51 protein-coding genes and 1 pseudogene are annotated in these 46604 nt (G+C 59.3%); 46 read left to right on the top strand and 6 right to left on the bottom strand.

The annotated features are described in order from the left end of the window. The 36 genes from B7X90_RS05045 to B7X90_RS04870 all read left to right on the top strand — a co-directional run. Nucleotides 1–260: hypothetical protein (locus B7X90_RS05045; protein WP_292622316.1), on the top strand; the 260-nt coding region annotated here is incomplete at its 5' end. Then, nucleotides 257–1021, top strand: coding sequence for a metallophosphoesterase (locus B7X90_RS05040; RefSeq protein ID WP_292622314.1), 765 nt, complete (start codon nucleotides 257–259; stop codon nucleotides 1019–1021). The genes B7X90_RS05045 and B7X90_RS05040, both read left to right, overlap by 4 nt. Before the next feature lie 55 nt (nucleotides 1022–1076). Then, nucleotides 1077–1562, top strand: a complete 486-nt coding sequence (locus tag B7X90_RS05035) for a hypothetical protein (protein ID WP_292622313.1) — start codon at nucleotides 1077–1079, stop codon at nucleotides 1560–1562. Between the two features lie 50 nt (nucleotides 1563–1612). Beyond that, nucleotides 1613–1990, top strand: coding sequence for a DoxX family protein (locus B7X90_RS05030; protein WP_292622312.1), 378 nt, complete (start codon nucleotides 1613–1615; stop codon nucleotides 1988–1990). Between the two features lie 35 nt (nucleotides 1991–2025). Continuing rightward, a complete protein-coding gene (locus B7X90_RS05025; RefSeq protein WP_292622311.1) occupies nucleotides 2026–2394 on the top strand; it encodes a hypothetical protein in 369 nt (122 codons plus the stop codon). A gap of 75 nt (nucleotides 2395–2469) precedes the next feature. Then, nucleotides 2470–2832 (top strand): hypothetical protein, encoded by a 363-nt coding sequence (locus B7X90_RS05020; RefSeq protein ID WP_292622310.1) that lies wholly within the window; start codon nucleotides 2470–2472, stop codon nucleotides 2830–2832. A 468-nt stretch (nucleotides 2833–3300) separates the two neighbouring features. Next, nucleotides 3301–3882 (top strand): TerD family protein, encoded by a 582-nt coding sequence (locus B7X90_RS05015; RefSeq protein WP_292622309.1) that lies wholly within the window; start codon nucleotides 3301–3303, stop codon nucleotides 3880–3882. A 48-nt stretch (nucleotides 3883–3930) separates the two neighbouring features. Beyond that, nucleotides 3931–5163: a TerD family protein gene (locus B7X90_RS05010; RefSeq protein ID WP_292622308.1), complete on the top strand. Its 1233-nt coding sequence runs from the start codon at nucleotides 3931–3933 to the stop codon at nucleotides 5161–5163. A 51-nt stretch (nucleotides 5164–5214) separates the two neighbouring features. Next, nucleotides 5215–6315: a DUF475 domain-containing protein gene (locus B7X90_RS05005; RefSeq protein WP_292622307.1), complete on the top strand. Its 1101-nt coding sequence runs from the start codon at nucleotides 5215–5217 to the stop codon at nucleotides 6313–6315. A gap of 122 nt (nucleotides 6316–6437) precedes the next feature. Beyond that, nucleotides 6438–7016: a TerD family protein gene (locus B7X90_RS05000; protein ID WP_292622306.1), complete on the top strand. Its 579-nt coding sequence runs from the start codon at nucleotides 6438–6440 to the stop codon at nucleotides 7014–7016. A gap of 128 nt (nucleotides 7017–7144) precedes the next feature. Beyond that, complete coding sequence (locus tag B7X90_RS04995) at nucleotides 7145–7720, top strand: TerD family protein (protein ID WP_292622305.1); 576 nt, start codon at nucleotides 7145–7147, stop codon at nucleotides 7718–7720. An 85-nt stretch (nucleotides 7721–7805) separates the two neighbouring features. Next, entirely contained in the window at nucleotides 7806–9068 is a 1263-nt protein-coding gene (locus tag B7X90_RS04990) for a VWA domain-containing protein (RefSeq protein ID WP_292622317.1), read from the top strand. Between the two features lie 34 nt (nucleotides 9069–9102). Beyond that, nucleotides 9103–10110: an ATP-grasp domain-containing protein gene (locus B7X90_RS04985; protein ID WP_292622304.1), complete on the top strand. Its 1008-nt coding sequence runs from the start codon at nucleotides 9103–9105 to the stop codon at nucleotides 10108–10110. After that, a complete protein-coding gene (locus tag B7X90_RS04980) occupies nucleotides 10107–11231 on the top strand; it encodes a serine protease (protein ID WP_292622303.1) in 1125 nt (374 codons plus the stop codon). Before B7X90_RS04985 ends, B7X90_RS04980 begins: the two co-directional genes overlap by 4 nt. A gap of 12 nt (nucleotides 11232–11243) precedes the next feature. Beyond that, nucleotides 11244–12314, top strand: coding sequence for a DUF4236 domain-containing protein (locus tag B7X90_RS04975; protein WP_292622302.1), 1071 nt, complete (start codon nucleotides 11244–11246; stop codon nucleotides 12312–12314). Between the two features lie 86 nt (nucleotides 12315–12400). Beyond that, nucleotides 12401–13558 carry a phosphoribosyltransferase domain-containing protein gene (locus B7X90_RS04970; RefSeq protein ID WP_292622301.1) on the top strand — a complete coding sequence of 386 codons (1158 nt, stop codon included), beginning with the start codon at nucleotides 12401–12403 and terminating at the stop codon, nucleotides 13556–13558. A 10-nt stretch (nucleotides 13559–13568) separates the two neighbouring features. Next, nucleotides 13569–13841, top strand: a complete 273-nt coding sequence (locus tag B7X90_RS04965; protein ID WP_292622300.1) for a hypothetical protein — start codon at nucleotides 13569–13571, stop codon at nucleotides 13839–13841. 91 nt (nucleotides 13842–13932) lie between these two features. Then, on the top strand, nucleotides 13933–14664 hold the full coding sequence (locus B7X90_RS04960) for a sucrose-6-phosphate hydrolase (protein ID WP_292622299.1): 732 nt from the start codon (nucleotides 13933–13935) through the stop codon (nucleotides 14662–14664). Further along, nucleotides 14664–15761, top strand: a complete 1098-nt coding sequence (locus B7X90_RS04955; protein WP_292622298.1) for a cysteine protease StiP family protein — start codon at nucleotides 14664–14666, stop codon at nucleotides 15759–15761. The genes B7X90_RS04960 and B7X90_RS04955 overlap by 1 nt, the downstream gene beginning before the upstream one ends. Continuing rightward, complete coding sequence (locus B7X90_RS04950) at nucleotides 15758–16660, top strand: HpcH/HpaI aldolase/citrate lyase family protein (RefSeq protein WP_292622297.1); 903 nt, start codon at nucleotides 15758–15760, stop codon at nucleotides 16658–16660. The genes B7X90_RS04955 and B7X90_RS04950 overlap by 4 nt, the downstream gene beginning before the upstream one ends. Nucleotides 16661–16741: 81 nt before the next feature. Further along, nucleotides 16742–17908 (top strand): toxic anion resistance protein, encoded by a 1167-nt coding sequence (locus tag B7X90_RS04945; RefSeq protein WP_292622296.1) that lies wholly within the window; start codon nucleotides 16742–16744, stop codon nucleotides 17906–17908. 171 nt (nucleotides 17909–18079) lie between these two features. Beyond that, nucleotides 18080–18562, top strand: a complete 483-nt coding sequence (locus tag B7X90_RS04940; RefSeq protein WP_292622295.1) for a hypothetical protein — start codon at nucleotides 18080–18082, stop codon at nucleotides 18560–18562. Nucleotides 18563–18675: 113 nt separating this feature from the next. Then, nucleotides 18676–19911: a transposase gene (locus B7X90_RS04935; RefSeq protein WP_292622294.1), complete on the top strand. Its 1236-nt coding sequence runs from the start codon at nucleotides 18676–18678 to the stop codon at nucleotides 19909–19911. A gap of 172 nt (nucleotides 19912–20083) precedes the next feature. Further along, nucleotides 20084–21025 (top strand): hypothetical protein, encoded by a 942-nt coding sequence (locus B7X90_RS04930; protein ID WP_292622293.1) that lies wholly within the window; start codon nucleotides 20084–20086, stop codon nucleotides 21023–21025. A 19-nt stretch (nucleotides 21026–21044) separates the two neighbouring features. Beyond that, nucleotides 21045–21497 (top strand): hypothetical protein, encoded by a 453-nt coding sequence (locus B7X90_RS04925; RefSeq protein WP_292622292.1) that lies wholly within the window; start codon nucleotides 21045–21047, stop codon nucleotides 21495–21497. 155 nt (nucleotides 21498–21652) lie between these two features. Further along, a complete protein-coding gene (locus tag B7X90_RS04920) occupies nucleotides 21653–23383 on the top strand; it encodes a hypothetical protein (protein WP_292622291.1) in 1731 nt (576 codons plus the stop codon). Nucleotides 23384–23390: 7 nt separating this feature from the next. After that, nucleotides 23391–25304 (top strand): hypothetical protein, encoded by a 1914-nt coding sequence (locus B7X90_RS04915; protein ID WP_292622290.1) that lies wholly within the window; start codon nucleotides 23391–23393, stop codon nucleotides 25302–25304. A gap of 39 nt (nucleotides 25305–25343) precedes the next feature. Beyond that, nucleotides 25344–25838, top strand: coding sequence for a hypothetical protein (locus B7X90_RS04910; protein WP_292622288.1), 495 nt, complete (start codon nucleotides 25344–25346; stop codon nucleotides 25836–25838). Between the two features lie 92 nt (nucleotides 25839–25930). Further along, nucleotides 25931–27268 carry an anti-phage deoxyguanosine triphosphatase gene (locus B7X90_RS04905; protein ID WP_292622286.1) on the top strand — a complete coding sequence of 446 codons (1338 nt, stop codon included), beginning with the start codon at nucleotides 25931–25933 and terminating at the stop codon, nucleotides 27266–27268. A gap of 16 nt (nucleotides 27269–27284) precedes the next feature. Then, complete coding sequence (locus B7X90_RS04900) at nucleotides 27285–27551, top strand: hypothetical protein (protein ID WP_292622284.1); 267 nt, start codon at nucleotides 27285–27287, stop codon at nucleotides 27549–27551. A 45-nt stretch (nucleotides 27552–27596) separates the two neighbouring features. Beyond that, a complete protein-coding gene (locus B7X90_RS04895; protein ID WP_292622280.1) occupies nucleotides 27597–28661 on the top strand; it encodes a hypothetical protein in 1065 nt (354 codons plus the stop codon). Between the two features lie 68 nt (nucleotides 28662–28729). Beyond that, entirely contained in the window at nucleotides 28730–29935 is a 1206-nt protein-coding gene (locus B7X90_RS04890; protein WP_292622278.1) for a DNA cytosine methyltransferase, read from the top strand. 23 nt (nucleotides 29936–29958) lie between these two features. Next, nucleotides 29959–30204 carry a hypothetical protein gene (locus B7X90_RS04885; protein ID WP_292622277.1) on the top strand — a complete coding sequence of 82 codons (246 nt, stop codon included), beginning with the start codon at nucleotides 29959–29961 and terminating at the stop codon, nucleotides 30202–30204. Continuing rightward, nucleotides 30204–31358, top strand: a complete 1155-nt coding sequence (locus B7X90_RS04880; RefSeq protein WP_292622276.1) for a hypothetical protein — start codon at nucleotides 30204–30206, stop codon at nucleotides 31356–31358. Before B7X90_RS04885 ends, B7X90_RS04880 begins: the two co-directional genes overlap by 1 nt. Next, nucleotides 31355–32536 (top strand): hypothetical protein, encoded by a 1182-nt coding sequence (locus B7X90_RS04875; protein WP_292622275.1) that lies wholly within the window; start codon nucleotides 31355–31357, stop codon nucleotides 32534–32536. Before B7X90_RS04880 ends, B7X90_RS04875 begins: the two co-directional genes overlap by 4 nt. Before the next feature lie 49 nt (nucleotides 32537–32585). Next, on the top strand, nucleotides 32586–33203 hold the full coding sequence (locus B7X90_RS04870) for a Rap1a/Tai family immunity protein (RefSeq protein ID WP_292622274.1): 618 nt from the start codon (nucleotides 32586–32588) through the stop codon (nucleotides 33201–33203). Between the two features lies 1 nt (nucleotide 33204). Here B7X90_RS04870 and B7X90_RS04865 read toward each other — a convergent pair whose 3' ends face one another. Further along, nucleotides 33205–33708 (bottom strand): hypothetical protein, encoded by a 504-nt coding sequence (locus tag B7X90_RS04865; RefSeq protein WP_292622273.1) that lies wholly within the window; start codon nucleotides 33706–33708, stop codon nucleotides 33205–33207. Between the two features lie 85 nt (nucleotides 33709–33793). Between B7X90_RS04865 and B7X90_RS04860 the strand changes: the two genes are divergently transcribed. Both B7X90_RS04860 and recA read left to right on the top strand, forming a co-directional pair. Continuing rightward, the gene (locus tag B7X90_RS04860) at nucleotides 33794–33994 is read left to right on the top strand and encodes a hypothetical protein (protein ID WP_292622271.1); all 201 of its coding nucleotides are present in this window, start codon (nucleotides 33794–33796) and stop codon (nucleotides 33992–33994) included. A gap of 223 nt (nucleotides 33995–34217) precedes the next feature. Continuing rightward, nucleotides 34218–35300 (top strand): recombinase RecA, encoded by a 1083-nt coding sequence (gene recA / locus B7X90_RS04855; RefSeq protein WP_292622269.1) that lies wholly within the window; start codon nucleotides 34218–34220, stop codon nucleotides 35298–35300. A gap of 56 nt (nucleotides 35301–35356) precedes the next feature. On the opposite strand, the gene B7X90_RS04850 is transcribed toward recA, so the two are convergent. Then, nucleotides 35357–36094 carry a hypothetical protein gene (locus B7X90_RS04850; RefSeq protein ID WP_292622267.1) on the bottom strand — a complete coding sequence of 246 codons (738 nt, stop codon included), beginning with the start codon at nucleotides 36092–36094 and terminating at the stop codon, nucleotides 35357–35359. Between the two features lie 1149 nt (nucleotides 36095–37243). On the opposite strand from B7X90_RS04850, the gene B7X90_RS04845 reads away from it, so the two are divergent. Beyond that, a complete protein-coding gene (locus tag B7X90_RS04845; RefSeq protein ID WP_292622265.1) occupies nucleotides 37244–37669 on the top strand; it encodes a hypothetical protein in 426 nt (141 codons plus the stop codon). Between the two features lie 64 nt (nucleotides 37670–37733). Here B7X90_RS04845 and B7X90_RS04840 read toward each other — a convergent pair whose 3' ends face one another. Continuing rightward, nucleotides 37734–38375, bottom strand: coding sequence for a S24 family peptidase (locus B7X90_RS04840; protein WP_292622263.1), 642 nt, complete (start codon nucleotides 38373–38375; stop codon nucleotides 37734–37736). A gap of 182 nt (nucleotides 38376–38557) precedes the next feature. Here B7X90_RS04840 and B7X90_RS04835 point away from each other — a divergent pair, with 182 nt between their 5' ends. Continuing rightward, nucleotides 38558–39172, top strand: coding sequence for an N-6 DNA methylase (locus B7X90_RS04835; protein WP_292622261.1), 615 nt, complete (start codon nucleotides 38558–38560; stop codon nucleotides 39170–39172). On the opposite strand, the gene B7X90_RS04830 is transcribed toward B7X90_RS04835, so the two are convergent. Continuing rightward, nucleotides 39169–40083, bottom strand: a complete 915-nt coding sequence (locus B7X90_RS04830) for a hypothetical protein (protein WP_292622259.1) — start codon at nucleotides 40081–40083, stop codon at nucleotides 39169–39171. The genes B7X90_RS04835 and B7X90_RS04830 overlap by 4 nt on opposite strands. 158 nt (nucleotides 40084–40241) lie before the next feature. On the opposite strand from B7X90_RS04830, the gene B7X90_RS04825 reads away from it, so the two are divergent. From B7X90_RS04825 to B7X90_RS04805, 5 genes are all read left to right on the top strand, one after another. Next, entirely contained in the window at nucleotides 40242–41354 is a 1113-nt protein-coding gene (locus B7X90_RS04825; protein ID WP_292622257.1) for a DNA cytosine methyltransferase, read from the top strand. Next, nucleotides 41312–41671 carry a hypothetical protein gene (locus tag B7X90_RS04820; RefSeq protein ID WP_292622255.1) on the top strand — a complete coding sequence of 120 codons (360 nt, stop codon included), beginning with the start codon at nucleotides 41312–41314 and terminating at the stop codon, nucleotides 41669–41671. Before B7X90_RS04825 ends, B7X90_RS04820 begins: the two co-directional genes overlap by 43 nt. Before the next feature lie 146 nt (nucleotides 41672–41817). Beyond that, nucleotides 41818–43302 carry a hypothetical protein gene (locus B7X90_RS04815; protein ID WP_292622253.1) on the top strand — a complete coding sequence of 495 codons (1485 nt, stop codon included), beginning with the start codon at nucleotides 41818–41820 and terminating at the stop codon, nucleotides 43300–43302. A 256-nt stretch (nucleotides 43303–43558) separates the two neighbouring features. Further along, entirely contained in the window at nucleotides 43559–43846 is a 288-nt protein-coding gene (locus tag B7X90_RS04810) for a hypothetical protein (RefSeq protein WP_292622251.1), read from the top strand. After that, nucleotides 43843–44331 (top strand): hypothetical protein, encoded by a 489-nt coding sequence (locus B7X90_RS04805; protein WP_292622250.1) that lies wholly within the window; start codon nucleotides 43843–43845, stop codon nucleotides 44329–44331. Before B7X90_RS04810 ends, B7X90_RS04805 begins: the two co-directional genes overlap by 4 nt. On the opposite strand, the gene B7X90_RS04800 is transcribed toward B7X90_RS04805, so the two are convergent. Both B7X90_RS04800 and B7X90_RS04795 read right to left on the bottom strand, forming a co-directional pair. Continuing rightward, nucleotides 44332–44835, bottom strand: coding sequence for a CAP domain-containing protein (locus B7X90_RS04800; RefSeq protein WP_292622247.1), 504 nt, complete (start codon nucleotides 44833–44835; stop codon nucleotides 44332–44334). 40 nt (nucleotides 44836–44875) lie between these two features. Beyond that, nucleotides 44876–45823 carry a hypothetical protein gene (locus B7X90_RS04795; RefSeq protein ID WP_292622245.1) on the bottom strand — a complete coding sequence of 316 codons (948 nt, stop codon included), beginning with the start codon at nucleotides 45821–45823 and terminating at the stop codon, nucleotides 44876–44878. 187 nt (nucleotides 45824–46010) lie between these two features. On the opposite strand from B7X90_RS04795, the pseudogene B7X90_RS04790 reads away from it, so the two are divergent. Continuing rightward, nucleotides 46011–46604, top strand: a pseudogene (locus B7X90_RS04790) (hypothetical protein); the annotation flags it as partial.

The following is a 46604-nucleotide window of genomic DNA, read 5'->3' as shown; positions in this document are numbered from 1 at the left end:
ACAGCATCGCTGCATTCAAGGACGGGCGGTTCCATGGTGAATTCCCGACAGTCTGCCTAACCACACCTCGCGACAAATGTCCGACGGGAAGGTCTGTACGGCTATTCGGGCGGCATGGGCCCAGCGGGCAAATTGCCAACTGTCAGCAGCGCGGCGACAGATGGATTGTCGTCGCCTATTACAACGCGAACGATGTCCTGAAGGAACTGTCGAGTGAGTTGGGCATCGATATGTCGGCGCCGCAGCCGCCTGCCGCGTGAGCTTTCAGATGTTCACTCCACATCTGAAACTCGACCTTAGCGCGCATCGCCGCGTGCTCGCCGTGACCGACGTTCATGGCGAGCACGAGAAGCTCGTCGAGGCCCTCGAGGGGATCGGCTTTGAAGAGCGCCTTGATGCACTCATCATCAACGGCGATCTTGTCGACCGCGGGCCAGCCAGTGAAGCTGTTGTGCAATGGCTGGAACGACCCGGTATCTACCGCTGCGTCGGCAATCACGACATACTGGCGCAATGCTACCTCGATGGAGACTTATCAGCAGATCTTATCGCGGAACATGGCGGCGGCTGGTTTCTGACACTTGCGCCTGAACGCCAAACTGAGCTTGCCCGCCAGCTCTCGCGCGGTCCCTTGGCGCTGACTGTCACGACGCCGGCAGGGCGCAATGTCGGATTTGCGCATGCAGATTGCTGGCGCGACTGGCGCAAACACATTGCTGCGCTCAAGGATCCCACAGCTGCACTGCACATTGAGGCGAAGCGTCTCAACCTTTGGTCGCGCAACACGATCACGGATCTTCTGGAAGCAGCCCACAAGGCAAAGGGCAAGCCTGTAGCCTACACCTGCCAGGTTAGCGGGATAGATCACGTATTCCACGGTCATTCGACAGTAACGCGGCCGTTTGCTCACAACAATCGGACCTGGTTCGATACTGCAGCCTGTTATCCCGGGGGATACCTGACGGTACTCGATGTCGATGCCTGGCTCGATCGTATCGATGAGCATCGCCCATTCCAGTGAAGCTTGGTGTGGGGATTTGGCACAATATTGCAAATCACTACATGGCGAGACGAAAATGGCCGAAACATACTGCTACCTGATGATGCGCACGGACATGCCCAGCCTTGGCCGTGGCAAGGCCTTGGCTCATGCTCATCATGCAGGAAGCCACCTCACCTGGACGCTTGCGGTAGAGCCACTCCTGCGCGGCGAGACAGTCCCACAGCATGTGATGGAATGGCACGCGAGCGGCGCCGGCTTCGGTGTCTGTGCAGCCATCGGCGGAAACGACCAGATGCCGCTGGCAACGCTGCACGCAGTTGTCGCTGCAGCCGCAGAATTGGGGCAGCATTCCGGGATCGTATATGACCCGACATACCCTCATCTTGTGGATGAGGAGACGTTTGGCCTGCTCGATCCTTCGCGCTTTACGATGGAGGCCAAGCGGGTCGCAGGCGGCTACGTGACCTTCCGGCGGGAAGCCACTGCTGCCTGGGTGCTGGGTGACAAGGAAAAGCTTTCGGTCCTGCTGCGACGGTTCGACCTCGTTCCCAACGATTGAACCTGCGATGAGCGCATGACATGTTCGCTGCAACAGCCTAGTATGTCCGTATGACCGAACGCTATATCAAAGAGTCCCTTGGGGCTCTGCGCATCATGTCCGCCGCACTCTTCATCTGCCACGGAACGTCCAAGCTCTTTGCCTGGCCGGTCCGCCACGCGGCTGGGAAAATAGAAGTCAGCAGCCTGCTGGGCATTGCCGGGGCTATCGAGGTTGTTGGCGGGCTGATGTTGCTGGTCGGTCTTCTTGCCCGCCCTGTAGCGCTCATCCTCGCCGGCGAGATGGCGTTTGCCTATTTCATGGCGCACGCCGTCCATGGTTTCTGGCCGATAGCAAACGGTGGCGAAACTGCGCTGCTGTTCTGCTTTGCCTTCCTGACCCTGGCAGCGAATGGCCCGGGCGCATGGTCCATCGACAGCAAGGCCTGACGCACCAGCCCTCCCCTCTCTTCAAGGCTAAACTCATGTTTGCATCCGAAATCCTTTGCTGCCCTGTTGCCATCAGCCTCGATCCGACGGTTGCTCCACAACCTTCGGTTCACGAGATCGTCAAGGCTCACTTTACCCGCCAGTTTGGAGACGCAGGCGCGGTTCTGGCCAAAGCCTATCTCGACCGCGTTGCGGGCGCGATTGATGCCCGCGCCCAAGCATCTGAGGCACGGAAGCATCCCAATCCGGGTGGCGAAGCCGAAGCTGCGGCTGACACTCCAGCTTCAGTTGCGCAAGCCGTTGAAGCATCAGCAAATCCTTCCACCGATGCAGCAGCTTTAACCAGGCGGCAGGAAGTTGCGGTGGAGATGCTGAAGTTTCTTCGTGACAACACGGAAAGGTAAACCTTAAGCCTCAAGGAAATTGAGAGCCTTCTGCAAGCATGGAAGGCCAGCGCCCAATTCCGCGATCGTTTTGAAGTGCTCTCCCTCACCGATGCAGAGGGTGGCTTTGCCGACCATCACGAGTCCCGTTCGCATATCCGTGCAGTGTTGCGATCTCTGGCTCGTAGGCACGTCGTGTTCGCGCTGGGTGGTCACTATGGGCTGACCAGGCAATCATCCGAAGCACAAGCTGAGAAGGCGGCAACGAGCGAGCCTCGGCCGGCAGAAGCCGTCGAGGCACTCCCCAGCGCATTCGATGCCGTGATAGCGATGCTCTCCGGCCTTGCTATCGGCAAGGGCCGGAACCGTCGTGAACAGGAACGCGAAGACCTCTTCACGGAGGACTTCATACCCAACGTGATCTCGACCCTGGTTGCCTCGCGCTTGAACAAGGCGTGATCGGGAAAACGCACGTTTCCATTTTATGTCCGTTTCGGTTGCTAGCGCACATCCGCAATGTGCGCTGCATCACATTCCTCGACCTTGGATCCATGCAACTCTGTCAAAGAGTTTGCTGCGGCCATGGGCTTGAAAGTCTGTCACAATTCTGAGACTTTGGCCGCAGAATAACAGGTGAGGGGTCCGGCCGATCAGACATTACCGCATGTCCATAAGTGCAAACCATTGCAATGGAAGGGCTGCCCTGTCCGCTGTTCTGCCTAGAATGGCATACCCACCCACCAGATTGTTGATTTAACGTTTAATTTTTGAGGCGACCCCTCGAAAAATTCTTTGTGAAGAACTTCGCAAGGTGAGGAGAAAGAAGGAAATCGTTTAGATCTGCATCTCTATTCATCGCAGGCTTCGACGAGATTCTCGGCTATCGCTTTTCACTGATCTTCGATTTTTCGACCAAAAAGGATGACTATGTCCATCTCACTGACCAAGAACCAGAGCGTCAGCCTCGCCAAGCAGGCGCCCAATGGCCTTTCCAGCATCACCCTTGGCGTGGGCTGGGATGTCGCCAAGCCCAAGGGCTTCCTCGGCAAGGTCTTCGGCGGCAGCGACAGCATCGATCTGGACGCCTCGGCACTTCTCCTCGATGCTGGCAAGAACGAGATCGACACGATCTGGTTCGGCCAGCTGCAGAGCCACGATGGCTCGGTGCGCCACAGCGGCGACAACCTGACCGGTGAAGGCGATGGCGATGATGAATCGATCGCCGTCAATCTCGACCGCCTGCCGCGCCAGGTCGAGCACGTCGTGCTCACCGTGAACAGCTTCCGTGGTCAGACCTTCGACAAGGTCGAGAATGCCTATGGCCGCGTCGTCGACAACGGCGGCCGCGAGCTGGCCCGCTTCCCGATCTCGGACAGCGGGCCGCACACCGGCCTTATCCTCGCTTGCCTCAGCCGCAACGGTGGCGACTGGTCGTTCAAGGCCATCGGCCATCGCACCAACGGCAAGACCGTGAAGAACCTCGTAGGCGACGCCCAGCGCGTCATCTGATCGGCGTATCTTGAAGCCGGACCTTTCCGAAGGTCCGGCTTCTTCAATGTGAAACAGGGGAACTCCATGCAGCTACAACGCGGCGAAAAACGCGGGCTGTCTGATCTTGGCATCGGCACAGCGTGCGCGGTCAAGATCGACTTCGGCCTCGATGGCATCGACATCGCGGCCTTTGGTCTCAACGCCGACAAGAAGATCGGCGATGATCGCTACGTCGTGTTGTTCAGCAATCTGAACAGTCCGGAAGGGGCCATCAGGCTCAATGCCTACTCAGACAGCGCGACCTTCAACCTCGAGCTAGATCGTCTACCGGCAAGCATTGATCGCATCGTGCTAACTGCCACGCATGACAGCCAGCCGGTAGCGAACTCGCGCCCGCTGATCGTCAGCATCGACGGCGGCAAGGCCGTCTTCGACGTCGCCCAGTACCTCTCGGGCGAGAAGGCCGTCATGCTCGTCGAATTCTACCGCCATTCGAGCGGCTGGCGCCTCGGCACCGTCGGCGCCGGCTTCAACGGTGGCCTGGCTGCGCTTGTGACGCACTTTGGTGGCGAGGTTGGCGACACCAACCCTCCCCCTGCACCTGTTGCTCCTCCCGTCATTCCGGCACCACCGGCTCCCCCGCGGCCTACTCCTGCACCACCGCCTCCTCCGCCGCCGCCAAGCGCGCCGCCGGTTTCGCTGCGCAAGATCTCGCTCGAGAAGTCGAACTCCACCGTCAGCCTCAAGAAGCAGGGCTCGACCTTCGGTGAGATTGTCCTCAATCTCAACTGGAACCAGGATACCGGCAAGCGAGGTTTCTTCGGTGGCGGCCCCAAGAAGATCGACCTCGATCTTGGTGTGATCTTCGAGATGAAGGACGGCAGCGGGGGTATTGTCCAGGCACTGGGCAACACCTTTGGTTCCTTCCACAACTATCCATGGATCGAGCTTTCAGGTGACGATCGCACCGGTGCAGTCGCCGCTGGCGAGACGATTCGGATCAACGGCAAGTATTTCGACGAGTTCGAGCGCCTTGCTGTCTTCGCGCTGATCTATGACGGCGTGCCCAACTGGACGCAGACCGACGGCGTCGTCCGCATGAACATTCCCGGCCAACCGGAAATCGAAGTGCGTATGAATGAAGGGCGCAACGACAAGCGTCTCTGCGGCATCGCCACCATCGAGAACCGAAATGGTGAACTCAAGATGGAGCGGTACATGCAGTATTTCGACAGTCAGCAGCCGTTCGCTGAATCCCTCGGATATTATTTCAACTGGCGCTCGGCGACCAAGGATTAACGGGGGAATCGTCCGTGTTCCGGTACGCTTCTGAAAATAGGAAATAGCCTCATGCAAGCCTTCCGCGGCTCGATCGTCTTCACGATCGTTTGCCTCATCCTCGCAGGCGTTCTCGGATACACCGAGACCGGCCTTTTGGGCCCAGCCCTCTCGATGGTCTTCCTCGCCGGCGTGCTCGGCGTGATGGAGACCTCGCTCAGCCTCGACAATGCCGTCGTCAACGCCTCGATCCTCAAGGACATGGACGAGAAGTGGCAGCGCCGCTTCCTCACCTGGGGCATTCTCATCGCCGTCTTCGGCATGCGCATCGTCTTCCCGATCCTGATCGTCTCGTTCGCTGCCATGGTCACTCCGTGGGAAGCAACGCGCATCGCGATTACAGATCACAAGCTCTACGAAGAGATCGTCACCGGTGCCCACATCGGCATCTCGGGCTTCGGCGGCGCCTTCCTGATGCTCGTGGGCCTCAGCTTCTTCTTCGATGAAGATCGAGAGCACCATTGGATCGGCTTCATCGAGAAGCCGCTGGCTGCATTCGCCAAGATTCCGTTCGCTCCCTACCTTGCGACCGCAGCCATCATCGGTGGGCTCTCGTTCATGCTCGACGCAGCCGAACAGCGCACCTTCCTGATCGCGGGCTTCTCGGGTGTTGCTGTCTACTTCCTCGTGCAGAAGTTCGGCGACTTCATGGGCGGCGAGGAAGACGCGACCACCGGCAAGGTCGTTCGCTCGGGCGCTGCGTCCTTCGTCTACCTCGAATTCCTCGATGCCTCGTTCTCGTTCGACGGCGTGATCGGTGCCTTTGCCATCACCAACGACATCCTGCTCATCGCTCTTGGCCTCGGCATCGGCGCCATGTTCGTCCGCTCGATGACCGTCGCGCTGGTGAAGGGTGGCCACCTCAGCGAGTTCCGCTTCCTTGAGCCGGGCGCATTCTACGCCATCGTCGCGCTGGCCGTGATCATGCTGATCAGCATTCGCGTCCATACGCCCGAAGTCGTCACCGGCCTTGTGGGCGCGCTGATCATCGGCCTCTCGCTGTGGGCCTCGATCCGTCACAAGAAGCTCTTCCCGCACGAATACGAGGAAGAGGGCGAAGCTGACGCCATCCTGCCGACCGGCGAGGTCGTTCCGGGCGTTCGCACCACCTGAAGCGGAGCGGCGGCAGAGCCTGTTCTGCCGCCATCCCATCATCTGAATTCGCAGGCGTTCTCGGCGGGAGCGCCGGCGGCAACCATCAACCGCCACTGCCAAACATGGAAAGGATAAATCCCATGGCAATCTCACTCTCGAAGGGCGGCAACGTCTCGCTGTCCAAGGAAGATCCGGGCCTCGACGAGATCATGGTCGGTCTCGGCTGGGACGCTCGCTCGACCGACGGCCAGGACTTCGACCTCGACGCATCGGCCTTCCTGCTGAACGCTGGCGGCAAGGTTCGCAATGACAAGGATTTCTGCTTCTATGGTGAGCTGAGCGTTGCCGGCGGCGCCGTCGCCCATCAGGGCGACAATCGCACTGGTGCCGGTGACGGTGATGACGAGCAGATCAGAATTACCCTGTCGAAGCTGCCGACCGATATCGACAAGGTCGCGATCGTCGTGACCATCCACGAAGGCGAGCAGCGCCGCCAGTCGTTTGGCCAGGTCCAGAATGCCTACATCCGTCTGGTCAACGAGAAGACCGGCAAGGAGATCGTCCGCTACGACCTTTCCGAAGACGCGTCGGTCGAAACCGCGATGATCCTCGGTGAAGTCTATCGCCATGGTTCGGAATTCAAGTTCCGCGCTGTCGGTCAGGGCTACAAGGGCGGTCTTGGCCCCCTTGCGATCAATTACGGTGTCAATATCGGCTGATTTTTGACCCCATAAGTTGGCGATGATGCCCCGCATAGGTTGTCGATGGGACAGCCATGCGGGGCACTAGCTTGTAAACCTGCGGAGGCCTGCATTGGCCCCACGCCACACATAAGGATACCTGATCAATGGCAGTCTCGCTTGTCAAAGGCGGTAACGTCAATCTCAGCAAGGAAGCGCCCGGCATTTCCTCGGTCACCGTCGGCCTGGGCTGGGACGCCCGCAAGACCGATGGGCAGGCCTTCGACCTCGATGCCTCTGCCTTTGTTCTCGGCCAGGACGAGAAGGCCCTGTCGGACACGCACTTCGTGTTCTACAACAACAAGGCTTCGCCAGAAGGTGCCGTATCTCATGGTGGCGACAACCTCACTGGTGTTGGCGACGGTGATGACGAAACCATTAAAATTGATTTCGCCAAACTGCCCGACACCGTGAAGAAGGTCGTGATCGCCGTGACGATCCACGACGGCCAGGTCCGCGGCCAGAACTTCGGCATGGTCTCGAACGCATACGCGCGCGTGATCAACGATGCCGATGGCAAGGAACTTGCCCGCTTCGACCTCAGCGAAGACAGCAGCACCAATGCTGCCATGGTCTTCGTCGAGCTCTACCGCGCGAACGGCGACGTAAAGGTCAAGGCGATTGGCGAGGGTTGGGCATCTGGCCTCGCAGGCCTTGCCGGCGCCATGGGCGTCAACGTCTAAACCGCTTTTTGCCTAGTGGGTCGGCACCGCAGCAGCGGTCGCCGGCCCATGTTTTTTTGTTCTCAGGAGCATCCCAGTGTCCACAATGTCACCCGGCGAAAAGCGTGCCGTCGCAGATCTCACCTCCAGCCGTCAGATCGACGTCACCGTTCGCCATGCTCCTGACGACATCGATATCGTTGCCTTTGGCCTCAATACCGAACGCAAGATCGCCGATGATCGCTACACCATCCTTTTCAGCAACGAGCGCAGCCCCGAAGGCGCAATCTCCTACCGGCGCGCCGCCGGCGCAACCGTCATCTCGGTCGACCTCGACCGCGTGCCAGCTTCGGTCGATCGCATCTCGCTCGTTGCCAGCCATGACACCATGGCACTCAAGCAAGCGCGCGAACTTAGCGTCGATTTTGCAGGCGTTGCCACGATCACGCCTCTCGCCACCTTGAGCGATGAGAAGGCCGTGATGCTGCTCGACCTCTATCGTCACAACGGCGCATGGCGCTTGGGCGTGGTCGTTCAGGGCTTCACAGGTGGCCTCGCCAATCTGATCCGTCACCTGGGTGGCGAGGTCGCAGAAGCCCCTGCAGCAGCTCCGTCCGCCGCTGCGCCGCCGCCTGTCTCGTTGAGCAAGGTCGACTTGCGCAAGCAGAAGGTCGGAGTCTCCCTCAAGAAGCTCGGCATCGAGCACGAAAAGGCCGAGGTCCTCTTCGTGATTGACGCGACTGGCTCGATGAGCCGGCTCTACAGCAGCGGAACCGTGCAGGAGACCGTGGAGCGCATTGTGCCGGTCAGCCTGCGCCTCGACGACGACGGCATCATGCCGACCTGGTTCTATGCCTCGGGCTGTGCGCGTACCGAAGACCTCACTGCGAAGAACTACGAGGGCTACATTCCCCGGACTCTTCCGGGGCCGATGAAGGCCGTCAGCGGCGTGCAGAAGCACTCCTGTGCATCGATCGACCGCCGCGGTGAGGTCACCATCGGCGGCGTGAACAACGAGATCGTCATTCTCAACGCGCTCCTCGACGATGAGCCGGCAAAGCGCACCACGCCGCTCCTGGTCATTTTCCTGACCGACGGTGGCTTTGCGCCGAGCAAGGATATCGCCCGCATCATCACCAATGCCGCGCACCGTCCGATCTTCTGGCAGTTCGTCGGCATCGGCAACAACAACTTCGGCATGCTGCGCAACCTCGATACGCTGCCCGGCCGCGTCGTCGATAACGCGGGCTTTTTCGCTGTCACCGATCTTGCCAAGATCAGCGACGAGGAACTCTACGACCGCCTTCTCTCCGAATTCCCGGCCTGGCTCAAAGCCGCGCGCGCCAAGGGCATCCTCCCGGCACGCTGAGCGCAGCCTTTCTCATTCTCGTTCAGGATACCCAATGCGCATCTGGTTCAATCGCGGCTTTTCCCTTGCTCCTATCGCCAAGGCCATGATGGCGGCCGACCCCACACTGGAGGTCGTTATCAGCGTGGGCGAGAACATGCCCGTCTATGCAGGCGCGCAGGAGACCTGGGCCGAGCCCACACTCGATGACGAGGCCTACGTCGCATGGGTGCGTAAGCAGATCGAGGAGAACGAGATCGATCTGCTCATCCCGACGCGGCGGCGCAAACTCCTCGCCAGCGCCGAGTTGCCCTGCGCGGTCCACTTTCCGGCCGACATCGACACCCTCGAACTCCTCGAGGACAAGTTTGCCTTCGCCAACGCCATTGCTGGCGAGGACTTCCACCTCAAGACGGTCAATATCGGCAGTGCAGCCGATCTCGAAGCAACCCTGCCGCTATTTGCTACGCTGCTCGACGATGCATCGCCTTGCGTAAAGCCGCGCAACGGCGTCAACGGCCACGGCTTCTGGCGCCTGACGAACAAGTCGCCCCTCTCGCACGTCATCAATCCAGATGCGCGTGCGATGCACCAGGACCTGTTCCTTGCCGCGCTGCGAGCCGAGGAAGCCGTCCGTCCACTCGCCCCGTTCGTGCTCATGGAGTACTTGCCGGGACCCGAGGTGTCGTTCGACGTATTGTGCGACCATGGCATAATCCTGAAGTATGTCGCCCGAACCAAGGAGGCCGCATACCAACGCTTGCAGACCTATCACCCTCTCGAAGCTCAGGCCCGCAATCTGGTCGCACGCTTCGGCCTGCATGGCGTGATCAATGTCCAGTTCCGCAAGGCCAAGGATGGCAGCTGGAAGGCGCTTGAGATCAATGCGCGTCCGGCGGGTGGCTCGGTTTACGGCGAGGAATTCGGCACCGGCCTGCTCGCGGACTGGGGCGGCCTGCTGAGCGGCCGCCTGACGCCAGACACAATCTCGCGGCCGGACCTCGACTTCAAGATCAAGACCACTTCCTCCATCACGAAGATGTCGGAGATGCCCACGCCATGAGCGAACTCCAGCCAGGTCAGCGTTTCCCCCTGCCACAAGGACAGGCGATCACGATCCGCTTCGATGGTCGCGATGCTGACCGGCTGGCTGTGGCGGCGATCACGCCACAGGGGCACACCGTCGCCTTCGACCAGGTTGGTCACGGACAATGGGTCCTTCAGTCGCTCAATGGATTGGGGGGACAAGCCGACCTCATTGCCTACGTCACCGACGACACCCAAGGCGGCTTCACCAATTCCGCCTATCCGGCAAGCATGCAGATCGGCTCGGATCACTACGTGCTTCCGACGCCTGGCGAGCAACTTGCTGCAGTGATCATCGGGGAGATCTACACCCGCGATGGAACATTGCGGATGAAGGTTTCAAGTGAAGGCTACACCTTCGGCATCGATGCCTATGTCCGCGCGCGCAACTTCTCTTCGATCGCCATTCCGCATCGCGGCCGCCGCAGCGCCGGTCGTGACGCGCCACCTGCGCCAGATCATCGCGACAGCAGGCCATCGGGCAGTACTCTTGGTACGGGCAGCGGCGTGATCATCGGGGCGAACCTGATCGTGACCAATGCCCACGTCATCGAGGATGGCAGCAGCTTCCTGCTTAGTCGGACCCGGCAGTATGTCACGGCGCTGGCCATAGATGAGTTCCACGACCTCGCGCTCCTGCAAGGCCCCGTTCAAGGTCAGCCCCTCCCGCTTCGTCTGACCTCGCCGCTTTGGCTTGGCGAGAGCGTCATGGCTTCAGGCTTCCCGCTGATGGATCTCCTGGGCGGTGATCTCAAGGTTACGACCGGCAACGTTTCGGGTCTCACCGGCGGCATGGGCGATGTCTCGCGCTTCCAGTTCACCGCGCCGATCGGCTCGGGCTCTTCAGGCGGTGCAATCGTTGACGATGCCGGCAATGTTGTTGGCATCACTTCGGCATCGCTTGCCCATCGCAACTTGCGCGAGCGTGGCAGCATCTCGGAGAACGTCAACTTCGGGATCAAGGCCAGCCTCGTTTACGAGCTGGTCGCTGCTGCCGGCATGCACCTGCCCAACCACCCGCCATTGCATGACACCAATCGCCGTGAAGTCGTCAACCGGCTGCGCGATTCCGTCGTCAGCATCACCGTACTTTCATAGGCAGGACCGATCATGGGTTTCCGATTCCAGAAGCGCATCACCCTCTTCCCCGGCCTGCGCTTAAACCTGTCCAAGTCGGGTGTCTCGATGAGCGCGGGTCCGCGCGGTGCCTCGGTGACCGTCGGCAAGAATGGCATCTATGGCAATGTCGGCATCCCCGGCAGTGGCCTCAGCTGGCGTGAGCGCCTCGACAAGCCCAGCGGGCTTTCGCGATCGCGCAACGACGAATACCGTGAGCAAGCCCCCAGCTTGCCGCCCATGCCAGCGTCGGCACAGGCAAGGCTGGTTGGCAATGGTATCGAGCTTGTCGATGGCGGCGGCGATCCCATCCATCCGGCGCATCTCGCAAACGTGAAGTCGCAGATGAAGGACCTTATTCGCGGTCTCCTCGAAGACAATGCCACAGCTCGCAATGACGCGCTCGATGCCTTGCGCCGGCTCCATCACGACATCCCTCGCTCGGTTGCACCTGCACAGGCAAGCAATGCCGGTAAGCCACAGTCCCACCACTTCCCATCGCACAGCGAATACATGGAAGCGCTGATGAAGTGGCGGGCTGACCAAGCCAATTCAGGCCCTGACGATGCAGCCATCGCCGATGCGGTCCTGCAAGCTCTGGGTGCCTTGGACTGGCCGGCCGAGACGAATATTGCGCTCGACGTGGCCAATGGACGTCTGCTTCTCGATGTCGATCTTCCCGAGATCGAGGAGATGCCGGCAACGCGCTGGAGCGCGTTGATCTCCAAGATGGAACTCGTCGAAAAGCCCATGAGCCAGAAGGACTTGGCTTGCCTCTATCTTGACCACGTCTGCTCTGCTATTGCCCGTCTTATCGGACATAGCTTCGCAGCTTCCAGCGCGGTCCATACGGTTGCGCTGTCAGCATACACCCAGAGAACTGGTTCAACAGGACGTCTTTCGGACGAGTATGTTGCCACTGTCTCGGTGACGCGCGATGCCTGGGGGACGGTGGACGTATCGCAAATCCATGCGATAGATCCGCATAACCTGTTGCGCCACCTTGGTGCCAACATCGACACCAACGCGCGGGGAATGTTGCTCGTGCAGAAGCCTCTCACCTGAGGCTCTGCCTGCAGCGGACGTGACGCCGGAACATATGAAGCTGCAGTCGCCGTGGGTGAACCCATGGCATGGAAAGATGAAATTCAGTGATTGACGCAACGATCAGCACCAAGCCCCGGCACAAGCAAGTTGTGCTGCCAACCGGCACCCTCAATCTGACCATCGAACATGGTCCGGATATCGACGAGCTCTGCGCCTTTGCCGCGCGCGCCAATCCCAAGCGCGGCTTTCTGATCGTTTCCAAGGTGCTGGGCCGGCACATCCCGGCGCGGCCAGCGGCCATGCGCGCGGCTATGGATGCGCTGGCCGCTTCGATCAGCGCCGAAGTGCCGCAGCCGGTCGTATTCCTCGGTATGGCCGAGACAGCCACAGCCCTGGGCCAAGGCGTCTTTGCGGCTTATCAGGCTCGTAACCCGGATGTTGCCTGTCTCTACCTGCAGACATCCCGGCAGAAGGTTGCTGGCCTGACGCCAATCGCGACCTTCGAGGAAGGCCATAGCCACGCGACCTCGCATCTTGTGCAGGTCGAAGATCCAGCCATGCTCGATTTCATCGCCAAGGCACGCACGCTCATCGTTGTCGACGACGAATGTAGCACCGGCAATACCTTCATTTCTGCCGCCGAGGGCATGCTTGGGCTTATGCCCAACATCGAGCAAGTCGATACCTGCTGCATCACCGACTGGAGCGGCGGCAAGTATCTCGCCGGGATGCCTCGGCCGGCACACGCCCACTCGGTCCTGTCAGGTAGCATGACCTGGGAGCCCAACCCTGATGCTGTCGCCCCGCAGCTGGCTGCAGGCTCGAATGGCGCTGGCAATGCCCCCGAAACCGGCATGCGCAGCCGCTGCGGCCTGTGGCAGCCTGAGGCGGCCATTCGCCCTCCTGTCGAATGCCAGCCGGGCTATCGCGTCCTCGTGCTCGGCGACGGGGAGCATTCCTACGAAGCTCTGCGCATTGCGGAAGAAGTGGAGGCCCAGGGCGGCATCGCTGCGGTGCAGAGCATCACGCGGACCCCGGCCATTGTCGGGCACGCCATGCGCACCCGTTCGGAGTTCAAGGACGCGTACGGCTCGACAGCCCCTACCTTCCTCTACAACATGCTCGAGCATGATCCCTACCGTGTGATCATTGCAGCCGAGATCGAAGCGGGACAGGTTCATGACGCACACGCCGCCCTCGCCAAGCTTGGTGCATCGTTGCAGGTTGAGCTGACGCTCTGCCGCTATTCTCGCGCTGCCTGAAGTGTCCGTCATGACAGCTGCAAACGACAGCTACGAGCGCTCTCCGGCACAGCGCTTTCAGGGACGACGCATCTCGTCGATCAACGAGAAGCATCGCCCTCTGAGCCGCCAGCGCGCCAGAGAGATCGTGACCCTTGCCGAGCAGGATCGCGATGCCTTTGGCTGGCCACGCTATTCCCGTTACATCTCCAGCGACGAGCAGCTGGCGATCCGGGAGTATTGGCGGGAACATGCACCAGGCTGCTGGTCGCAGAACGACGTACTGCGCCAGTGTGCAAAGTGATCGACACACATGTTCGATCGGCAATCGGAGACAGGATTGGTGAACCTCTTCGTGTTTCCGTGATCAAAAGAAATGAAGGCCTGACAACGCAATGCTGATCCTGACAGACCTTGACGACACCCTCTTCCAGACGGCGCGTAAGTGTCCGCCGCAGGCCAAGGGGCTCGAGACCATGAGCTACCTTGCCGATGGCAAGGAAAGTGGCTTTGCCACGCGCCGCCAACAACGCCTGCTTGACTGGCTTGAGCAGGGCAAGGTCGTTCCCGTGACCGCCCGCAGCCGTGATGTCCTTGCCCGCGTCAATATCGGACAGAGCCCTGCCATCTGCTCGAACGGCGGCTGCATCGTTGCTGCCCACGGTGATGTCGATGCCGACTGGCATGCGCTCCTGCATGAGCACTCGCGCCGCGGTGTCGCGCCTGCCGATGTCTATGCCCATATCAGTCCTGTCGTGTCAGGGGATGAGTATCGCCACTGGCTTGTCCAGGAAGGCGATCTCGACCTCTATCTGGTGGTCAAGAGCAACATCGATGAAGGCGACATCCTCGTGGACGTCGAACCCACCCTCAATGCGATGCTGCCTGAAGGCTGGCGAACGCATCGCAACGGCAACAACCTTGCGTTCCTGCCACCCTGGCTGAACAAGCGCGATGCTGCCCAGTACCTGATCGAAAACGCCCGCGCGAGCGACGACGATCTCCTCGTGATCGGCATCGGCGACAGCCATTCCGATGTCGGTTTCATGGACCTTTGCGATTACGCCATGACCCCGACCACTTCGCAGCTGTGGACCAAGATGAAGCTGGAGAACGTCTGGTGCTGATGTCCAACGATATTCACGCTGCGCCCTTCTCCGGGAGCTACGATCCGGGCGATGTCCAGATCCTGCTCAAGCCTGCAGCAATCGCGCCGATTTCTGTCGATCAGAAGGAAGCGCTCATCCAGTCGGGCAAGCGTCACTACTCCGAAATGCTCAGCGCCGAAAAGGTGCCCGATGCGCGCTACCTGAAGCTCTATCGCGAAGCGCTGGAACGCAACGCTTCCAACCTGCGGACCGATATCGAGCAGCTGGCCAGCGCCATTGCAGCCCGTCCTGAAACGTCGCGCGAATGTGTCGTCATCTCGCTTGCTCGTGCTGGCACGCCGATCGGCGTGTTGCTCAAGCGTGCGCTCGAGCGGATCGGCGTTATCGCCCATCACTACTCGATCTCGATCATCCGCGACCGCGGCATCGACGAGAATGCCTTACGCTTCATCAAGGCCCGCCATGGCGTCGAGACCTCGATCTTCGTCGACGGCTGGACTGGCAAGGGTGCGATCACCAGACAGCTTGTCGCCTCGCTCGAAGACAACGACCTCGGCTTCAAGCCTTTCCTTGCCGTCGTCGCTGATCCCGCTGGCTGTGCCGATCTTGCCGCCACCACCGAGGACTATGTCATCCCGAGCGGCCTCCTCAACGGCATCGTGTCCGGTCTCATCAGCCGTTCGGTGCTCAATGACGAGCTGGTCGGCCCGGATGACTTTCATGCCTGCAACTTCATGGAAGAGCACCGTGCGCATGACATGAGCGCCGCTTTCATCGCGGACATCGAGGCAGCGCCGGTGAATCCAAACCGTCCGGCTGGGCTTCACCAGCAGCATGTCACAGCAGCTCGGCAGAACTGCCAGGCTCTGCTCGCATCGATCATGGCCGACGATGGCATAGACGACGTCAACCGGATCAAGCCAGGCGTTGCCGAAGCCACCCGCGCCATCCTGCGCCGCGTGCCCGACAAGCTTTACCTCGCCGACCTCGATGATCCCGAGGTGCAGCACATGATCTTCCTCGCCCGCGCCGCCGGCGTACCCATCGTTCAACGCGACCTGTCGACCTATCGCGCCGTCGCCATCATCAAGAAGCTCGGAGGCGCACAGGAATGAACGCAATTGCTCTTGGCGCCACCCTGTACATTCCGGTGCTGCGCCCCAACCTCATCGAGATCTGCCTCGGGAGCAATCCCGAGTTGCGCTCGATCGTGGTCTGCCTCGAAGACTCGATCCGGGACGACGAGGTTGAAGCGGCGCAAGCACGCTTTGCCTCGTTCCTGCTGACCCTCAATACCATTTCGCCCGCCCTTGCGATCTACGTACGGCCGCGCGATGTGAGCATGCTTGCCTGGATGATGGGCTTGCCCGGCATCGAGGCTGTTGACGGATTCGTCCTGCCCAAGGTGGAATCGAGCAACATCGCGCACTGGTTGTCGATCATGGTCGGTACCAACCATGCCTTCATGCCAACGATCGAGGGCGCTGAAGCCTTCGATCGTGCAGCGCTCGAACAACTGTGCAAGCAGCTCCTGCCCTTCCGGGAGCGGGTTACCGCGATCCGCATCGGCGGAAACGACATCCTAAACATCCTTGGCGTGCGGCGCTCCAAGCACCGCACTGCCTATGATGGCCCGTTGGGCGCGGTGATCCGCGACATGGCTGCAACCTTTATCCCAGCCGGCTTTGCCGTCGCGGCGCCGGTCTTCGAGCACTACGCCTCGCTCGACCTGCTGCGCGAGGAAGTCGAGCAGGATATCGAGCATGGTCTGCTGACCAAGACCGCCATCCATCCATGCCAGATCAGCGTGATCCATGGCTGCTATCAGCCTACCGCCTGCGAGTTGCATGAAGCCCAGGCGATACTTGAGGCTGACGCCCGCGCCGTGTTCGGATCGCAGGGTAGCATGTGCGAGCCTGCAACGCATCGCCGGTGGGCTGGCAACGTGATTGCCCGGGCACAGACTTTCGGTGTCGATGAAAGTGATGTCGTCTCGGCGATCCGGGTCGCCTGACAATCTCGAGCGCGGTGCCAGTGACAGATTGCATGCAGTGCGCCCGCGTCTTACCTTCCCCCATTCTGCCAAAGGCTTGCTATGTCTGAGCTAACCCTGACCGCTCCCGATCCCGTCGCCGCCATTCCAGCCGAGCAGGCGGCCGGTCTCGTTCCCGTTTCCAATGAAGTCCGCTCGCAGCTCCATGGCAAGGTTGACGCCTACGTTGCCGACCTCCTCAAGCACGACACCCAGAGCCCGGAATTTGGCAAGGTATCTGGCCAGATCTCCAGCATCGGCCAGAAGGAAATCGTGGCGCTGTCGAGCGCATCGAACCGTTTCCTCGACAAGCCGACCAAGGCCATGGGTGATGAAGGCGGCGTGGGCAAAGCCTTGCTCGACCTGCGCACCGTCATCGATGGACTGGACCCCGGCCGCCAGGGAGATCTCCTGAAGCCCCGCAAGCTCCTGGGCTTCATTCCTTTCGGCAGCAAGATCAGGGCGTACTTCGACCGCTACGCCTCGGCCCAGACCCATATCCAGGCCATCATCACCAGCCTCGTGAGGGGCAAGGACGAGCTGCTCCAGGACAACATCGCGATCGAGACTGAGCGCGGGAAGATCTGGGAGCTGATGGGCAAGCTCGAGCAAATGATCGTGATCACCAAGACGCTCGATGCCAAGCTTGAAGAGAAGACGGCAGAGCTCGACAGCTACGACCCGGCCAAGGCCCGTGCCCTGCGCGAGAACGCGCTGTTCTATGTTCGTCAGCGTCAGACCGATCTGCTCACCCAGATGGCCGTCTCAGTACAGGGCTACCTTGCGCTCGACCTGATCAAGAAGAACAACGTCGAGCTGATCAAGGGTGTGGACCGCGCCACCACCACGACCATTGCCGCCCTGCGGACTGCGGTCACCGTGGCTCAGGCTCTCAACAATCAGCGGCTGGTGTTGAACCAGATCACGGCCCTCAATACGACGACCGCCAACATGATCGAATCCACCGGCAATCTGCTCCGTACCCAGACGGCTGCGATCCATGAACAGGCCTCATCGGCCACGATCCAGGTCGAGGTGCTGCAGCGTGCCTTCCAGAACATCTACGCGACCATGGACGCAGTCGACACCTTTAAGCTGAAGGCCCTGGATTCGATGAAGACCACCATCAACACCCTCTCGGCCGAAACCGAGAAGGCACAAGGATACATCGCGCGGGCGCAAGGCAGCAGCCAGTCGACCGGCGGCGATTTCCTCCTGACGGCGAACTGAGCGATGTTCTGGACCATCCTGTGCATCCTGCTCGTTCTTTCGGCAGTGCGGGTGGTCTGGATTCGTCGCTTCCGCGGACCGCCACGCGCCGATTTTGTTCTGGCGCCAGATCAGGTAATACGAGGCCGAAACCGGTCTGATGATGGACGAAGAAATGGGGGCAGAAGCGAAATGAGCAGCAACAGCTTCATCGCCCGCATTGGCAAGGCCTTGCGCGGCGAGACACCGCAAGTCCTGCCACCTGTGCCGGCGGCACCAGCCATCCCGCCTGTCCAAGTTGACTACGAGGACAGCCGCATCCCGGCGAGTGCCAAGGACAGGATTCGCCGGATCCAGGCGTGCCTCCATGAGGTCGAGGCTGCTCTTGCGCGCGAAGATATGCCAGGCTTCTCGCGGATCGACATCGATCAGATGCGCGATCAGCATCTGCCCAAGCTGGTGAAGAGCTACATCGATATTCCGGAGGCGCACCGGTCTGAGATCTTTCGCAAGACCGGCAAGTCGGCAAGCTTCATTCTCAACGACAGCCTTGAACAAATGCAGGCCAAGATCGACACCATCCTGCGCAACCTCGCGCAGAAGGACATCGATGCCTTCACGAACAACATCAAGTTCGTGGACGAGCGCTACGCCGACCAGAACCCTTTCGACTGATAGCTGAACGTTTCTTGGGGGAATGCCGTGATTGCGGTTACCCCTGAAGAGTGTGGGTTCTCGGGAATAAGAGGTTGATGGTCCTTGGGACTCATCGAAAGTAAGAAACCGTGTTGGTTACCTATCGCTACAAGCTGAAGCCGACGCGGGCCCAATACGCCCGCCTGGCAAAGCTGTGCGAGGGTCAAAGGCAACTTTACAATGCCGCTCTGCAGGAGCGCATTGAAAGTTACAAAGTCGCTAAGAGAAATGCCTCACTTAAGGGGCGCGACAAGCCGATCGCCTCTCGTATGGAGAACGGCAAACTCATCCCTGGGGATTTCACAACGCTCCGCGGCGCGCCGATCAGCTATATGGATCAGTGCAAATCGCTGACGGAGATCCGCCATGCCGATATTCCTGATGTTGGAGACGTGCCCCCTAACATGGGACGTTGGACACTGAAGGGCGTCGACGCTGCCTTCAGTGGTCTGTTTCAGCGTATGAAGGCGGGCAAGGCGGCTGGATTCCCCCGCTACCGTGCCAAGTCTCGCTGGCGCTCGTTTGGTTTTGCCGAATTCTCCGGAATCACACTGAAAGCGGACAAACTTCGCTTCAAAGGCATCGACGGCGCACTTCGCATAAACCTCCACCGACCGATCCCGGACGGTGCGAAGATCAAGTCTGCGCAATTCACGCGCTACGATCGTGCGTGGTACGTCACGCTGGTCATTGATACTCCGGTGACCGAGTGGCACCCCAACACGGGATCTTCGATTGGTATTGACGTCGGCGTCGAAAACCTCGCCACGCTGAGCAACGGCGAAGTCTTCGCCAATGCCCGGCCGAGATCGCAGCGCGAACGTCAGCTTCGCATTGCTCAGCGTGCTTTGGCGCGCTGCAAGCGAACCTCACACCGCCGCCAGCAGGTGCGGCGTAAGCTCGCTCGGATTCATCAGCGGATCGGAAATGCTCGCACCACACACCTGCACCAGGTGAGCGCCAACATCGTCCGGCGCTTTGAGGTCATCGCTGTCGAGGACCTCCAGCTGAAGAACCTCAGCCGGTCCGCCAAGGGAACCTTGGCAGAACCGGGCACGAACGTGGCCGCCAAAAGCGGCCTCAACCGGTCGCTGCTCGATGCAGCGCCGGGACGCTTGGTCTCCATGCTACGCTACAAGGCTGAAAGAGCCGGTGGCGAGCTCCGCATGGTTGACCCGTGCAACACGAGCCAGGATTGCAGCTTCTGTGGCACCAAGGTGCCCAAGAAGCTCACCGCACGGCAGCATAACTGCTCGTGCGGGGCAAACCTGCACCGTGACCACAATGCGGCCAGGAACATCCTGGCAAGGGCCGTTCAGGGCCCTTGAGACGCTAACGTGATCCGGCAGACGGCCCTTCGGGGCCGAGCTGCACAGCCGCAAGGCTGAGGATGAGCGTTGTCTCGAAATCGCGCTGCGGCAAGTCACTGCCCAAGCGTAACCAAATGGGTTTGCGCGGTTGAAGCATCAACCCGTTATTCCCTAGAACCGGAGTGTGAAAATGGCCGCTGCGATCAACCTTGTCCGCACCGCCGATGGCGACCTTGCCGCGCGCGTCGAGCATCTCGTCTTCGCCCTGATGCCCATGCGAGACGGCAGTCTGCGTACCCAGAGCGCTTATAGCCCCAAGGATCCATCTGAGCTGAAGCGCTCGGACTTTTTCGCAAGTGGCCTCAATGCCGCGAACGAGAACGACTTCCTCGCTGACGTTGAGGGCTATGCCCTGCATCTACAGCAACAGCGCGCGCTTGGCCGACAGACGCTCTCCCAATCCGATCTTCGCATGTGGACCTCGCCTTGGGGTCGGCCCGATCACGGCAGCAAGTATGCGATCGGTATCGCAAGCGTCAGCACGCCTGGACACGGCGGCTTTATCGTCATGCATCACCAGAACGAGCTCATCGACGCAAGGTGGCGCACCAAGGCCGATGGCTATGCCGGTCCCATCGAGGACATTCTCGATCCTGAATGGCGTTCGCGCCCTGCCGATCTTCAAAACGTGGCCTTTTACGAAGAAGACCAGCAATGGGCGATCGTTGCCGTATCATTCCCTGAGCTCTTTACCGATTACGAGAAGGCTTGCGCGCGTCGCACGCTGATGGACGCCTATCCCGACGAATGGGAGGCAATCTTCGGAGAAGCCGTACCGGTCGAACTCTCTTCCGTGCTCCGCCTCAGGGCATTCCATGCAACCAACAAGGGCCGCTGGATTGTCACCAGTGCGATCCATTCCAAGGACGAGCCCGGCTTCACTTTCGTGACCGCATATCGCAATGGACGCGATCGTCGTGGCCGAACCCACGGCACAGCCCGGCACTTCCTCCTGCCATCCACCGAATACATCCAGCGTCAGCGTGACAGCGGAGTAGGCCATGCCGTCATCGATGAGAGAAGCGATCGTCAGGTAGACGCGAGCGGCCACCCCCTGAGCGTCGCTGCCTGAGCAAGCAAAGGACTCGACAATGGATCTCGCGCATTTTGACATGTCAGGCGACACGCCTGAACAGCTCAAGACTCTGCTCGGCATTGTGTTTGGCTCGCACCGAAAGGCTGTCGCCTACGCGGTTCGAGATGCTCAACCAGGCGAACGCTGGCCAGCCTCGTATCTTCAGGACCCTCGCAACGCGAACCTGCTGGAATGGTATCGCAAGCCCAAGCCCGCGCGAATGGTCTTCTACTGGAGCGAGTTCGACACCGTAAAGGACCGGGTGGCACTGCCCTTCAAACTGGACGCGTCGGGCACAGCCGACTTTGCAAGTCGCTGGCTTGGCGAGGTCGAGTACCCAGACGAGCCTGATCATGATGGTGACAACGTCAAGGGATGGCGTGCCTATTGCGAAGGCTGGGGGCATGTGGACGATGAACATTCAGCATTCCTTGCCATCGCACCTCGCTGGTCAATGTGCGGCAAATAGCCGGAACGTCCGATCGTCTTCAACATGACCAATTCAGAGCCGCTGCGACCTCCGCAGCGGCTCTTTTCATGTCCCAGTCTCCGCTTTACGGGCCTTGCGGAATCTCCTATCGTCATCCGGGGCGCGCCTTGGGCGCAGCAGGGGGTTCTTCAGACATGGTTGCCTGGTTCATCATCGCGATCGCAACGCTCGGCGTTTTCGCGTTTATCGCCGTCAACGGCGTCCAGACTGTCGCTGCCACGACCGATGGCGTCGGACGTGTCGAAACTGCACGTCGGCTCGATGCAGCTGTGGCAGCACTGATCGCACGTGCCGGCTCGCCCTCAGGCTCGGGGCGCATGGTCCTCCTTGCTGGTCAGACTGTCGACGGTGTCTATGGCCTTCCGGCTGAGCTCGCGATGTTCGCAACCACTCCGTTTGGTCAGCGCATCGTCTATTGCCCATTTGGTGACGGCGAAAGCGGTACCGCTGCAGGCGCTGTCCCGCTGGGCGCCGGTGCATCCTACCCCATCCGCACCCAGGCAGATCCCGCAGGACGCCTCTATGTGACCGACGGCCGGCCTGCGCTTGCCCAGGTTGCCGAGAACGGCAACCTGATGGGCTATCTCATCGCGCCGCGCACCAAGACTTCGCCGACACCGACCTGTTCCTCGGTACGTTTCAACGCGGGGACCCGCCGTTTCGAGGCGCCGGACGCTTACGTGCGTGCAATCATCCGTGCCAGCTCCACCGAAGATCAGCGTCAGCAGGCGGGGCGTGAAGTCGTGTTCTTCGTATCGCCTAGCGGCACAGGCCGTGGCCTTGCCCCCAACGATGCCACGACGCTCTACAACGCGATGACCTACTATCGCGCCAATAGCCCGCAGGCGATGCGCATCGTGCTTGCTGCAGGCAACTACGTTCTGCCCGCGCAGTACATGAATTATCGGACCGGCAGCATCTTTGGCGACAAGGGCAATTCCGGCACCCTCGTGCTCGACGGCGCGGGCAGCACCAACATCTCGTTCGAAAACGATCCAAGCGGCACGCGGAACTTTATTCTCGTGCCGGGCAACCTCGAGCTTCGAAACCTGTCAGTCTCGACCGCTGTGCACATTTACGCTGATGCCGGTCGCAAGCTGACGATGAAAAACGTCAACTCGGGCAACATTCTTGCCCAGAATGGCGCGACCCTGCTCACCGAGAATGTTTACGTCGTCGACGGTCAGAATACGTGGGCTATCGTTCTCAATGCCGGTGCAAAGGCGACCTTCCGAGGTACCTTGACCATCGATACCACCCTCGCAGGTCATGCTTTGCTGGCTCAATCAGGCTCGCAGGCGGCTTTCGAAAGTGCAGCCGTAACTGCGCGAGCCAGCAACACCACCGGCAACATTGCTGTCTACATCGAAGAGGGCGCCGACATGGTGTGGCGCGCAGGCAGCTATACCGTGGCGAAGGAATACAATTACCCGATCCTCGTCCACGGTCACCTGACCATGTACAACACCAACATCACCATGACGACAGCCATGCAGCGCGGGATTGAGGTGCAGCGTACCGGCAAGGTTGGCCTTAACGACCTGACCGTTGGCCTTGGCGTTGCGCCTATCTGGGGGCTGGTGGACGTCGGCTCCAGCGGTGTAACCGGTAACGCCACGCTCAGGGCCGTCTCGAATTGCTGGACCAATGCAGGGTATGCAACGGGCGTTCAATTCATTCTGAGTGGGGATGGCGCTCAGAATGGCGCCTCGTCGGCGGTAACAGCCAACGAAGCATTGCCGGCAATGAGCGCAAGCCCGACCGCCGCAGAAGTTCAGGCAAACGCGGATGCCAATGCCCGCAACACGATGCGCCAGCAGATTCGCAGCACCAACACCTCCACTTTCACCTGCTTGAAGGGATGAGATCGCCATGGTTGCCTGGTTCCTCATCGCGATCAGCACGATCGCCTTTTTCGCCTACATTGCGGTCTCTGGCGTCCAGACGGTCGACACGACCGGCACCATTGCTGCTCGCGCTGACACCGTTCGTCGTTCCGATAACATCGCCGAGGCTATCCTCGAGCGATCGTCCAACGTGCTCGTCGACAATGTGATCTATGCTCCAGCCGGTGTCGCGGGGAATGGCGAATACCTGCTGCCTGAAGATCTTCAGCCTGCAGGCATCACCACCTCCGGCAGCCGCTTGCAGTACTGCCCGATGGGCGCTCCGCTGACAGCTGCGGCAACCGACACCGTGACCTATCCCGGCGGTTCCTATGGTATTCGCACCGCCAGCGCAGGCGGCAAGAGCTTTGTCATCGAAGGCCGCCCCGCCATCGCTGCTGCAAGTGATCCGAACATCATTGCCTTCATCATTGCCCAACAGAACCCGACTGTGGCAAAGCCGGGATGTGGCCAGATCACGCAATCCGGCACCAGCTTCACTGCCCCCAATGGCATTGTCCGCGTTGTCCGGCGAACGACTGCTGCCGAGCAGGATGCCGGGATTACAGCCAACGGCACCAACTGGTACGTCAGCGCACGTGGCACCGGCGACGGTCTGACCTGGAGCTCTCCGGCGCCGCTTTCCACGGCCTTGGCGGCTTACAGGTCGAGCCAGGGAAGCTCCTTCCGCATTCGCCTGGCACCTGGCGATTATACCGTCGAAGGCAATCCGCTTGACCAGGGTCTTACTGCCATTTCGCCAAAGAAGGCTGAATCCAGTCTTATCATGATTGGCCAGCAAGGCGTAAATCTCAACATCGGCTCGGTGAACGTCCCCGGCAATCTCCTGCTGCGCGATGTGACCATGCCGGGTTCCAACATTACTGTCGACAATGGCACGGTCCTCACCATGGAGCGCGCCAGCGTTGGCGCTGTCGTCGTCAACGGTGGGTCGCAGCTGGTCGCACAAGGCGGCATCGGCATTAAGGGCTCGACAGTCTACAGCGGCGCACTGCAATTCCTCAACGGCAGCAGTGGCACCGTTTCAGGAACCATGACCATCTCCTACGCCGGAACCCAGGCATCAATCATAGTCGATGGGGGAAGTCGTGCGAGCTTCGCCAGCGCTGCTGTCACCATGCAGCCGGGCGATAGCACTGCTGCAGCCACGCAGATTGATTCCATGGTCCAGATCCGCCCCAATGGGCTGCTGACAGCGATGGAATCCACCTTCATTCACAACGGGCCGAGTGGATGGACTTGGCGTGTCTACGGCAAGCTCGCTACCAACACCACGACGTTCCTGTTCAATGCCTATAGCTGGGTGGGTATCCAGCCTTGGCTGGGCGCGGAGGTTTCGCTCGTCAACGTCATGATGCGCGGATCTCGTCCACCGATGTACACCTTGGCAGGCCACAACACTGCAAAGCTGACTGCCAGTGGCAACATCTACAGTTCACAAAGGTGCTGGACGCGTGATGACTCCTCATCGGTGTTTCGCCTGAGCGCTGCAGGGATTGCCGGGGACAATGCCAACGTCAGCCCGGATGAAATCTGGGCGAATATGACGGGTACCCCCAACGCAACGCTGGTCCGCCTTAATGCCAGCATGAGGGCTCGCAATACCGAACGGGCGGAGCTGCGTGGCAAGATCTACCATCACAACGGGCCACTGAACTGCGTTGAGTCAGGTCCAGTCACCTGGACCAGCTGCAGCGCAGACGGCGGGCAGTGCAACCTGCCCTCTGATGCCGCCACCAACGCACGCACCTACACCGTCCGCTTTGGGGCAGGTTCCAACTGGAACTACATCGTGACGCGATCAAACATTCCTTGCGACAAGAACGTCTTCGGCGATCCCGCTGTCGGCGCAACAAAATCCTGTCAGTACTTGTTGTAGGGTCTCTGGGCTGCTGAGGTTTGAACAAGTCTCGGGCATATGCCGGAAACTGAACGAAAGACCACTCCAGCCGCTCACCGGTCTAACGGCGGGCGGCTGATCTGTGCTGGTGACCTTCCACTCCTCCACGCTTTTGCCCTGGCGCTATGGCAAGAGCGCGCGCGGGAGCGTTGTGAGCCAGTCCCTGAATGCCTGGCAAATTCGTGCAAGTTTACCGCCCTGTTTGTACAAGCGCTCGCCGGCGGAACGATCCGGGGCAATTGGCAACATGTCCACGTCCGGCTCGACAGCGGCTCGATCGTCGATCTCAATTCAGATGCCATGGACGTCCGTCTGCTCAAGCTGAGTGGGATTGACCCCTACCGGCACGACCGCAGGTTCATTGCCAGCCGCGACTTCAAAATGTCGCTGGCAAGTTGCAATGCCCGCGTTAAGGCGTGGGTTGCTGACTTGAAGAACCAGCGGGCTACGTCATGGGCGGAAGAGCTAAAGGCCTTGCAACGTCCAATGCTCGGACCTAACGAACTCACCTGACGTCCGTGTCGCTATGCTAGCAAAGCAGCTATTCTGCTAAGTTTTGGGTACGGCTTGGTGGAAGCACACCTATCGATCAAGGAAAATGAAGCATGAACATGCTTTCGCAAGACGTGTGGACTGCTCGCTTTCATGAGCACGTCCAGAAGGATGGCGATCATCGGTCCCCGTTCGCTCTCGATTACGCCAGGGTCGTTCATAGCGAGGCTTTCCGCCGTCTTTCGGGCGTTGTCCAGATCCTCGGGCTCAACGACAGCGCCTTTCAGCGCAATCGCCTGACCCATACGATCGAAGTAGGCCAGGTCGCCATGGGGATCGTGGAGAACCTGCGTGCGACGGCCATTCCGGAAGTATTGGACATCCTTCCGTCCGACCGCTTGATGGAAACCATCAGTGCTATACACGACATAGGCCACCCACCATTTGGCCATGGAGGGGAATCGGCGCTCAATCTTTGCATGCGCGAGCACGGAGGTTTTGAGGGTAACGGCCAGACCATCCGCCTGATGTCCAAGCTTGTCGAAGGGTCGTCGACACGTCGCGGTGCCAACCTGACCCGCGCGACGCTGCTGGGAGCACTGAAGTACCCCGTGCCCTACTCCATGGTAGCCAAGCCCGAAGTCATGCAAGACAGGATCTCGCCAATCAACGGCAAGACGATGCTTGTCCATGCATGGCACGAGCCTCCAAAATGCTACCTTGACACTGAACAGGATGTGGTAAATTGGCTATTCGAGCCATTCAGCCAACGTGATTGCCAGCAGATCATCGAAACTCGGGCCAAAGCCTTTCTTTGCACAATAATGGATAGTGCAGACGACGTAAGTTACGAGGTTCATGACCTTGAGGATGGTATTGTCCTTGGCATGCTGAATAAAGAAGACTTTGTTTCCGGTCCTGATCGTATCGATCCCGCACTTTGGGACGAGTATCTCGCAACTTCGAAAGATCTCGGCACACTGGATGGCGGTCGATACGGTCCGTTCGTCGAACGCCTCTTCGATCACGCCACCAAGAGCGAGATTGGCAAGATCGTCCACTACCTCATTTCGAACACGATGGTGCAGCGTCGCGACACCTTCGACAACGAGATGTACCGGCACAAGGTCGCCCTGCGCCCGCAGGCGGAGGCATTGCTCAATGCCCTCAAGCGGTTTGTCATGCGACGGGTGATTTGCGCGCCAGCCGTGCAGCAGCTGCGCTTCAAGGGCCAGCAGATGATCGTCGATCTGTTTGCCTACTACCAGCACGACCCCAAGCACCTGCTCCCGCGGCAGGTGTGGTGTCACTACGAGAAGGCAGATGACGAGAGCGCCCGCATGCGCGTGATCTGCGATTACATCGCCGGCATGACTGACGCTGGCCTTGAACGCAACTGGCGTCGCATGTTCGACCCTACCTACGGCTCAGTCTTTGACCGCCTGCGCTGATAGAAGGACATACCACATGAGCAACAACCCAAGCCAACGTCGACACGCAAACCCATTGAAGGTTAAGTTTGGCATCGCGGCCTCCAGCCAGGAAGCCTCGTTCATGAACGCAACGCTTACATCTCTCGACAACGGTCAGGCGATCAGCATAGCGCTCGCTCCGCCCAAGACGCTCGATCTCAGCGACAACAATGCTTTCCGCAATTCGCTCGAAGCGATGTTTTCCGAATTTGCTGCAGCAGGATGGACCCTCGAGGTCCAGGTCGGACGTGACGACAACTGAGAGCAGTCAGTCTTCCTGCAACAAGACCAATCAGGAGTATCACAATTGCGAATAATTGGTGGCCGAGATTTCTACGACACGGCGATCGCATTTGGACGCGACGAATCTATCGTCTTTGAGCGTAACAGCGGACGCATTCTTACCGCACACGAAGCTCACGATGAGTACGGCATTCCACGCCGGCAACCGGGCTTCGAAGTCCACGATGCAGAGTCCAAGCCTCGCAACCTGGGGCATCGTCTCTTCCCCCTGCTTCGCCGCACCACGCAGGAAATCAACCTCGGGCACACGCGCATCACGTGCGCGCCCCAGCATGTCCTCTTCTGCGGTGTCCTCTATTCGGGGATTGTCGTCACGATCATCAAGTCTTGGCCTCATCACCAGGAAGAGCACAGGTTCTGGAAGGCTGAAGCCTTCAGACAGTTTTGCAAATCTCATGGCCTTTCCGTCAATGATACTGCCTCGAGCGTGGTCAAGGATCAGCGTCTCGATGGACGTGGCCTGCATCAACAAGTCAATGTCCATCTCGAAAGCCTGGACGACTTCTTCACACCCCTCCCCATTGCACGCGACAGGCTGGGACGGATGATCGCCGAACGCATTACCATACTCGCGCGAATTCCGGGCGGTTGGGGACGTGACTCGACCTGGTCGGTCAATGGCTGTGAGCTCTCCGCGATGGGCTTTGCCAAGGCACTCGATCCGCATTCGGCATTCCAGGAGATCTCGATGTGGATCGGAGGTGTGCTCGGCGCGGAGAACCCCAACATCGTCGAGATTACCGACGATAGAGTGAAGGCCGAGAAGCACGGATTTCACCATCCGACCTCTTTCCGTCGCAGCAAGGGGGCAAGTGACCTCCCGTGTGATGAAAGGCAAATGATGGCAAACAAGTACGACGGCGTCGGCTTCTTCGAGCAGGCCTGGAAGAACCCGCCAGCGCCGTTCAACCCGAAATTCGACCCGAAGGCCAAGGATCGCTACGCCGCGGTCACCAAGTCGATGGAAGACGATGACTACTACGCCTCGCATACGCGCGAGGAGTGTCGTGACGAATGGCGCCGCCGCTACGAGGAGCGTGAAGCGAGCGACGCTGCTGCCCTCAACTGAAAGGTGATCTGCGCAAGGGCAAAGCCGGAAAGGCAAACCCTGCCGGTGACGGGCGAAAGGGAAAAGACATGCGTTCGATCGAGATATTCGCCGGTGCAGCAGGGCTGGGCCTTGGCCTGGCCCGGGCCGGCTTCAAGCATGAGATCGTGGTAGAAAAGGATCACGACGCATGTCGCACGATCCTGCACAACCAGAAGCTCGGCCACGAGCTGTTGCAGGGCTGGAAAGTGCTCGAAGCCGACGTCAACGATGTCGATCTGGGCGGTATTGCCCCTGAGCCGGACCTTCTCTCCGGGGGTCCGCCTTGCCAGGCGTTTTCGATTGGCGGGAAGCATGTCGGCGCCGCCAGCGATCGCAACCTGTGGCCGACGACCTTCGCCTACGTCCGCGCCCTACGTCCGCGCGCTTTCGTGTTCGAAAATGTGCCCGGGCTCATGCAGAGCCATGGCGATTACCTCGACTACATCACCCTTGCACTGACCTTGCCCGACATCGCCTGCCCGCCGGCTGAAGACTGGCGAGAACAGGCCAGCTTCCTGCGCCGCTGTGTCGAGCAGAAGGTGCGTTCAGTCCCGACATACCGCGTCGCAGTGAAAAAGCTGACTGCCACTGATTACGGCACAGCGCAAAACCGCAGTCGTGTCTTCATCGTGGGCATAAGGGACGACCTCACCCAGGAATGGCAAGCGCCTGACATGACGCATAGCCATGATCGGCTGATGCACGAAAAGTGGGCCACCGGTGAATACTGGGATCGCCATGGCCTGGAGCGACCGGTCATGGACAAGGCAGGCCTTGCCTACATGCGCAAGCACAACCAGCGCGGCATGGAAGATCTCTTTTCCCAACCCCTGCGCGCACACCGTACGACCCGCGATGCTCTTGTTGGCTTGCCAGAGCCCACTGCAGAAGGGACCCCCGGAATTCTGGATCATCAGGCTGCGCCACGCGAGGCCAAGGCCTACAAAGGCCATACCGGGTCGCCAATAGATGATCCGTCCAAAACGCTTCGTGCGGGCGACCACGGTGTCTCTGGGGGCGAGAACATGATTGATCTGGGGCCGTTAGCGGGCACCAGTCGCTATCGCCATTTCACGGTCCGCGAAGCGGCCCGGATTCAGGATTTCCCTGACGATTACACCTTCCCGCAGCCCGAGGGCAAACGCGGAAAAACCTGCGCTTGGTCTTCGAGCCTGAAACAGTTGGGGAACGCCGTGCCTTGCGCCCTAGCCCAGGCAATGGGCGATTCCATCGCAAAAGTCTTACGCGCCTGAGGCGCTACACCGAGGAACCGGACATGCCCCTTTACTGCGTCGACGTCAAAGCCTTCATCTCGATTACCGTCGAGGCTGAAGACGAAGCTTCCGCTCGCGCCGCCGCCGACAACTATGTCGAGACCAGCCTGGCGCCATCACCATGCGAGATTGACGGTTGGAACCAGGTCCGCCGGGATGAGTGCAATGATCCCTGCCGTATCGTTCGCACCGGCGGTTTTGCCGTTGATGGCGAGAGCGAAGTCGACGTTGCCGAGGATGAGGGCTGATGGCTGACATGCCACTCCTCAGCGCTCGCATCGGTGATGAGCGCATCGATCGCGTGATCGACACGCAGCTTGATGCTCTTGGCGAGAGCCGCGAGATCGACCAAGAACTTGCAGCAATCCTTGGCGAGCACCTCCTCGATCTTCATCAGCGCGGCATCATCGGTGCGCACACGGCCCTTCCCAATCGCTACATCAACGAAATCTCGTCCTGGAATATCATGTGCGGCATTGAAACGTCGCCGATCGAACCCCGTGAGGTCGCCACCGAATTCATCGCGCACCGCATGCTTCCAAGTCTGGTCTACATCCACCTCATGCTGGCGGCGAGCTTCATCAAGAGCGGCACGCCTCGTGACCAGGCAATCGAACTTGCCAAGCAACAGATCGATAGCGGCACATCCAGACTGCACATGGCACAGATAGAAGTGCACGATCACGTCTCCGGCGAAGATCTGGCCCTTCACTTCGACAACTGGATGCCAGTGATCTACGACAAGAGTGTTCCAAGCCTTGAAGATGCGAGGTCAGGCCGCTTACACCGGGGCAGCCTTGCACAGGATCTCGAGCCCAGCGCCATGCGCAGTCTCGAAATCAAGCTCGAGAGCGGCGACTTCATCATCACCGACTGGGTGCGCGCAGCCGGCTTCACCGACCTCGTTGATCATGGCGATCCCTACAGGGGCGCCAGCGAACGCCAAAGCGAGCAGGAGTCCTTTCGCTACGCCAAGGACTTTGGCTTCACCTCGGTCCGGACTGCGCGGACTTCGATCGAAGTTGTCTCCAACGGCAGCATTCTTGCAGTCGTGGCTCGCGATGACGACATCGCTGACAGCGTGATCGGCTTTGAATCACTCGGCAGGCTGGATTACGACTTGCGCCAAGTCACGATCGCCGATCGCAAGGCGCTGGAAGCCATCTTCACGACTATCCATGGCGATCCGGTCCTGGCTGCATCCAGCCTCCAGGAAGCGATGACCGACGAAACGATACGCCTGCCCACCATGCCCGGCATTTACAGGGTCAATTTCAGCGGCACGGGCAGTATCGATCAGTTCTTGCCGTCACGTCACCCCCTGCGCCAGGATGGGCTCACAGTGATCATGATGCTCGAGCACGTTTCAGGACTGCCGACCGCTGACGAGGCCTCGGCATGATCGGAACCATTCCACATCGCGACGACTTCATCCCGGGTTTCAGATTTGTCACGGGGGAATGGTCCTCCCCCCTGTTCAAGACCTGGGGATCCAGCACCAGGCGCGCCGCCCTCTTGCACACGGTGATTTCGCGCGATGGCGACATCTTCATCACTCGCGATCAGAACAATAAAGAGCACACCGGACTTCTGCGCCCTGGCATGAGCCCATCGCTAGGCCTCGATGAGCGAATGATGTCAACCGAGATCATGTGGGCAGATCCCCTGCCCAGCGGTCCTTTTGACGAAATCCGCGTGCTTGCCGATGCAATGCTTCACAATGGTTGGCGTAACCGGCCCTATCTGCTGCTGTGCGATACCCTCGGCGCTGACGGTGCGGCGATGTGCCGTATGATCCACCCCGAAGAAGTGGGGCTTGCCAGCGACGCATGGTTCACCATGGAGCCCACGGCTTATGCAGCACAGCAGCACGGCACGGTATTTGTCCTCGACGAGATCATCACGGTAGCTGCCGGCGCCGACTTGCCATGGGAAGGCTGGGAAAACGTCCCTCAGCCATACCACCCCGTTCCCGGCGATTTCTTCATTGCGATGGATCTCACTACTGGAGCAGCCTTGCCGCCTGTCATTACATCGGCCCACCTGCTCAAGATTGCCTCCGGCATGAGCGCCGAACGTATTGGGGAATGGATGCCATCCACGGTGCGCCGACAGGGTGTCCTCGGCATCTCGCTTGGCATCGCAACGCGCAATGACCTCGACTTTGAACTGGACCGTGCTCACGCCCGTTTGCAACCCGACGAGATCATCGTCATTTCAGTTCCGACTGCCAAGGACGACGTGCACCTGCAAGTCTTGTCCAAGACAGGGATCAAGCTTCACGAGGTCGATTGCCCCAGCGACGATCTCTACGGAACAGATCTTGAGCCAGGCATATGGCTGGGCTCGGGCATTGTCTGGTATGACGCAGGTGACGACGGCGCTGAATGGGAAGCAGACTTCCGGCCGGCGACCCGAGCAGACCTCGACAGACACGGGCTAAGCGCAGCAGAAATTCTCTCCGAATGGCTTGAATACGCGCAGGACCAATCCTCATGCGACAAGGGACGCGCGATGATTGCGAGTCTGTTTCCCAACGTCCCACAACAATCGCTCGAAACGGACGTATCAACGCGCTAAGGTCCACAAGGACCTGGCCGACGAGCTGGCATAACCAACGTAGGGATCCATGAAGACATTCTCGATCATTCTCGCCGCCAGTGCGATGCTCATGGTTGCGCCGTGTGCGCAGGCACAGATGCGCGTAGAAGGCTTCAAGCAGGTCGATCCCAGGCTCAAGCAGCCGCGCATTGAAACGCCGAGCGCACAGTTGCCCCCGCGCGTGGCAAGCACGGCTCCCCTTGCGTCTGCTGTGCAGCCCAGTGAGCCGGCTATCGCAGCACCTGCAGCTCAGGCCGCCGCACCCGTTCCCGTGGTGCGCGGTAGTGCAGGCGTTGGTGGACCGCTTCAGCGACCCACCTATCTTGAGCCGGACGCATCGCAAGCGCCGGCGGGCGGTCCCTCTTCCCTCGACCTCATGCGGCAGTGTTTTGAGGGAAGCATTTCAGGCGCGATCACCAATGCGAGCTGCGTTGGCTACATGGCCGGATTTATCGGCGCAGTCAGGATCAGCGCTGGCATCAGCAAGGACTATCCAATCTGCCTGCCAGAAGCCGGGCTATCGAACGAGGCCATCGTGTCGGATGTTTCAGCCTACCTCGAGGAAAACACCGCGGCGCTGCAGAAGTCAGCGCGCAGCGTCGTGTTCCTAGTCCTGTCCAAGCGATATCCCTGCCAAGGCCAGTAAGTCAGCTCACTGAGTTCAGGACAGCAACTGACGTGTCTGCGATGCACGCATCTGTGAGATCCTTGATCGTCTGCAACGTCATGGGACTACCGGGTTTGACCACACCCATCGCGCCCTTGTTACAAAATTCAACGCGCGCAAACATCTCGCCAACAAACTTGACATCTACCTCCTGGTATTTGGCAAGCGACACATCGATGTTGGTGCTGCACATCCCGGCCGAATAATCCACGTTCACGTTCACGTAGAACGTGAGGTTGTCGAGGCTACTTCCGCCAAGGCGTATGCGATTGTAGCGGAGCGCCGAATTGGCTGCGCCGGTGATGGATTCCTTGGTCAGACCGCAGCTGGCGGCACTATCATCCAGGCTCTCTACCAGCAGATGGACGGCTGGCTTCTGCACTTGTGCGGTAGCCGTCTGGGTCAGGCACGCAACGCCAAGCACTAGACAAACCACATAACGTTTAACCGTCACAGCCTGATCATTCCTCTCTGCCAACGTCATAGGGCCATTAGCCCCAGACATCTTAAGGAGGTCTAAGCAGCCGTCGTTGCCTCCAAATGTGGTGGAGGAAAGCAAGGAGTACACGATGACGTCGTCTTTGGTCAAAGCCAGCTACAATCTGGTCCGCGTGCGCGATGATCGCGGCGGGCAGCGCTGCTACGCCAACGGTCGGCGCATAACCCCAGCGCAATACGACAGTATCTGGGCACGCGCGCGGGTCATCGACTGCCTGCTGACCCGCCGCCGTCTATCGTGCTGGGTCCACAGCGCTTCAGCGAGGGGTTGAAGTCGAGACTTGGTCGGGCTTTCTGGTCTGCAGATCGATGTCGATCCGTTAGGCCGTACGCTCTCGCGTCGGCGGGTAAGAGAGTAGAAAGCGCCGACTGACGCTTCGAGGAAATGGGGATTTTCCGTTGTTTTCTCTTGTCGATGTCGGGCAATCCGTCTAATGTTCTTGTATTGTTCCGCCGCACGGTTGGAACCACCACGATCCCAGGAGATCTCAGAAAATGGCAGGTAGCCTCCGCGCCGTACCCAACGGCGCCAACACCGCATCCGGCGATGACAGCAAGGCCAAGGCGCTCGCAGCAGCACTCAGCCAGATCGACCGCGCCTTCGGCAAGGGTTCGGCCATGCGCCTCGGCGACAAGGAACACGTCGACATCGAGGCGATCTCGACCGGCTCGATCAGCCTCGACATCGCACTCGGCATCGGCGGCCTGCCCAAGGGCCGTATCATCGAAATCTATGGCCCCGAGAGCTCGGGCAAGACCACGCTGACCCTGCATGCGATCGCCGAAGCCCAGAAGCTGGGTGGCACGGCCGCATTCGTGGACGCCGAACACGCTCTGGACCCGGCCTATGCCCGCAGGCTCGGTGTAGACGTCGACAACCTCATCGTGTCGCAGCCCGACACCGGTGAACAGGCGCTGGAGATCGTCGACACGCTCGTACGCTCGAACGCCATCGACATCCTGGTCGTGGACTCGGTGGCTGCGCTCGTGCCGCGTGCCGAGATCGAAGGCGAGATGGGCGACAGCCACGTCGGTCTTCAGGCTCGCCTGATGAGCCAGTCACTTCGCAAGTTGACGGCGTCGATTGCGAAGTCAAAGTGCATTGTAATTTTTATCAATCAGTTGCGCATGAAGATCGGCGTCATGTATGGCAACCCGGAAACGACGACTGGCGGTAATGCTCTGAAGTTCTATGCTTCGGTTCGACTTGATATCCGCAAGAGCACGGCAATCAAGGACAAGGATGACGTAACCGGGAACCTTACACGTGTGAAGATCGTCAAGAACAAGGTGTCCGCACCATTCAAAACGGTCGAATTCGATATCATGTATGGTTGCGGCATCAGCCGTACTTCCGAGATTCTCAACTTGGGCGTCAAGGCCGGTATTGTCGAGAAGTCTGGCGCATGGTTCTCATATAATTCTGTCCGTCTCGGACAGGGCGCCGAGAATTCAAAGCGTTACCTTGAGGAGAATCCCGAGGTTGCTGCTGAGATCGAAGCTCGCATCCGCGGCAATGTCGAACAGCTGGGCGAAGCCCTGCTCACCGGCGGCGAGGAAGACGGCGAAGACGCCTGAACCAACGCCAGCAAGTTGAAAGGGGAGGGCCTTCACAGGCTCTCCCCTTTTTTGCGTCAACGCTCTGCGCCTGAGGCCTTTGCAGCCATAACGGCCAGAGATGCCATATCTTCCTGCCCCTTGCACTCTGACTGCCCCTGCTGCGGTGCATTGCGGCGCCACGCCTGTTCAGCTTCCGGGGTGCGATAGTCCGAAAGCCTGGCTTTGAGGCCATCTACAGCGCTTTGCGACAGTCCACGGCCTCCTACAACCCAGTTCCCTGCCTTCAGGTCGTAGCTGTTCTTGGCTTCACCCTTGAGGCCAAGCTGTGCAATGGCGCGATCGGAAGCACTTAGCATCGCCGATGTTTCAGCCTTGCGCCGCGCAGTTGGATCTTCCAACAGCACCCCCTCAACCGGGATTGGATAGAGAGCAACGCTCACCCTTTCGGACTTCGGCGCTCCAGTTGGCCCTTCGCGCTCGCCAGAGCCCAGGACGGGCTGACGCTGTGCCTGCAGTGCGCGCAACTCGCCCACCATCGCTTCCTGGGCAGCGTCAGTGCGATGGTAAGCCATCGCCTCTCGGAACGATGCCACAGCATCGACACTGGCGCCTTCAAACGACATCACGAACGCCGGCAGCTTCGGAACATAGGCGAGCGTCGCAACCGCCTCACCTTCACCAACACCTGGCTGCCCCTTCTTGGCAATGCCCAATTCCTCCACGACACGCCATGCGTCCTGTTTCATCTGATCAGTCGGCTTGGTTACGTCGTTGCCTTTGATAGTCGAATAGAGTTCAACTTTGTCGGACATGGCCCCACTCCCCTACTGACGACATATTCCGTCTTTCGAGGTGGCCGAACAATCACCGGCACGTGATCCTTGACCCAGAGAGCAGCTTGTGCCCCACACCAACGTCCATTAAGAAAAATGAACGTGTTTTTGACTGTTTTTAATCTTGGGACATTCCCGACATTGCCTCGATCAAGACGGGCGTCACAGGTGGAGAGCTCTCAAGACGTGGGGTCAAACCTGACCCTGCCAATGTCTGGCGGAACAGAAAGGGAATGTCCCGACATCTCGCCGTGATTCGCAAAACACATTGTCTGGCCAGTCAGACAAGTCCCATGATTAAATGAAACGGCAAGGAGCCATCTCCGTTTCATTTGGACATGTTGCAAGGACGCCACTGCTTCCAATCTGGAAGTAATGGTGTGAGCCTTCCTGGTTCACATAGTATATCCAATTATGTGACGAAGATCACATATTTTCTGGCTTTACAGAACGGCAATGTCCGATTTCCAAACTCACTTTTGATATAATGCGATGAACTGATCGAACATTTCCCTTTCGTTAACCGCTCGTTAAGGCCATTAGCGCAGAGCAGCGACATAACGTTTCGGGAATGCGACAAGATGCTAAGTCCCTACATGCCTGGGAAAAATAGCGCTCTCCGTCTGCTCATGACGAGAGGGTGCGACATAGAGCTTTCATTGAACATGCCGACCATATTTCCGGTCGGCAATGCAAGGTGCCATAACAATTTGGCGCCAATGCCGGGGTGCACGCGCTCGATCCACTGAGCGACAGCCCGATCTCGCTCATGCGTGTCATGAGCGAACACCCGCGAGCATAAAAACAGCCTTCCCCGCCTTCAGTTTCGCCACCGGGTCCATAACGGTGAGCTGTGGAGATATGCGGATAGCAAAACCGGCTCGCAGTCCACCCACAAAGCGATGACCCGTTCAGGTCTGCGACAAATTCCCCGCTTTACAGGCCGAAAAATTGCTTCCACACTTTTATGCATGGAAGCGGGGGCGTGATCCAAGACATACTCGATAAGGTATCGAATGTGACCATCTTGCAACATGAGTTCGCTTTGTGTTCGTACGCAAAAATCAGTAGTAGCTTTTGCATAGCTCGCTGAATTATTTGGCCGCTTTCCGGCTAAAGTGAGGATTTGTGACCCAGATTTCCCTTCTCAATCTCGAGTTCGACGGCCCGGCCCAGCATGGCGCTTGGACAGCTGATCTTTCGGTCGACAAAGCCCCCTTGGGGACAGTGCGATCAGTGATGCCTGGTCACATCGAATTCCTCACGATTGAGGAAGAGTATTCGCCCGCGTACGTGCTCAACATCTGCGAAGCGATCACCCTCAACAGCCGTCACTCGATTCCTCGGTGTGACAAGCCGGGACCGGTCACGCTCTACGATCTGTGTGCCATGGAAATGGCCAATATCATCGCTGCCAATGAATGCCGCCTTGCGGTAGTCGTGGACAACGCACCTGCGCCCAAGAAGCGCAAGTCGAACGTCCGCCGCGTAGCGCCGGTGCTTACCTACGAGCACGACGATGCAGTCGATCTCCCGCTTGCACGCGCCTGCTGAAGTCTGATCCTCACTCAGCTCTGAAGGGAGGTCCATTGCTGGCCTCCCTTTTTTGCTGCCAGCCTTATCCGTAGATACGGACGATACCTGCAATCACCCCTGCAAGGATCACCTGGTCCTTTTCGACCCAGCGTGTGCGTACGTCCGCATCAGCGGCCTGCAATCGCACGAGTGCCCCCTCTTGCGTCACCGAACGGATGCATAACTGGCCATTGCGCAATGCAAGCAGGCCGATATCGTCTTCATCGAGCATGCCGACACGGCGGAACAGCACCTTGTCACCGGCCAGAATGCCGCGGGGCAGCATCGATCGATCTGGCATGATTGCGACAAAGTGCTCACCGCCGCCGATCAACGCCGACGGTATGTCTACAGTGCCTATATCGCCTCCGGCAGCGTAATCGACAGCATCGACACCTGACCTGAGCAGCGGGACACTTGCCGTTGAGGCCAGATTAACTGGCTGACGAGGCAGCGGCATTGGCTCCTGGTCGAATGAGCGACGAACCACCTCGAGCGCGCGTGAGCGATTGGCAATACGCCGGACAAAGCCGCGCTCGGTGAGGCCAGTCAGCAGTCTGTTGACGCCAGACTTCGAGGCCAGGCCCATGGCATCGCGCATTTCATCGAATGAAGGGGCAATGCCAGTGGTGGACAGGGTATCGTCGATAAAATGCAGCAAATCACGCTGCTTCAAAGTGAGCATGCTCAATGGATCCAAAATTGGGGAAGGTCGCTGCGGTCGCGCCTGTCTTGGGCCTTCTATGCGCAGTTTGGGAGATCGCCAACACTTATCCGCCATATGTGCCTTCTCAGCGACAAACGACCGGACGTTGGAAAATGTAGCGCGAAAGCCGTGCCGATTTCTCGCGAGGAAGAGGAAAAGGCATGGGACGCGCATTTACCCCTAATGACAAGCTAGTGGCAAAGGCGACCAAGGATTTCGCCGCGCACGTCGCGTATCGCCACGATGCCACCACTGCGGTCAAGGACATGTTCCACACGTGGGTGCTGGCTCTGCGCAATAGCTTCGAGCCTCGTGGAGAAGCCTGGGATAGACGCGAAGCCGAATACATGGCCCTTGTCGAGCGCTATGGACGCGACGGCATCGAAGTCTTCACCGAATGCCTCGGGCTGATCACGATGGCATCGCAGGAGAGCCCCGGTGATCACATTGGTCAACTCTACCATGCCCTCTTTGCCAACAATAAGTGGCGTGGTCAGTTCTTCACACCATACAATGTTTCGATCATGATGGCCCGGATGACGTTCAGCCGGGACGTGATCGACAATGCCATCGCCGAAAAAGGCTACGTCTCGGCCCATGAGCCGAGCTGCGGTGCTGGTGGCATGGTTGTAGCGATGGGCGAGGCCGATGCCTTGCACCCAGGAAGCAGCAACAAATGGGACTACGGCATCATGAACGTGCACTACGCCATGCAGGTGGCCAAGCATGCCGCCAAGGGCACCGTCGCCCTGCTGCCTGGCAACAAAGCAGCCTAGCTTAACCGCCGCAGTTCAAATCCACTTGAGGTGGGCAGGATCGATACTCCAAGGATAGTCACTCTCGAGGTGCCTTTCCCGATCCTGCCATGAAATGTTGCCCCCTCCTCACGTTTGAGAGTGCGCTTGAGCGTAAGCGGCAAGCGACGGTCCTCACAGAATGATGCTAATCGTGAGAGATCAATCGCCCAGGTGCGATAAAGCCCATTATTCCCTCCACGACCATCAATGAATGTCCGATAGGAGCGGAGGAAGAGAACAATCTTCTGGTACAGCAAGCGCTCCTCATCAGTCCTGACGCGGAAGATCTGATAAAGACGGTCAAGATGCCGAGGTGCAGAATCTCGATATGAACTAGATATATCCACGTTGCTTGCCGCGTAGCAGGCCTTGCAAAGTGTCAAAAGTCCAGTGATGAGTTGAATATCTTCAATCTCCTGCCCGACTCTGTTGTAATTTTCAGCATATTGATAATCCCAGCATTCCCTTGCCTGAAGATCGAAAGACGATCCGCACCAATTACAGGCGCCAGAGGTTCGAATCTTCATTTCATTGATCGCTCGCCAGCTTTCCGCTGTCAGGATGCTGTCGAGCCTGGATGCTGGTGACACAGTGATCGGCACATCCACAATAAATGGCTTCACGTACTGCTTCGCAATGACCGGCAAATATGCTTCGAGAGGGGCAAATGCAAAAGGGTCCTTCGCAGCGACCTTCAAGCCATACCGCGTGCGGAAAACCCCATATGACTGCAACTCAGCAAGATTAGCGTTGCCTGCATTGACAAGGCCAATCGGATACTCTCGTCCAAATGTCGGAATTTCACGTGCGCTCGTGATCTTTCGACAGCTTTTCAAAGCGTCAGCTCGAAGACCCTCCGCAGATGCAGCCACAATTTCAAAATCACGCATCATAGCATTCCCCCCAATAAGCATTGTGGTGTGCTTATCGTACGGACGTCAACTGGCATTTGGTGTCCAGAAATAGAAACAGATGGAGATAGCAATGGAGGTGCCAGCCAGCAGAGCTGCGCAGGAGACGAAAATTGAACGAACCACTAGGCGTAACGATGACCACCATCGGTACGCGCACCAATGGCAGTCCGCGCGTATGGATTGAAGGGTCTCGCCTCGATCGCGCAGGGTTTCAGCCAAGCACCCGCTATCGGCTGGAAATCGACGAAGCGGACCAGAGCATCCTGTTGCGGCTGGATCCGCAAGGTGAGCGCATCGTCAGCCGGCGCGCCAAGGGCGAGGCTGTCTCGCCGGTGGTCGAAATCGCCAGCGTCAAGGCGCTATCCGTGTTCGACGGTCTCGAGCAGCTGGCCATTCGCTTCGAGTGCGGCTTCATCCGCATTTCACCAGCCGCATCTGATCGCCGCAAGCTTGAGCGCTCCATGCGGCTCCGCCACCGCCTTGCAAAAGGCGATCCTCTGCGCGTCGGATCTGTCTCCACAGGCCTTGGTGTCCTGGCGCTCGCCATGCACGAGGGCCTGCAGAATGCCGGGCTGGAAAGCACACTCGCATTCTCTGTTGAGATTGATCAAGGCTACCAGGACCATTCACAGCAAGCCAACCCGGTCTGGGCAGCTGATACCGTCGCCATCGCCGCCCCAATGCAGGAAGTCGCCTTCGATCCCCAGCTGCTTGCCAGCCTCCCTCAGATCGACATCATCGAGGCAGGCATCCCCTGTACCGCACATTCGGTCGCAGGAAGGGCCAAGAAAGGCCTCGCGATGCCGGAACATGATCCGGTTGCCGGCCACCTCGTTGCAGGCTTCCTGGCGATCGTCGCCGCCTGCAACCCAGCCGTGGTCGTCGTCGAGAACGTCGTCCAATACATGCAATCAGCATCTTTCGCGATTTTGAGCAATCAATTGACCGAGTGGGGCTACGACGTGCGCTCGACGGTTCTGTCGGGCGAGGATTATGGGTGCCTTGAACATCGCCGCGTATGGCCCTGGTGGCCACTACACCCGGCGTTGACGTCCACCTTGACACCTTGGCACCGCTCGCGCCGCCGGAACCTGTCCTGGGCGACATTCTCGAAGACATCGCTACCGACGATGCGCGCTGGTCGACGATGGCTGGTCTCAGGGCAAAGGAAGAGCGTGACATCGCCGCTGGCAAGGGCTTCAGGATGCAGACCTTTGGTCCGGACGCGACCTCGATCGCAACGGTGACGCGCGCTTATGCCAAAGTCAGGTCGACCGATCCGAAGGTTCAGCACCCTACCCAGGCCGGTCTGCTGCGCCAGCTCACTCCGGTAGAGCACGCGCGCGTCAAAGGTATCCCCGAAAAGCTCGTGGCAGGCCTGTCCGTGACCAGGGCCCACGAAATGCTCGGCCAGTCGGTCCTCTACGCGCCATTCGTGGCTTTAGGCGAGCGCATGGGCGGTGCCCTGCGAGCATGGCACGACGGACGGGAAGCCCCTCGCGGCGTTGCACGGTTGCCGGCGATCCTGCCCGTCGAGGATCTTCCCCTCTTCGCAGCAGCATGACGTGATGGAGGCCCGTTCCGGCTGGCCTCCATCAACTTGCTACCTTCAATCGATCATCAATGTTATCTGACAGCATACCCGACGAGCACGTCCCATGCGTCGTGATCTCGCCCGGTATGCTGCCCAGTTAAGGCGAAACAAAAAAGATGTACGGCTTCAAATCCCTCGGTCTGGCTGATGACTTCAATCTGGATGATGCTGTCACCAATACCGTCATCGAATGCCTGCACCGAAAGGCCGTTTTTCAGGAGTGGGTTCTGGTGCAAAAGCGCCCGGATACCTCCGAAATATTCTTTGCAGCCAGCACCACCATTGAGAGCACGGTGCTGCCGTCAGACTCCCATGTGCTGGTGCTTGATGACAGGGGCAGCATAGGTGCCATGTTTGGCATGAGCACCGTCAAGAATGGCCCTGATGCAGCATACTTGCTGACCCTTGACCTCTACAACGTGTCAACGACCAGCCTGCTGGCACTTATGACGCTGCGAGCTCTTGCCTTCGATTACGTTCCGCTTCGCTTCCGCGACAGTGACATTCTCGAAGAGATTTGCGCAACCGATATGCCGAAGACCGAGATCATCCGGCATTACATTCAGGATCAAGACCGGTCCTGCCCCGTCTTCATTCGAAGAGGATCAGGGATCAGCCCCAAGAATGCCGGTATTGTAAAGCTTCGTCAGAAATTTCTCGAGCTGTTCGGCCCGATGATTGCAGATTCATACCTCTTCAACGAACTTAAGGATGGGCCGATCAGGCGTGACGAACTAATCGCAATTGACGCTTGGGGTAACGCCACCCCCTTTCTTCTGTCTGACGAATTCACGTTTGAAAACGACATCCAGGAATTTTTCCACGCGAACAAGCCATATCGTTTCGATGAGGACGAGGTCACCTTAGCGCCGGTATCCAAGCGCGTACTGGATATCTGGCGCAGTTCGATGCCAATAGAGGCCAAACACGAAAACCTTGCCGAAGAGGCACAGGAGTATCACCTCCTCTGGCTGGAACACGCGGACAGAATCTTCAACGGCTCTGCCAAGCGACAGACTGATCCCGAATTGGCACCCCAAGCCAATGCGGACGTTTGTGGCAACAGCTCTGCCCAGCAAGAAAGCCTGCTTGTACCGGCGCCAGAATTACCCGCAATAAAGCTGCGGCCTGTGCCGGCAAAGCATGAATTGCCTGCGCACTGCGAGGATATCGTTCCGTGGATCGAAGCCCATTATGCCTCGAGCATCTTCGTCATGCCTCGTGCCGAACGGGCATTGAACAAGTCCAATCACCCCAATCCCGAGCGCATTGCGGCATCACTTCGCCTGTTGGCTGAGCAAAAGCTCGCCTGCTACTCGGGCAAGGATCGAAACGTCACCCACGCCGCTTTTGAGCAAAGCCTGTTTGAACTCCATCTGCGCGACACGTTCACAAATGCCGAACGCTTGGCTGGACGCACAGGCGATGCTTACGTCATCAATTATGATGGGCGCAGACTCCTTCTGGATCGTCACCTGGCCTCGCAATCCAGTGGCTTTGGCGACCCTCGGCTGCTGCGCATCTACTACACCTTTGATCGTCGAACCCAGAAGATCGTCGTGGGCTATCTTCCGGACCATCTCCCGACGCTCAAGTCCTGATAAGCCAGGCTCGCCAGATCCAAGAACGTGCCTTCAGCAGTCGTTTGAAGCCGCTTTGACGTCTTTCATGCTTTATGGGCGGAAATGGGTAGCACCCCCAACCCCTTTGATCTGGTGTATCGCCGAACGACTGGCGCTTGTCACCAATTCGCACATACGCACTCGACGCTCGGACATACTCTGGCTAAAATGTCCGTTGCGACCATCTGGTCAGCCTGAAAGCCGCTCTAAGTCGAGACGGCTATGGACATTGGAAATGACTAAGCAAATTGGCGCCTTCGAGCAGTTCGCCACGACCAAGCCCGTGATCGTGGCTGCAACTGCCACCAGCATCCTGGCCGCTATCTTGTGCATGAACTGGCCTGAAGGAGCTGCAAAGCGCGAACATCGTATCGAAACCGCGCTTGGACACGGTGAAGTCGTCGAGATCGCTCACGCTGACGACGGTGCCCGGGTGTGGGCCATAAAACGCGACGGCAAGACGATCTACTTCAGCAATGGCGGAGTAGTGATCGACAACGAATCCAAGGTCGGCCAACCGTGATTTTCCGCCTGCTCCTCGCTGTCGCAGCCTTGGCTCCAATAGCTGCCCATGCCCAGGTCAACCTGCCCGGCACCAGCGCTCCGGCAAAGCCTGACTGCCTCGTGATCGGAGACAGCGTGGCGTCCGGTCTGGCAACCGCACTGGCACAACAGGGCAAACGCTGCGATGTCGTCGTGACCAGGAAGGCTACGGCATCGCAGCTGATCCGCATGGTCCCCTTGCAGCGCTATGCAGTGGCATTTGTGGCCGCAGGATCGACCCAACCCAAATATCCCTACCTCGAGGATGAACTTCGCGTCCTGCGCTCCCAGATCAGGTCCGGGAAGGTCGTTTGGGTACTGCCCTACGACCGCACCGCCGCCGCTGCAGTAAGCCGCAACGCCGGCGAAACGGGCGGCCTGGTTGTTGACCTTGCCTTCTGGCCAACAGCCGATGGCCTCCATCCGATGGATTTCAGTTCGCTGGCAGCGATGATCGTCAAATAGTCAGCGCGAGCGACCAGAATACGGGCTCTGCCCGATGACATTGCCGGCCGGATAATACCGGCACACCAACACGTCATCAGATCTGTTCGAGACAAGCGCGCAACCTACCGTACGCGTCGTGCTCCATACGAGCTGTGTAAAGTGGCCCGTTTCATCAAGCGCTGCCCACCACCTGCGATCGCGCATGGCAGCTGCCTTTTCTTCCGCCCAGCTTCCAACCATCTCTCGGGCTGAATAGGCCCTGCGCGTTCCCATCCATAAATTTTCGCCCTGGGATTCATTGCCCGGATCGTGGTCGAACGCTCCAGAATCAGCGAGCTCCTGCGCATATGCTGCAGCATCTGCCGCAAGCTTCTCGCTCCAGACCAACGGCGGCGATCCGACAAGCGCACGCTCCTCGTTATGCGCAGCCAGGATTTCTGCCTGCCATGAAGCTGAATTGGCAGCTGCACTTCCAGCGCTCACGGCAATTACGAACGGCGCCAACACGGCCAGCTTCAACACGACATTGATTCCCCGAAAAATCGAATTCTGCAGGCAGGTCTTAGCGGCCGTGACCGCTGCGGCCTGCCATCGCCAGATGCGCCGAGGACAAGCCGGCCCCGACAGGTCCCTTGGCAACCGAGACGGCCTGAATGGGCTTGGCCATGACCAGCATTTCCTGACGGATCGCCCGATCGATCATCGAGGATCCCACCATCTCAGCCCGCCAGGTCGAATGACGAAGCCCTGATGCCAGCCCGCGAGCATCCGATACGTCGTGGAATCGCCCTTCAGCGATCGCCTGCGTTTCAGACCGCTCAGACGGAAGCGTGGTCAGCCTTACGGCATCGCGGCCGGACGGCGTGCCGGACACCAGGGCCTCAAGACGATCCTTCGCCCCGCTGTCCTTCCCGGCAAGCAGATCCTCGGCTGTGCGCTGCAGGTAGACATCTGCCATCAACGTGCGCACATCGGCCTTGGCATCGCCCTGGCTGTTCATTCCAGACGCCAGTAGCCGCGCCGCGGCCATCTTCAGCCTGTTCGCCCTGTTCGGATCGGCAGCAAGTCCATCCATCGCAATCATGGTGCGCGATGCGAGCTGAACCCGGCGGCTGAACTCCGAGCTCTCCAGGCCATAGGTTGCACGGTTGGCCCGCTCGACGTGCATCTGGCCAACTTCGAATGGATTGCGGCCCGGCGTCGGATCAAACAATCCGCGAGCATCGCGGTGACCGACGGCTGCAGCTTTCTGTGCGAGCACCATGCGATCGGCGATGCCGCCCATTACCTCATGATCCGGTCCTGCGGGCTTCGGCCCGAACCGGCTGGCATCGACAAGCTCGACTTGCTCACGCCCCTTTGGCAGATCAGTCCCCTGCGCCCGGTAGGCCGATGCGCTGACCAGGCTGTGCTCAAGATGGGGTGATCCGGGGGCCATGGCAGCAGTCACCGAGGCCTCGACAAGGCTGCCAGTCTCGCCAGCCAGCTCATACATCCGTCCGGCTGCCATGGACTTGAGATCTTCAGTGCTCGCTTCCCGGAAGAGATGAGGCCGTACACCAGCTTGCGCCCAATGCTCGGACTGGCGCAAGCGCATCGTTGACGCTGTCGTCAGCACGTTCGGCGAAAGACAGGACAGCTGCCGCCGTTGATGGCATAGTCGCAGAGCGGACGTAACCTCCGCCCACCGCCGCACGTTGCTCGCCGACAGGCTTGAGCAACGTGCGTTTTTCTGTTGCTGCGCAAAGCGTTTGGGTCGAAATGGCCATCTCTTCTCGGGGGAAATCATGTTTCAGAATGACAACCTGCGCACGCCGTTGCTGCGCACCCTCGCCGAGCGCGGTTTCATTAAGGATGCGACCGATCTTGCAGGCCTTGACCAGGTAATGGTCGAAAGGCCGCTTCCGGCATACATCGGCTTTGACCTGACAGCGAGCTCGTTACACGTGGGCTCGCTGATCCAGCTCATGGTCCTTCGCCACATCCGTGCAGCAGCCATCGCAGCCGGCATTTCGCAGGCTGCGGCTTCCAGCATCGTCAACGTCGTCGTTGGCGATGCAACCACCAAGGTCGGAGACCCTTCGGACAAGAACGGTGCCCGGCCCGTTCTTACTGCCGAAGCGATCGAAGCCAATCGCATCGGTATCGTTCGTTGCATCGACCGCATTGTCGGTCCGCACGCTCAGCATCACAACAGCGAGTGGCTGGATTCCGTGTCGTTCATGGATTTTCTTACCGGCCCGGCTCGGCAATTCAGCCTCAATCGCATGGTTGCAGCCGACGTCGTCATG

Origin of the sequence: Novosphingobium sp. 17-62-19, assembly GCF_002256775.1 — a bacterium.
Taxonomy (GTDB): domain Bacteria; phylum Pseudomonadota; class Alphaproteobacteria; order Sphingomonadales; family Sphingomonadaceae; genus Novosphingobium.
This window is presented reverse-complemented; position numbering and strand designations above follow the sequence as displayed.

Excerpts from the sequence above, each read along its gene's own strand:
- B7X90_RS05035 (WP_292622313.1), top strand. The coding sequence starts at position 1,077 with ATGGCCGAAACATACTGCTACCTGATGATGCGCACGGACATGCCCAGC.
- B7X90_RS05030 (WP_292622312.1), top strand. The coding sequence starts at position 1,613 with ATGACCGAACGCTATATCAAAGAGTCCCTTGGGGCTCTGCGCATCATG.
- B7X90_RS05025 (WP_292622311.1), top strand. The coding sequence starts at position 2,026 with ATGTTTGCATCCGAAATCCTTTGCTGCCCTGTTGCCATCAGCCTCGAT.
- B7X90_RS05015 (WP_292622309.1), top strand. The coding sequence starts at position 3,301 with ATGTCCATCTCACTGACCAAGAACCAGAGCGTCAGCCTCGCCAAGCAG.
- B7X90_RS05005 (WP_292622307.1), top strand. The coding sequence starts at position 5,215 with ATGCAAGCCTTCCGCGGCTCGATCGTCTTCACGATCGTTTGCCTCATC.
- B7X90_RS05000 (WP_292622306.1), top strand. The coding sequence starts at position 6,438 with ATGGCAATCTCACTCTCGAAGGGCGGCAACGTCTCGCTGTCCAAGGAA.
- B7X90_RS04995 (WP_292622305.1), top strand. The coding sequence starts at position 7,145 with ATGGCAGTCTCGCTTGTCAAAGGCGGTAACGTCAATCTCAGCAAGGAA.
- B7X90_RS04990 (WP_292622317.1), top strand. The coding sequence starts at position 7,806 with ATGTCACCCGGCGAAAAGCGTGCCGTCGCAGATCTCACCTCCAGCCGT.
- B7X90_RS04985 (WP_292622304.1), top strand. The coding sequence starts at position 9,103 with ATGCGCATCTGGTTCAATCGCGGCTTTTCCCTTGCTCCTATCGCCAAG.
- B7X90_RS04980 (WP_292622303.1), top strand. The coding sequence starts at position 10,107 with ATGAGCGAACTCCAGCCAGGTCAGCGTTTCCCCCTGCCACAAGGACAG.
- B7X90_RS04975 (WP_292622302.1), top strand. The coding sequence starts at position 11,244 with ATGGGTTTCCGATTCCAGAAGCGCATCACCCTCTTCCCCGGCCTGCGC.
- B7X90_RS04965 (WP_292622300.1), top strand. The coding sequence starts at position 13,569 with ATGACAGCTGCAAACGACAGCTACGAGCGCTCTCCGGCACAGCGCTTT.
- B7X90_RS04960 (WP_292622299.1), top strand. The coding sequence starts at position 13,933 with ATGCTGATCCTGACAGACCTTGACGACACCCTCTTCCAGACGGCGCGT.
- B7X90_RS04955 (WP_292622298.1), top strand. The coding sequence starts at position 14,664 with ATGTCCAACGATATTCACGCTGCGCCCTTCTCCGGGAGCTACGATCCG.
- B7X90_RS04950 (WP_292622297.1), top strand. The coding sequence starts at position 15,758 with ATGAACGCAATTGCTCTTGGCGCCACCCTGTACATTCCGGTGCTGCGC.
- B7X90_RS04945 (WP_292622296.1), top strand. The coding sequence starts at position 16,742 with ATGTCTGAGCTAACCCTGACCGCTCCCGATCCCGTCGCCGCCATTCCA.
- B7X90_RS04940 (WP_292622295.1), top strand. The coding sequence starts at position 18,080 with ATGAGCAGCAACAGCTTCATCGCCCGCATTGGCAAGGCCTTGCGCGGC.
- B7X90_RS04930 (WP_292622293.1), top strand. The coding sequence starts at position 20,084 with ATGGCCGCTGCGATCAACCTTGTCCGCACCGCCGATGGCGACCTTGCC.
- B7X90_RS04925 (WP_292622292.1), top strand. The coding sequence starts at position 21,045 with ATGGATCTCGCGCATTTTGACATGTCAGGCGACACGCCTGAACAGCTC.
- B7X90_RS04920 (WP_292622291.1), top strand. The coding sequence starts at position 21,653 with ATGGTTGCCTGGTTCATCATCGCGATCGCAACGCTCGGCGTTTTCGCG.
- B7X90_RS04915 (WP_292622290.1), top strand. The coding sequence starts at position 23,391 with ATGGTTGCCTGGTTCCTCATCGCGATCAGCACGATCGCCTTTTTCGCC.
- B7X90_RS04910 (WP_292622288.1), top strand. The coding sequence starts at position 25,344 with ATGCCGGAAACTGAACGAAAGACCACTCCAGCCGCTCACCGGTCTAAC.
- B7X90_RS04905 (WP_292622286.1), top strand. The coding sequence starts at position 25,931 with ATGAACATGCTTTCGCAAGACGTGTGGACTGCTCGCTTTCATGAGCAC.
- B7X90_RS04900 (WP_292622284.1), top strand. The coding sequence starts at position 27,285 with ATGAGCAACAACCCAAGCCAACGTCGACACGCAAACCCATTGAAGGTT.
- B7X90_RS04890 (WP_292622278.1), top strand. The coding sequence starts at position 28,730 with ATGCGTTCGATCGAGATATTCGCCGGTGCAGCAGGGCTGGGCCTTGGC.
- B7X90_RS04885 (WP_292622277.1), top strand. The coding sequence starts at position 29,959 with ATGCCCCTTTACTGCGTCGACGTCAAAGCCTTCATCTCGATTACCGTC.
- B7X90_RS04880 (WP_292622276.1), top strand. The coding sequence starts at position 30,204 with ATGGCTGACATGCCACTCCTCAGCGCTCGCATCGGTGATGAGCGCATC.
- B7X90_RS04875 (WP_292622275.1), top strand. The coding sequence starts at position 31,355 with ATGATCGGAACCATTCCACATCGCGACGACTTCATCCCGGGTTTCAGA.
- B7X90_RS04870 (WP_292622274.1), top strand. The coding sequence starts at position 32,586 with ATGAAGACATTCTCGATCATTCTCGCCGCCAGTGCGATGCTCATGGTT.
- B7X90_RS04865 (WP_292622273.1), bottom strand. The coding sequence starts at position 33,708 with ATGACGTTGGCAGAGAGGAATGATCAGGCTGTGACGGTTAAACGTTAT.
- B7X90_RS04860 (WP_292622271.1), top strand. The coding sequence starts at position 33,794 with ATGACGTCGTCTTTGGTCAAAGCCAGCTACAATCTGGTCCGCGTGCGC.
- recA (WP_292622269.1), top strand. The coding sequence starts at position 34,218 with ATGGCAGGTAGCCTCCGCGCCGTACCCAACGGCGCCAACACCGCATCC.
- B7X90_RS04850 (WP_292622267.1), bottom strand. The coding sequence starts at position 36,094 with ATGTCCGACAAAGTTGAACTCTATTCGACTATCAAAGGCAACGACGTA.
- B7X90_RS04840 (WP_292622263.1), bottom strand. The coding sequence starts at position 38,375 with ATGCTCACTTTGAAGCAGCGTGATTTGCTGCATTTTATCGACGATACC.
- B7X90_RS04835 (WP_292622261.1), top strand. The coding sequence starts at position 38,558 with ATGGGACGCGCATTTACCCCTAATGACAAGCTAGTGGCAAAGGCGACC.
- B7X90_RS04830 (WP_292622259.1), bottom strand. The coding sequence starts at position 40,083 with ATGCGTGATTTTGAAATTGTGGCTGCATCTGCGGAGGGTCTTCGAGCT.
- B7X90_RS04825 (WP_292622257.1), top strand. The coding sequence starts at position 40,242 with ATGACCACCATCGGTACGCGCACCAATGGCAGTCCGCGCGTATGGATT.
- B7X90_RS04820 (WP_292622255.1), top strand. The coding sequence starts at position 41,312 with ATGCAGACCTTTGGTCCGGACGCGACCTCGATCGCAACGGTGACGCGC.
- B7X90_RS04815 (WP_292622253.1), top strand. The coding sequence starts at position 41,818 with ATGTACGGCTTCAAATCCCTCGGTCTGGCTGATGACTTCAATCTGGAT.
- B7X90_RS04810 (WP_292622251.1), top strand. The coding sequence starts at position 43,559 with ATGACTAAGCAAATTGGCGCCTTCGAGCAGTTCGCCACGACCAAGCCC.
- B7X90_RS04795 (WP_292622245.1), bottom strand. The coding sequence starts at position 45,823 with ATGGCAGCCGGACGGATGTATGAGCTGGCTGGCGAGACTGGCAGCCTT.